Origin of the sequence: Pseudomonas sp. 102515, assembly GCF_031085165.1 — a bacterium.
Taxonomy (GTDB): domain Bacteria; phylum Pseudomonadota; class Gammaproteobacteria; order Pseudomonadales; family Pseudomonadaceae; genus Chryseomonas.
The window spans coordinates 56,555-111,844 of record NZ_JAVHTY010000006.1 but is presented as its reverse complement, the minus strand read 5'-3'; the positions used below and the strand labels follow the sequence as shown (position 1 = coordinate 111,844).

Below are 55,290 nucleotides of genomic sequence, written 5' to 3'. Positions count from 1 at the left end.
GCGGCCACGGTCAAGGGCGAGGACATAACCCCCTTCAAGGACGCCACCCACTACAACAACTTCTATGAGTTCGGGCCGGACAAGAGCGATCCCGCGGCCCATGCCGCTCAGCTACCGACCCAGCCCTGGAGCGTGGTGGTCGATGGCGAGGTGGGTAAACCCGGCACCTACGGCCTGGAGGACCTCTTCGGCCCGGATACCCTGGAAGAGCGCATCTACCGCATGAGATGCGTCGAGGCCTGGTCCATGGTCATCCCCTGGCTGGGCTTTCCGCTGGCCAGCCTGCTCAAGCGCGTCGAACCCACCGGCAAGGCGCGCTACGTGAAGTTCGAGACGCTCAAGGACCCGCAGCACATGCCCGGCATGAACTCCAGCTTCGCCCTGCTGGACTGGCCCTATGTGGAAGGCCTGCGCCTGGATGAGGCCATGCATCCGCTGACGCTGATGACGGTGGGCATGTACGGTCGGGTGCTGCCCAACCAGAATGGCGCGCCGCTGCGCCTGATCGTGCCTTGGAAATACGGCTTCAAGGGCATCAAGTCCATCGTCCGCATCAGCCTGGTGGCCGAGCAGCCACGCACCACCTGGCAGGGCATGGCGCCCAACGAGTATGGCTTCTATGCCAACGTCAATCCGGAAGTGGACCACCCGCGCTGGAGTCAGGCCCGCGAACGTCGCCTACCCAGCGGCCTGTTCAGCCCCAACGTGCGGCCGACGCTGATGTTCAATGGCTATGGCGAGGAAGTGGCCTCGCTCTACAGCGGCATGGATCTGCGGAGAAACTATTGATGGGTGTACTGCTATGGCGGGTGGCGGTGTTCGTCGCCGCGCTCGGCCCGCCGCTGTGGTGGCTGTATCAGGCCTGGATCTTCGCCCTCGGCCCGGATCCGGGCAAGGCGCTGGTGGACAAGCTGGGGACCGGCGCCCTGGTGCTGCTGCTGCTGACGCTGGGTCTGACCCCGCTGACGCGCCTCACCCGCTGGAAGCTCTGGCCGGTGATCCGCCGCCAGCTCGGCCTCTGGACCTTCGCCTATGCCCTGCTGCACTTCCTGGGCTACCTGGCCTTCGTGCTGGGCTTCGACCTGTCGCAACTGGGCGTGGAGTTGCAGCGCCGCCCCTACATCATCGTCGGAGCCGCGGCCCTGCTGATCCTGCTGGTCCTGGCCGTCACCTCCAATCGCCCGGCCATGCGCCGCCTGGGCAAGCGCTGGAAGGAGCTGCACAGACTGGCCTACCTGGTGCTGGGCCTGGGGCTCCTGCATTACCTCTGGATCGTGCGCTCGGACCTGGAAGAGTGGGCGATCTACGCTGCCATCGGCGCCGCGCTGCTGGCCTTCCGCCTGGTGGATGGCTGGCGTAGAAAAAGACGCAGTCGGGCAGCGGCCGTCCCCGCTCGCTGATTACCACCGTCGGGCGGAGGGGTTGACCCTTCATGCTTCCAGAGTATCGGGGTGGTATTAATAATACCTGCCCAGGACTGCGGGTGGACCGCCAAGGCTTAGCATGGCGGTCGTATTGAACAGGCCTGGCGCACGTGGCCAGGCCTTTGCCCTGGAGGCGGTCGATCAGCGCTGCGCGGCCTGGCGCAGACCCTTCAGGGTGTTGAGCGGGGCATCCACGACGAAGCTGTTGGCCAGCCAGGACGGCACGCTGCCCCCCGGTTCGCTCTGGGCCTCATAGGTCACTTCCGAGCCGCCGTTCTTCGGCACCACGCGCCATTGGCCCTGGAAGCTCGCGACCCGCACATAGCCATCGGCAGCGGGACGATAGTCCGGCTGGCCTTCGAGGGTGCGGGTAAAGCCGCCATCGGGAGTCTTCTCCTCGGTGATGTGCAGCACCACGTCACGGGCGGTCACCGGCCAGGGCATGTCGATGCGCATGTAGGTCCAGGCCTGGTTGTCCTGGCGCTTGAGCACCTGCAGCGACTGGCAGCGGAAGATCCATTTGCAGGAGCCCAGCGGATCGTCCTGCAGCTTGGCGATGGTGGCCGGATCGGCCTTGATCTGGACCACGCCGCGGTAGGCCTTGTACTTGGAGCCGGCGATGGCGCGGGTGTAGACCTGGATGCCGTCTTCCTGCTTGGCGAGTTGCCAGTCCTCGGCCTGGGCCAGGCCAGTGGCTGCGAGCAGGGTCAGGGCGAGGATGGAGCGAAGCGGCTTGTGCATGGGACGTCCCTTGTTGTTGTGGTTGTCGGAGAGCGCAATTCAAAACCGGATCAGGCGGCGGTTTCACCTTCGAGGCGCAGCAGGATGGCCATGGCCTCGGCGCTGCTGGTACCGCAGAACGCCAGCTCGGCCTTGAAGCCGCCGCACACCGCCGGGCGTTGCGGCGAGCCGAACAGGTCGCAGCGGTTGGTGCTGTCCAGATGGGCACAGCGCACCCCGGAGGGCTTGCCCTGGGGCATGCGTGGCAGCGGTGAGGAGATCGACGGCGCGATGCAACAGGCGCCACAACCCGGACGGCACTCCATGGGTGGAACTCGCAGATAAAGAGGCTTCGAGCTTAAGAGCAAGACTGACGCCTCACAAGCGGATCGTGACCAGATGTCGCTATCGAGTCATGAATGTAACATTCATTCGCAGCTCGCCACGCAACCCCACGGCCTTTCCACCGTCTTATCTGCGACGATCGAGGCGGCTCCCCGAGGGCGTGACGATGAAGCATTGGCTGGTGCTGGACCTGGAGGCGACCACCGACGAAGGCGGCTGGCCGCTGGAGTTGATGGAAATCATCGAGATCGGCGCGGTGATGGTGAACGTCGAGGGGAAGGAGCTGGATCGCTACCAGAGCTTCGTCCAGCCCGAGCGCCTGCCACTGCTGACGCCCTTCTGCCGCGATCTCACCCACATCAGCCAGGCCGACGTCGATGGCGCCGAGCCGCTGGCAGGCACCTGGCTGAGCTTCGAGCGCTGGCTGGGCGCCTATGAAACCACCCTGGCCGGCTGGTGCAGCTGGGGCGATTTCGACCGCCGCCTGCTGGAGCGCGCCTGGCGCGAGCACGATCTGCATACCCACCTGGCGCGGGTACCACACCGCAACCTCAAGCAGGCGTTCGCCAAGGCCCGTGGCCTGGCGCGACCGCTGGGGCTCACCGCTGCCCTGGAATCGGCGGGACTGGCCTTTACCGGGGTGCTGCACCGTGCCGAGACCGACGCGCGCAACACCGCCAAGCTGTTGCCCGCCAGCCTGCCGGCCTTCGCGCGCTAGCCTCGTCTGGAGCGGTGACAGTGGGGCTCGGCCTTGGGCATACTCGCCGACGGTTCTAACCGCTCTCGCACAAGGAAATCCGATGTTCAAGGTCAACGAATACTTCGACGGCACCGTCAAATCCATCGCCTTCAGCCTCAAGTCCAAGCCCGCCACCCTCGGCGTCATGGCCCCCGGCGAATACGAATTCGGCACCAGCCAGCTGGAAGTCATGCACGTGGTGGCCGGCGCCCTGACCGTCAAGCTGCCGGGTAGCGATACCTGGGAAACCTTCACCGCGGGCAGCCAGTTCACCGTGCCGGCCGATGCCAAGTTCCAGCTCAAGGTCGCGGAAGACACCGCCTATCTCTGCGAATACCACTGAGTCCGCGCATCCCGTCTCTCGGCTATCCAAGCCGACTGGCGGGAGGTCGCCATCCCGCCTGAACGCTTCCGCTTCGCCTCGGTCCTAAGCGACACCGCCGCTTTCGGAGCCGTCGCCATGTCGCCAGTCGCAGCCCAGGGCCCTCGCCAGCCGAGCCACGCCCGCCCCTTCGAGCAGCAGCCCCGGAATCTCCCGACGCATGGGATAGCCCTTGCGCAGGGCGTCGAACGCCTGGGCGCGCGCCAGGGCCGGCAAGCCGAGGGTCGCGCGTAGCGCCGCATCGTCGTCGCGCGGATCATAGACCGCGCGGCAGACCCGCCTGAAGGCCGTCGCCTCCGGCGTATCCCCGCCAAACACCAGGCGCTCCAGCTGCTGCGGCGGCAACAGCTCGCTCAGACTCAACCGCGGTGTTTCCCCGCTCCAGGCGCAGAACGCCTCGTAGATCTGCGCCGTGCCGCGCCATTTGCCTTCCAGGCTGTGCCCGGCGATATGGGGCGTCACCAGCTGGCACAGGCGGGCCAGTTCAGGATCGATACCCGGCTCGCCTTCCCAGACATCCAGCGCCACCTCGAGCTCGGCGCCGCTGGCCAGACGCGCACGCAGCGCGGCGTTGTCGACCACCTCGCCCCGGCAGGCATTGAGCAGCCAGGTCCCTCGGCGCAGGCTGGCCAGGCGGGCGGCATCGAACAGGTGCAGGGTGCGCTGCTCGCCATCACGGATCAGCGGGGTGTGCAGACAGAGCACGTCGCAGCGCCCGATCAATTCGTCGAGGCTGTGGAAGTCGCCGCCCTCTGCCACCGCGCGGGGTGGATCGCAGACCAGCACTGTCCAGCCCAGCCCCCGCAACGCCTCGGCCAGGCGGCCACCGACCTGGCCGGCGCCGATGATGCCATAGGTGCGCTGGGCCAGGTCGGCGCCGGTGCCATCGGCCAGTGCCAGCAGGGCGCCGAGTACCCAATCCACCACGCCGCGGGCATTGCAGCCGGGCGCGTTGCTCCAGCGGATGCCCGCCTGGTCCAGATGGCCGAGGTCCAGGTGATCGGTGCCTATGGTGCAGGTGCCGACGAAGCCGACCCTGGACCCCGCCAGCAGAGCCGCGTCGACGCGGGTGATGGAACGCACCAGCAGCGCATCGGCGCGAATCACGGCAGCGCGATCGAAGGCGCGACCGGGCAGGCGTTCGAGGGTCGCATGGGGACCGAAGAAGGCGTCCAGCAGCGGAATGTTTTCGTCGGCGAGAATGTGCATGCCTGGCACTCGCAAGGGCGGGGACCGGCACTTTAGCAGGCCATCGGCGGCAGGCAACGGGCGCCGCAAGGGTTGCCACCCGGGCCATGAGGACTAGACTATCGGCCCCGAAGCTGACCGAACGATCAAGTGACCTCCTCCCTGCCCCGCATCAGACGTGAATTCGGCGCCCTGCTCTCCCTGGCCGCGCCCATCGTCATCGCCCAGCTCTCCCATTCGGCCATGGGCTTCGTCGACGCCGTCATGGCCGGTCGCGTCGGCCCGCTCGACCTCGCCGCCGTCGCCCTGGGCAACTCCGTGTGGATTCCGGTGTTCCTGCTGATGACCGGCATCCTGCTGGCGACCACGCCCAAGGTGGCCGAGCGCCACGGCGGCGGCCGCAGCCAGGAGATCGGCCCGCTGGTGCGCCAGGCGCTGTGGCTGGCCCTGGGTTGTGGCCTCATCGCCAGCCTGCTGCTGCTCAATGCCCGACCGCTGCTGGTGGCCATGCATGTCGACGCCCAACTGATCGGGCCGACCCTGCTCTATCTCAAGGGCATCGCCATGGGTCTGCCCGCCACGGCCTTCTACTATGTGCTGCGCTGCTTCAGCGACGGCCTCGGGCGGACCCGACCGGCGATGCTGGTAGGCCTTGCCGGCCTGGCGCTGAACGTGCCGCTGAACTGGATGTTCATCCATGGGCACCTGGGCCTGCCAGCCCTGGGCGGCGCCGGTTGCGGCTTCGCCTCGGGCACGGTGATGTGGGCGATGCTGCTGGCCATGCTGGCGATCATCCGCACCGAGCGCTATCGCGCCTGCGCCCTCTTCGCCCGCTTCGAGCGACCGCACGGACCGACGCTGCGCGCCCTGCTGGCCATCGGCGTGCCCATCGGCATCGCGGTGTTCGCCGAATCCAGCATCTTTTCCGTGGTGGCCCTGCTGATCGGCGAGCTGGGTCCGACCGTGGTCGCCGGGCACCAGGTGGCGCTCAACTTCTCCGGCCTGGTATTCATGGTGCCCCTGGCCCTAGGCATGGCGGTGACGGTGCGGGTCGGCCAGGCACTGGGGCGCGGCGAACCGCGCGCGGCGCGCTTTTCCGCCGGGGTCGGCATGGCCGCCGGGCTGCTCTGCGCCTGCGTTTCCTGCACCCTGATGCTGACCGCACGCACGGCGATCGCCGGGCTCTATTCCCAGGACCTGGCGGTGATCCAACTGGCGGCTGCGCTGCTGGTGTTCGCCGGCATCTTCCAGTTCTCCGATGCCATCCAGGTGACCGCCGCGGGCGCCCTGCGCGGTTATCAGGACACCCGCGCGACCATGATCATCACCCTGCTGGCCTACTGGGGCGTGGGCCTGCCGGTGGGCTGGGCGCTGGGCCTGAGTGACTGGTTCGGCGCCCCGCGAGGCCCGGCCGGTCTCTGGCAGGGGCTGGTGCTGGGCCTGACCTGCGCGGCCATCCTGCTGTCGGTACGACTGGCCCGCAGCGCCCGTCGACGCATCCACAGCGCCTAGCGCACCGCCCTTGCTACACTGGCGCCCTCGCCTCGGCCGGCGGCCCTGCCGACCGGGACGGGCGTTTCCCTCTTTCGCGAGCGTGCGGCTTCGATGATCTTTCGTCTGCTACAACTCCTCTGCCTCTGCTTCCTGCTCATCGGCCCGGTTCAGGCCGCCCTGCCCGGGCTGCCGGGCGCCCAGAAGGACCAGGTCGACCCGCAATTCGGCCAGTCCCTGGACCAGGTCATCAAGACCCTGGAAAGCGAGCCGCAGCGCAATCGCCTGCTGGCGGATCTCAAGAAGCTGCAGGCAGCGCAGAACAAGGCCGAACCCAGCGCCTCCCAGGGCGTGATCGGGCTGATCACCGACACCATGACGGTGGTGGAGCAGCAGCTGCAGCGCGATAACCTGCGCGAACGCTGGCAATACCAGCTGGACCAGGCCGGCGCCGAACTGGCCGCCCTGGCACCAGCACCCGAGCAGCGCCTCAACCTGCTCTCGGGCTTCGTCGTCACTCTGGCTTTCTGGGCCGGTTGCGCCCTGGGCCTGAAGACCATCAGCCATCGCCTGCGGGTACGATTCGGGCTGTCCGAGGAGTTGCCGCTCAGGCCGCGTACCCTGGATCTGGTCCGTTTCGCCCTGCGCAAGCTGGCGCCCTGGCTGCTGGCCTTCATCCTGACCCTGGTGGTGTCGCTGTGGCTGCCGGATTCGCTGGGCAAGACGGTGGCCGTCGCCCTGGCCTATGCCGCGGTCACCGGCCCGCTGTTCGCCGCCACGGTGGTGGTGATCTGCTCCCTGCCCAGCGGCGCCCATCGCAGCCGCGCCCTGCTGATCCTGCGCCGACGCGCCTTCCGCCCGCTGTGGATCATCGGCAGCCTGGCCGCCCTGGGTGGCGCCGCCAGCGATCCGCACCTGGCCGAGACCCTGGGGCCACACCTCGCCGCGGTCATCGCCATCGGCGCCAACATCTGCGCGGCGCTGCTCACCGCCCAGTTCGCCCTGAGATTCCGCCGGCCCATCGCCCACCTGATCCGCAACCAGCCCCTGGCCAAGCGCCAGGCGCTACGAGGCCTGCAGGGCGTACGTCACCTGATCGCCCGACTCTGGCACCTGCCGCTGCTGATCCTGGTGGCGGTCTCGGTGGTGGCCACCTTCGTCTCCGCCGGAGACACCAGCGACGCCCTGCGCCGGGCGCTGCTGTTCGCCGTGACCATGGGCGCCGCCCTTGGGCTCAACGCCCTGGTGCGAGCGCGACTGCTGCACCGGCGCCATCACGGCCGCCTACAGGAAGCCTATGCCGAACGGCTGCGTGCCTTCTTCGTGCTGGTGCTGGGCATCGTCATCTGGCTGGTAGGGATCGAACTGGCCCTGCGCGCCTGGAATCTCTCGTTGCTGAGATTCAGCCAGGGTGACGGCCATGCGGTCGCCAGCAAGTTCTTTGGCCTGGGGGGCACCCTGCTGCTGGCCTGGCTGGTGTGGATCCTGGCCGACACCGCCATCCACCGTGGCCTCAACCTGCACCGCGTCAGCCCGAACAACGCCCGCGCCCAGACCATGTTGCCGCTGATCCGCAACGTGCTGTTCCTGACCATCTTCGTCATCGCCCTGATCGTCGCCCTGGCCAACATGGGCGTGAACGTCACCCCGCTGCTGGCCGGTGCCGGCGTCATCGGCCTGGCGGTCGGCTTCGGCGCCCAGAGCCTGGTGGCCGACCTCATCACCGGGCTGTTCATCATCATCGAGGATTCCCTGGCCATCGGCGACTACGTCGACGTGGGCAACCACCTGGGCACCGTCGAGGGCCTGACCATCCGTACCGTACGACTCCGCGACATCGACGGCATCGTCCACACCATCCCCTTCAGCGAGATCAAGAGCATCCAGAACTACTCGCGGCAGTTCGGCTACGCCATCTTCCGCCTGCCGATTCCCCAGGCGCTGTCGGTGGACAAGGCCATCGAGATGGTCCAGGAGGTCGGCCGCTCGCTGCGCCAGGACCCGCTGATGGGCCGGGACATCTGGTCGCCGCTGGAGCTGCAGGGAGTGGAAAGCTTCGATTCCGGCATGGCGATCCTGAGATTCCGCTTCAAGACCGCGCCGATCAAGCAGTGGGAGGTGTCGCGGGCCTTCAACCTCAGGCTCAAGCGCTACCTGGACGATGCCGGCATCGAGCTGGCCTCGCCGCGCATGAACGTGCGCTACGAGGTGGGTGGCTCGCCGCTGGATCAGGCGACGCGGGGCGGCCAGGCGTCGAGCGAGGGCTGACCCGGCTGCGCTGGCACGACCGCCGGCCCTCGCGACCGGCGGGAATAGTCTCTAGGGTGGGGATGACCTGCCCAAAGAGGATTTCCCATGTCCCTGCGTACCTTGCTCTGCTATGGCGACTCCAACACCCACGGCACCCGCCCCCTGACCCAGCCCGGCGTACTCCAACGCTTCGGTTGGGACGAGCGCTGGACCGGCGTCCTGGCCCGCGGGCTGGGCGCCGACTGGCGGGTGATCGAGGAAGGTCTGCCCGCCCGCACTACGGTGCATGACGATCCCATCGATGGCCACCACAAGAACGGCCTGAGCTATCTCAGGCCCTGCCTGGAGAGTCAGCTGCCCGTCGATGTCCTGCTGCTGATGCTGGGTACCAACGATCTCAAGGCACGGCTGTCGGTGACGCCCGCGGACATCGCCAGTGCCTTGCAGGTGCTGCTGGAAGAGATCAGGCGTTGCAATGCCGGACCGGACGGTGCCACCCCCAGGCTGATCGTCATGGCGCCGGCGCCCATCGAGGAAGTGGGCTTTCTTGGCGAGATCTTCGCCGGCGGTGCGGCCAAGTCTCGCGAGTTGGCCGCACGTTATCGCCAGGTCGCCGACGCCCAGGGCGCGGCCTTCGTCGATGCGGGCGAGGTCATCCAGGTGAGTCCGGTGGACGGCGTGCATTTCGCGGCTGACCAGCATCGCCGGCTGGGAGAGCATCTGGTGGAGGTGGTCAGAGCGGCCGCAAGCGCCTGAGCGTAGCGTGGACAACGGCGGAGCCTTGTCCACGGACTTGAGGCCACACGGTGGAAAACGCTGCGCGGTTTTCCACGCTACGGCTCGATTGGCATCACCTGTTGGGCTTCGACGATGGAGCCATCCCCAACCAGGCGGCGTACCCTCACTCCGCCTTCTTGCGAATCCAGTACAGATAGTGCCCTTCCCCTTCGCTCTTCTCCACCAGTTCATGGCCGAGGAAGACGCAGAACTTGGGGATGTCGCGCTGGGTGGAGGGATCGGTGGCGATGACCTTGAGCAAGGCGCCGGGGGCGATGTCGCGCACCTTGTTGTGCAGCATCATCACCGGCTCCGGGCAGTTCAGCCCGCTGGCGTCGAGGGTGGCATCGGCTTCGAGGGTCATGGGGTCTCCAGGGATAGAACGGTTACAGCGATCTGCATTCAGAGCCTGACGACGGCCTAGGGTTTCCGATCCAGCCGGCGCAGATGACAGGTCACTTCCTCGCGGTCGTGGTACAGCTGCTTGCAGCCGATGACGACGCGCTGGCCGCGATCCGCGAAATGCGCGTGCAGGCGTTCGAGGATACCGGCCACTTCGCGGTAGCGCTGCTTCATCGGCAGCTTGAGATTGACCACCGCCTCGCGGCAATGACCCTCGCCGATCCAGCGTTCGATCAGCGCCGCGGTGCGCGCGGGCTTCTCGACGATGTCGCAGACCATCCAGTCCACCGGGCGCTTGGGGACGAAGGCGTAGCCGTCGACCTGCAGGTGCTCGACGAGGCCGGTATCCATCAGCGTCTCGTTCATGGGGCCGTTGTCCACCGCCGTCACCAGCATCTCACGGGCCACCAGTTGCCAGGTCCAGCCACCCGGGGCGGCGCCCAGATCGACGGCGCGCATCTCGGAGGAGAGGCGGGTTTCCCAATCGGCACGCGGGATGAAGTGGTGCCAGGCCTCTTCCAGCTTGAGGGTCGAACGACTGGGGGCCTCGCGGGGGAACCTCAGCCGCGGGATGCCCATGGGCCAGAGCGCGGCGTTGCCCGGTTCGACCACGCCGACGAAAACCTCGCGGCCGCTGAGAAAGGTCAACTGCAGACGCGGCGCCCTGGCATCGTCCACCAGGCGGCCGGCCTTGCGCAGCGCCAGGGTCAGCGGGCGCTCGAATTTCTTGCAGAAGGTGGAGAGCGCCTTGCCGTCGTTGGTGTCGGGCATCTCCAGGGCCAGGCTGCCGCAGACGGGATAGCCCGCCAGCAACTCCAGCAGCGGACCGATGCGCTCCTGCTCGGGCAGATCGAGGAAGGCGCCACGGGACCACTGACGAGGGAAGGTCAGCTCGCTGAAGGTAATGTTCCGCATCAACCGGGCGGCGCCCTCGGCGTCGCCACAGACGAATTCGGCATAGGCCGCACCCGGCTTGCCCTTGGCATAACCGGCCACGCCGAGCAGCGCCGCCCGCTCGCCGAGCTCGGCGCAGACCTCGCCTTCGAATCCGGTACGGCACAGCAGCAACAGGGTATTCACGACGGAGCTTCCTCAAGGGGTCACGCAGGGCGCGCACTATACCCCAGCGCGCCCGCTGGGGAACGCCAGCGGCGCCTATCGGTCCAGTACTACACCTAGAAAAATCAGTCCGCCCAGCGCTGGTACGGGTCTCCTTCACCTTTCGAGGCTCGAACGGCCAGCGGGCAACCGTCGATAAGGAGACCCCTGATGCCAGCCCTGGACAGCCTCAAAAGCCTCAAGACCCTGCAGGTCGGTGAGCGCACCTACCACTATTACAGCCTGCCCGACGCGGCCCAGACCCTGGGCAATCTCGACAAGCTGCCCAAATCCCTCAAGGTGCTGCTGGAGAACCTGCTGCGCTGGGAAGACAACCAGACCGTTACCGGCGAGGACCTCCAGGCCCTGGCCGACTGGACCAAGACCCGCTCCGCCGATCGCGAAATCCAGTACCGGCCGGCGCGGGTGCTGATGCAGGACTTCACCGGCGTACCGGCCGTGGTCGACCTGGCCGCCATGCGCGAAGCCGTGGCCAAGGCCGGCGGCGATCCGCAGCGGATCAATCCGCTCTCCCCCGTCGACCTGGTGATCGACCACTCGGTGATGGTGGATCGCTACGCCAGTGAAAACGCTTATCACGAGAACGTCGAGATCGAGATGCAGCGCAATGGCGAGCGCTATGCCTTCCTGCGCTGGGGCCAGAACGCCTTCGACAACTTCCGCGTGGTGCCGCCGGGCACCGGCATCTGCCACCAGGTCAACCTGGAGTACCTGGGCCGCACCGTCTGGACCAAGGACGAGGATGGCCGCACCTATGCCTTCCCCGACACCCTGGTCGGCACCGATTCACACACCACCATGATCAATGGCCTGGGCGTGCTGGGCTGGGGCGTGGGCGGTATCGAGGCCGAGGCGGCCATGCTCGGCCAGCCGGTGTCCATGCTGATCCCCGAGGTGGTGGGCTTCAAGCTCACCGGCAAGCTGCGTGAGGGCATCACCGCCACCGACCTGGTGCTGACCGTGACCCAGATGCTGCGCAAGAAGGGCGTGGTGGGCAAGTTCGTCGAATTCTTCGGCGATGGCCTGGCCACCCTGCCCCTGGCCGACCGCGCCACCATCGGCAACATGGCTCCGGAATACGGCGCCACCTGCGGCTTCTTCCCGGTGGACCAGATCACCCTGGACTACCTGCGCCTGTCCGGCCGGCCCGAGGAAACCGTGCAGCTGGTGGAGGCCTACACCCAGGCCCAGGGCCTGTGGCGCAATCCCGGCGATGAACCGGCATTCACCGACGTGCTGGAACTGGACATGGGCGAAGTCCAGTCCAGCCTGGCAGGCCCCAAGCGCCCGCAGGATCGTGTGCTGCTTGGCGAAGTCGCCAAGACCTTCAGCGATTTCACCGCCCTGGCGCCGAAGAAAGCCGAGGCACCCAAGGCTGGCAGTGGCGTCGAAGTCCAGCTCGACGGCCAGACCTTCCAGCTGGAGGACGGCGCCGTGGTGATCGCCGCCATCACCTCCTGCACCAACACCTCCAACCCCAGTGTGATGATGGCCGCCGGCCTGCTGGCGAAGAAGGCCGCGGAAAAGGGGCTGATGCGCAAGCCCTGGGTGAAGTCGTCTCTCGCTCCCGGCTCCAAGGTGGTGACCGACTACTACAACGCCGCGGGCCTCACGCCCTACCTCAACGACCTCGGCTTCGACCTGGTCGGCTATGGCTGCACCACCTGCATCGGCAACTCCGGTCCGCTGCTCGATCCCATCGAAAAGGCCATCCAGGACGCCGACCTCACCGTGGCCTCGGTGCTTTCCGGCAACCGTAACTTCGAAGGCCGGGTGCATCCGCTGGTCAGGACCAACTGGCTGGCCTCGCCGCCGCTGGTGGTGGCCTATGCCCTGGCTGGTAGCGTGAAGGTCGATCTGACCCAGGAGCCGCTGGGCATGGGTAACGACGGTCAGCCGGTCTATCTGAAAGATGTCTGGCCCAGCCAGCAGGAAGTGGCCGACGCCGTGCAGAAGCTCGACACCGCCATGTTCCACAAGCAATACGGCGCCGTATTCGACGGTGACGAGAAGTGGCAGGCGATCCAGGTGCCGGATGCCGAGACCTATGTCTGGGATGCCGATTCCACCTATATCCAGAACCCGCCGTTCTTCGAAAGCATCGCCGGCGATCCGCCGCGCATCGCCGACATCCACGACGCCCGCATCCTGGCGCTGCTGGGCGATTCGGTCACCACCGACCACATCTCCCCCGCCGGCAACATCAAGAAGGACAGCCCCGCGGGCCGCTACCTGGCCGAGCATGGCGTGGACTACGCCGACTTCAACTCCTACGGTTCGCGCCGCGGCAACCACGAAGTCATGATGAGAGGCACCTTCGCCAACATCCGCATCAGGAACGAGATGCTCGGTGGCGAGGAAGGCGGCAACACCTTCCACGTGCCCACGGGCGAAAAGCTGTCGATCTACGACGCGGCCATGAAATACGAACTGGAAAATACCCCGCTGGTGATCATCGCCGGCAAGGAGTACGGCACCGGTTCCTCCCGCGACTGGGCGGCCAAGGGTACCAACCTGCTGGGCGTCAAGGCCGTGGTCGCCGAGAGCTTCGAGCGTATCCACCGATCCAACCTGGTGGGCATGGGCGTGCTGCCGCTTCAGTTCAAGGACGGCGTGGACCGCAAGTCCCTGGGGCTGACCGGCAAGGAAAAGATCGCCGTGCTGGGCATCGACGGCGTCGAGTTGCGCCCGCGCATGCCGCTGACCCTGGAAGTCACCCGCGAGGACGGCAGCCTGGACAGTGTCGAAGTGCTCTGCCGCATCGACACGCTCAATGAAGTGAGCTACTTCAAGGCCGGCGGCATCCTGCACTATGTGCTGCGGGAGTTCCTGGCCAAGCCGGCTGCTTGATAACCACTGCCCCGGGCGCTTTGACCGGGGCAACTATCCCCTTCAGGACTACCACTCCCAAGCTTTGGCGCCAATAAGATAGGCGTAGTCAGATCTCCTAGGGTACTAAATGATGGCGCTGATGCTTTCAGCTAAACTCGGACGGCTAACCAGGAGGTTTTGTCCTGCCCCAACCGAGTCTGGATAAAAAACGGCGCTATTACGTACGTATGCGCCTGGCCAACTACTCCGCCAGCCTGCGGCTGGAGGGTTTCGAACTGAAGTCTGAGGTCTCGGATGTCATCGGACAGGATAAGCAATCCCTCGTCGCGCACTACCGGCGCCTGAGCCAGGCACAATGATCGACAAGTACGGAGCCGGCCAGGATCCGTACTGCTATCCCGGCACCACGACCTTACGTAATCTGCTCGACATCCAGGATGATGGGCTGCTGGCAGCGGCGGAGCGCGATCTGTCCCGCCTCGCAGCCGGTGAGTTAACGTTCGAGCTACCGCCCTACGACCTGGGTTATCTTTGTCGCCTGCATCGACTGCTGTTCCAGGATATTTATGCCTGGGCAGGCGAATTGCGTACCCTCGACATCGCGAAGAACAGCACAAGGTTTTGTACGGTGCAGCGGCTGATACCCGAGGCGGACAAGCTATTCAATCGACTGCGCGCGAAGAATTGGTTCGAAGGGCATCCCCGAGACGCCCTGATCGTGCTGAGCGCCGAGTTCTATGGCGACCTGAACATGGTGCATCCTTTCCGCGATCGCAACGGGCGTGCGCAACGCCTCCTGTTCGAGCACCTCATCATCAATGGTGGCTACCAGATCGACTGGTCACCGGTAGGACGGGATGAATGGATAGACGCCAACGTCGCGGCTGTCCATTGTGGTTATGCGGGGCTGGAGCGAATATTCGCGCGCTGCATAGGCTCCGCCATTGAGTGACGCCGCTTCAGCGTTCCAGTAAGGCCCGAGCATTCCGCCCGAACCCCTCGACCACCTCCTGCAGCGGTCCGAGAAAGCGCGGATGGATCAGCCACAGCTGGATCTCAGGCTTGAAGTCCTTCAGCGAGATCACTGCCAGACGCTCGCGATGGGCACTCAAGGCCAGCAGCGGCGCCGGGACCAGGCCCAGGCCTTGGCCGTCCGCCACCAGGCCGAGCTGGAGTTCGGTGCCATAGGTTTCCAGGTTGATGCGCAGTGACTCACCCCGCTCGGCCAGGGTCCGTTGCAGGCTGGCACGAAAGCCACAGCCATCGGGATTGAGCACCCAGCCCTGGCCCTGGATGTCGGCCAGCCGCTGCGCCTTGGCCGGCATCTGGTCGCGGGCGCCGACCACCTGCAGCGGCATGGCGCCCAAGGCCTGGGCCTCGACGCCGTCGGGAAACACCTTGTTGGCCGGGAATAGCACCAGGGCGCCGTCCAGCTCGCCGTGCTCGATACGGCTGACCAGTACGCTGCCCCAGCCGGTCGCCACCTGGGTGCGCAGCTCCGGGTAGCGGGTGCGGATGTCCTTCACGGCCTCCAGCAACAGCGCATCGCCCAGGGTCTGGGGCACGCCCAGGCGCAGCAGCCCGGACGGTGGGGCATCGCCCGCCACTCGCTCGCGCAGGGCATCCATCTCGCGCAGGATGGCGCGGCAGTGACCATAGACCTCCTGGCCCAGGCGGGTCGGCTTGAGTGGCTTGGTGTGGCGGTCGAGCAACTCGACCCCGAGATCCTGTTCGAGACTCTGCAGCCGGCGGGTGATGGCCGGCTGGGTCAGCCCCAGGGACAGGGCAGCGGCATTGAGGGAGCCGCTGCGGAGCACCGCGACGAAGGCTTCGATATCGTCGGTCTTCATGAGGAGGCGTCTGACTTCCGGCTGATGGACATGCGCCTCAAGCATAACGCAACGCCTCCGCGTCGGTATCGGGCTCAGCGCTGTGCCGTCTCTGCCGGCGGCGCCAGGCTCGAGCCAAAGCCGTCGTAGAACAGGCGGCTGGCGTCATAACCCTTGACCAGGCCCTCAGCGGCGAAGAAGTCGACGGTACGCTGCGCCTGGGCGATGGCCGCCGGCGTGACCGGTCCAATAGCGGTGCGCGCGCGGGCGAACCAGGCCTGGGCGATCGCAGCGTCGGCGCGGGTGCGCTCGGCCCAGGCGCTGGCGTAGCGCGCCGTATGCTCGGGATCGGCATTGGCCCAGGTGCGCGCCTGGTGCAGCCGCTGGAGGAAGTCGGCAATGGCCTGGTGCTTGGCCGCATCGTCCAGCGCACCCTGGCTGGCGACCACGAAGCTCTGCGCCGGGATCAGGCCTTCGGCGGTGGTGAGCACCCGAGCGCCGTGGCGCTGGGCCTGGGTGACATAGGGTTCCCAGGTGGCGATGGCGTCCACCGAGCCGCCTTCCAGGGCGTGGGAGGCGTCCAGGGCATTGAGATAGCGAAAGCTCACCTGATCGCGCGGCACGCCCGCGCGGTCCAGGGCGGACAATGCCAGCTGCTGGCTCCAGGACCCCTTCCAGATCGCCACCGTCTTGCCCGGCAAATCCGCCAGGCTGCGGATGTTGGAATCGCCGCGCACCAGCACCGCCACGCCGTCCCGGCTCTGGCGGCTGATGCCGACTACCTTGATCGGTGCGCCCAGGGCACCCAGGAACAACGGGGGCGCATCGCCCAGTAGCCCCAGGTCGAGGCTACCGACGTTGAGGGCCTCGGCCACCGGCGAGCCGGCGGTGAACTGCTTCCATTCCAGTTGATATGGCAGGTCGTTGAGGACACCTGCGGCTTCCATCACGGTGCGGGTGTTGTAACTCTGGTCGCCCACCACCAGGGTAGTGGCCAGGGCCTGGGTGGCGGCCAGCAGGCCAAGGGCGAGGCCAGCGAGGGTCTTGCGCAGCATGGGAAATCTCTCGTCAGGTATAGGCGCGGATGTCGGGGTACTGGCCATTGACCGCGAAGCGACCGACCTCCAGCACCTTGTAGGCCAGGGGGTCGTGCAGGCTATGGGTGCGCACATCGCGCCAGAAGCGATCCAGGCCGAGACGGTTATGGGTGGCGCGGGCGCCCAGGGCATCGAACACGCGAGTGGTCACGTCGAGGGCGGTACGGGCCGCCAGTACCTTGGCACTGGCGACGGCGATGGCGGTCTCGCCGCGCAGTTCGGCGGTGAAGGCGTCGTCAGCCGCGAGCAGGGCATCCACCCGCCCAGCCGCCACCTCGGCCAGGGCCACGGCGCCCTGCAGGGCGATCCACAGCTCGCCCACCTGGCTCAGCACCAGTTGGTCCTCGCTGGCGCTGGCGGCCAGGGAATGTACCCAGGGCCGGGCCTCTGCGTGCAGATAGCGGCACGCCTCGCGCAACGCGCCTTGGGCGGCGCCCAGGTAGTACTGGGTGAAGGCCGACTGGTTGACCGGGGTGCGGATCACCGCGGCGAAGTCGCCCGAGTCTTCCAGGTCGCAGACCTGTACCTCTTCGGTGCTGGCCCGGACGTCTGTAAGGGTAAAGCTGCCACTGTCGCTGCGGGCCATGCCGAAGTGGTCCCAGTCATCGGCATAGGCCAGCCCCGCCCGGTCCGCTGGCAGGGTGACCATCAGCCGCGCCCCGCTCTCCCGATCGCGGGCGCTGATGGCGAGCCGATCGGCGAAGGCGGCGCCACTGCAGAAACCCTTGCGCCCGGTCAGGCGATAGCCACCGCCGGCAACGGGTGTGGCGAGAATGTCGTCATCCCGTGGATTGACCACCCCGGCCAGCCACAGCCGGCCTTCGGCGATTTCGGCCAGCAGGCCATCGCGCCGCGGCTGCGGCTCGCGGCGCAGGTTCACGGTATTGAGCAGGTGATAGCCGAAGAGCAGGCCCACCGAGCCGTCACCGGCGGCGATCTCGCGCAGCACGCGCATGGCCAGCGACCAGGGCTGGCCGGCACCCCCGAGGCGCATGGGTATGACCAGATTGGTCAGGCCGCTGTCCTTGAGGCGTTGCAGCTGGGCGTCGGGACGAATACGGTCGCGCTCGTCGGCCACCACCCGGGCGGCGAATTCCGCGCCGATCTCGCGGGCCAGTGTCAGCCAGCCCTCGGCATCCTTGATCGTGCTCATCTAGTCCTCCAGGGGGCCAAGGCCCAGGTGATCTCTCAGGGTCGAGCCCTGGTACTGGCGCCGGAACAGCCCGCGGCGCTGCAGGTGCGGTACCACGCTCTCGCTGAATTCGACGAAGGAACCCGGCAGGTAGCCGGGGGAAATCACGAAGCCATCGCAGCCGCCGGCTTCGAACCACTCGGCCAGCTGGTCGGCGATCTGGGCAGCGGTACCCACCAGCTGCGGCACACGGACGCTGGCGGCGTAGCTGCGACCCAATTCGGCCAGGGTGGTGCGCGGCCCCAGCGCCAGCAGCTTCTCCGCAGCGGCCGTCGGCAGATCGCCGACCTCGGCCACCTCGCCCAGGGCCGTATCCAGGGTGAAGCGGGAGAGGTCGATGTTGAGCTGGGAACAGAGGGTGATCAGCCCCACCTCCGGTTGTGCCAAGGCGTTGTGCCTTTCCTGCTTGGCGCGTGCCTCGGCTTCGCTGCCGCCGATGAAGGGCATGACCGAGGTGAGGATCTTGCAGCTATCGGGAGAGCGTCCCTGCTCCAGCACCTGGCGGCGCACGTCGTCGCGAAAGGCACGCATGGCGACGAGATTCGGCTGGATGGTGAAGATGGCCTCGGCCCAGCGTGCGCCGAACCGGCGGCCACGGCCGCTGGAACCGGCCTGGATCAGCACTGGGCGCCCCTGGGGACTGCGCGGGATATTGAGCGGGCCTTCCACGCGGAACCAGTCGCCGCGATGGTCCAGGGCACGGACCTGCGCCGGATCGGCCAGCACCCCGGCTTCCCGATCCAGGTGCAGGGCCTGCGGCCCCCAGCTGCGCCAGAGCTTTACCGCCACCTCGACGAATTCGTCGGCGCGGTCGTAGCGCAGGTCGTGCTCCAGGTGGCGCTCCTTGCCGAACAGCCGGCCTTCGCTGTCGTTCATCGAGGTGACGATGTTCCAGGCGGCCCGCCCCCGGGACAGGTGATCGAGGGTGGCGAAGGCCCGCGCGACATGGGCCGGCTCGTAGTAGGTGGTGGAGCGGGTGCAGCCCAGGCCGAGGTGGCGGGTATGGGCTACCAGATAGGACAGTAGTGGCAGCGGATCGAGCCGGGTGGCGTCCTGGGCGCCCAGGCGCAGGGCGGTCTCCCGCGAGCCGCCGAGCTGGTCGCCCACGGCCAGGCGGTCGGCGAAGAACAGGAAGTCGAACAGCCCCTCCTCCAGGGCCTTGGCCGCGCGCACGTAGTAGTCCGGGTCGAGGAAATCGCCCTGGGTCTCGGGATGGCGCCAGACGGCGTGGCTATGGACGACGGGACCGGCCAGCAGGAAGCCGGCGAGGTGCAGTTGGCGACTCATCGGCTGGCCTCCCGGGGTGCTTGCAGGTAGCGGTTGAAGCTCTGGTCATAGAGCGCCTTGACGTCATAGGGCTGCGGCAGCACCCCGGCCTTGACCAGGAAATCGGCGGTCTGCTGGCCATCGTTCAGGGTCTGGGCGCTGATCGGCTCGACCCAGGTGGCATCGCGGCGGAACCAGCGTTCGGCGATGGCCGGATCGGAGTTGTTGCGCCTGGCCCAGGCCTGGGCATAGACGTCGACGTGGTCGCGGGCCCAGCTGCGAGCCCGTTGCAGCCGGGCGATGAAGTCGCCGATGGCGGCGCGGTGCTCGTCCAGGCGTTGGCTGTTGGCGACCACATAGACCGGCGCCGGCATCAGGTCCTTGGCGGTGACCAGCACCCGTCCGCCCTGGCGTTCCACCATGCTGACGTAGGGCTCCCAGGTGGCGGTGGCGTCCAGGGTGCCCTGGCTCAGGGCGGCCACGGCCTCGGTGGGCATCAGATAGCTGTAGCGCGGGGCGTCGCTGGGCAGCCCGGCCTGCTCCAGCGCCGAATAGACCAGCTGCTGGCTCCAGGAGCCCTTCCAGATGGCCACGCGCTTGCCGGCCAGGTCCGCCACCGTCTTGATCGGCGAATCCTTGCCGACGACGATGGCGGTGCCGTCCGGACGATTGCGGGTCACCGCCACCACCTTGACCGGTCCACCGCGGGCGGCCAGGGCGATCACCGGGGTATCGCCGACGATCCCCAAATCGATGGAGCCGACATTGAGCGCCTCCACCACCGGGCCACCGGCGTTGAATCTCTTCCACTGGATCTGGTACGGCAGGTCTTTGAGTTCACCCGCCTGCTCCAGCAGGGTGCTGCTGTAGTAGAACTGGTCACCGATGGTGAGGCTGACCGCCTGGGCCAGGCTGGCGGAGGTGCCGGCCAGCAGGCCGGCGGCGAATAGCAATCCCTTGATCACGAAGGCGTCTCCTCGAGGGTATCGGGAGCGCTCCGTGGGTACGGTCGCGCGGTGGCTGGGTCAGCAGGCTTCAGCCGGTGCGACGGGCGCCGGCCAGGCGCGCGGCGACCTTCTCACGCGTCAGGGGGATCAGCTCGCGGCCGTATTCGACAGCGTCGTTGAGCGGATCGAAGCCGCGGATCAGGAAGCTGTCGACGCCCAGGTCGTAGTAGTCCAGCAGGGCATCGGCCACCTGCTCGGCGGTGCCCACCAGGGCGGTGGAATTGTGCCCGCCGCCGACCAGGGCGGCGATACCGGTCCAGAGCCGGCGATCCACGCGGTCGCCCAGGGCCACGGTGTCGCGCAGGCGCTGGGCCCCGACCGCATCGGGTTTGGCGGGATGCACGGCACCGTCCGCCGCAAGGCGCGCCTTGGCCTGCTGGCGAATCGCCTCGGCCTTCGCCCAGGCGTCGTCCTCGGTGTCGCCGAGGATCACCCGGAAGGACACGTTGAACTTCGGGTTACGGCCATGGCGTGCCGCCTCGGCGCGGACTGCGAAGAGGGTCTCGCGGGTCTGGGCCAGGGATTCGCCCCAGAGGGCGAAGACGTCGGCGTGCTTGCCCGCCACTCGCAGCGCGGCCGGCGACGAACCGCCGAAGTACACCGGCAGGCTTGGCTGCTGCAACGGCTTGATGGCGGAGAAGCCATGCGCGACCCGGTAATGCTCGCCCTCATGGTCGAAGGGCTGGGTAGCCGTCCACTCCTGGCGCACCACATCGAGGAACTCCTCGGTCCGGGCATAGCGCTGGTCGTGGTCGAGCCAGTCGCCGTCCTTGCGCTGCTCGCCGTCGCTGCCGCCGCTGATGATATGCACCGCGAGGCGGCCGTCGAGCAGATGGTCGAGGGTCGCCAGCTTACGCGCTGCCAGGGTCGGGGCGACGAAGCCAGGACGGTGGGCCAGCAGGAACTTGAGTGTCCGGGTGGCCTGCCCCGCCAGGGCGGTAACCAGGAAGCCATCGGGCTGATCGGACCAGTAGCCCACCAGGATACGATCGAAGCCGGCCTGCTCGTGGGCCTGGGCGAAGCGGGTGACATAGCCCTTGTCGAAGATGGGGCCGGAGGGGGCGATGATCTCCGAGGTGAGGCGGTGGCCGATCATGCCGAGGAATTGAACGCTCATGGTGGTGAATCCCGTGCCGAGGTAGAGGGACGCCTTCCAGGAAGGCGTGGGCTAGGGTTCACCTTAGGCAGCCAGGGCATAAGAAGGAAATTCCTTATGCGCATATCCTAATTCTAGTTTTATTTATTTTACGCATTTAACACGGAAAGCTAAGGGCTTCTCATCGTGACCGCGATGGCGCTGTAGCGTGGAAAACGGCGCAGCCTTTTCCACTGGAAGACCGGATGCGGGGACGCCCTCACCCCAGCCCTTTCCCAGGGGATAGGGGGTGGTCCGCGCAAGCTCGAGAGCCGTCGCTCACGAGGCAAAGACGGTGGCCTGTTGGGCTTCGACGATAAGGCCGTCTCAACCCAACCTACAGGGATGTTCCGTAGGTTGGGTTGAGCACAGCGAAGCCCAACGACGTAGGGAAGACCCTACCGCTGCATGCCCCACTTCTTCACCGTCAGCCGCTCCAGGGTGGCGAAGACCAGGCCTTCCACTAGCAGGCCGATGATGATCACCGCGGCCAGGCCAGCGAAGACGCGATCAGTGTAGAGCTCGTTGCGATTCTGGAAGATGTACCAGCCCAGGCCGCCCTTGCCGCTGGAGGCGCCGAACACCAGCTCGGCGGCGATCAGGGTGCGCCAGGCGAAGGCCCAGCCGATCTTCAGGCCCGAAACGATGGCCGGCAGCGCTGCCGGAATGAGGATCAGCCCGACGTATCTCAGGCCCTTGAGGCCGTAGTTGCGCCCCGCCATGCGCAGGGTGTCGGAGACGCCGAGAAAGCCCGAGTAGGTGTTCAGCGCCATGGGCCAGAGCACCGAATGCACCAGCACGAACACCAGGCTGTTCTCGCCCAGACCGAACCAGAGTAGCGCCAACGGCAGCAGGGCGATGGCGGGCAGCGGGTTGAACATGGAGGTCAGGGTGCCGAGCAGGTCGCGACCGAACTGGGTGGAGACGGCCAGGGCACTCAGCGCCAGGGCCAGCACCACGCCCAGCAGATAGCCCTTGAGCAGGGTGCCGAAGGAAATGGCGACCTTGGCCGGCAACTCGCCGGTGACCAGGCCATCCCAGAAGGCCGCGGCGGTCTGCAGGAAGCTGGGCAGCAGCAGGTCGTTGCCTTGCCAGCGGGCGGCCACTTCCCAGGCCAGCATCAGGATCGCCAGGATCACCAGCTTGCGCAACCAGGCCTGGCTCCAGAGGCGAGTCGCCAAGGGGAGTTCGACCGCCAGTGGCAAGTCGTCGAGGGGTGGGAGGTCCCGTTGGTATTCGGCCCGCACCGGGGGCTGTCGAGTCATGGGTCTACCTCGAAACTAGTAGGAAATGCGGCCCTGGACGATGGCCTGCTGCAGGCGCAGGCGCTCGTCGGCGACCTCCGGCGGCAGGGTCTGGACGTCGTCGGGGAACAGCAGGTTGTGGATGCGCAGCGCGGTGCTCTGGAATTCGGTGCCGCCGAAGTCCTCGAGGCCGAACTGATGGCAGTTGAGTTCCGCGCGGACCCGGCCCGGATGGGGCGACAACAGCAGGATGCGATTGCCCACCACCAGCGCCTCCTCGATCGAGTGGGTGACGAACAGCAGGGTGAAGCGCACCTCGTCCCAGAGGGCCAGGAGTTCTTCCTGCATCTTGCGGCGGGTCAGGGCATCCAGGGCGGCGAAAGGTTCGTCCATCAGCAGGATCTTGGGCTGCATGGCCAGGGCGCGGGCGATGGCCACCCGCTGCTTCATGCCGCCGGAAAGATGATGCGGATAGGCATCGACGAAGCGCGCCAGGCCGACCTTGTCCAGGTAGTGCAGCGCCCGCTCGCGCGCCTCGCCACGACTGGCCTGGCGACTGGCGAGCAGCGGGAACATGGTGTTCTCCAGCACCGTCTTCCACGGCGGCAGCTGGTCGAATTCCTGGAACACCACGATGCGATCCGGTCCAGGTCCCTTGACCGGCTGGCCCTCCAGGCGGATCTCGCCGTGCAGCGGTGGCAGAAAGCCCGCCACCGACTTGAGCAGACTGGACTTGCCGCAGCCGGACGGACCGAGCAGCACGAAGCGATCGGCACCGTGCACCTCGAAGGATACCTGGTGGGTAGCCCGCACCCGGCGTTCGCGGGTGCGGTATTCGAGGTCGAGATCCTGCACCTGCAACAGCGGCTGGGTCTGCGCCAGGGTCAGGTGCGGACGGGAAGCGAGAGGAGCATTCATGGTCGTCTCCTCCCTTAATAAGGCGCATCGCCCTGGATGGTGGTGCGATACAGCTTGCGCCTCATATGGTTGGGGCAGCCGGTCGCCAGGTGCAGCAGCGAGCGGTTGTCCCAGAACACCAGGTCATGGGGCTGCCACTGGTGGCGATAGAGGTGCTCAGGCTTGACGCTGTGTGCATGGAGCTCGGCCAGCAGCGCGCGACTCTCGTCTTCCGGCAGGCCGACGATGTGGGTGGTGAACCCCTCGCTGACGAACAGCGCCTTGCGGCCGTTTTCCGGATGGGTGCGCACCACCGGATGTACCACCGCCTTGACCTCGGCCAGCTGCGCGGCGGTCAGGGTCGGCCGCCAGTTGCCCTCGAACTTGGGCTTGGCATAGGTGGCGGTGTAGGAATGTTCCGCCTGCAGGCCGTCGACTTGGCGCTTGAGCGCCGCCGGCAGGGTGTCGTAGGCCAGGTGCATGTTGGCGAAAAGGGTATCGCCGCCCTCTTCCGGCAACTCCTGGGCATGCAGCATGGAGCCCAGGCTCGGTAGCTCCTTGTAGGAGAGATCCGAATGCCAGAACTTGCCGGCATCGCCCAGGCCGATCGGCTGACCGTCTTCGACGATGTTGGAGACGATGAGGATTTCCGGGTGACCGGCCAGGTGGAATTGCTTGAGCACATGGATCTGCAACTCCCCGAAGCGACGGCTGAAGGCGATCTGCTCCTCGGGGGTGATGCGCTGGTCGCGGAACACCACCACATGGTGGTCCAGGTGGGCGCGATGGACGCGGGCGAAGTCCTCGGCATTGAGCGGCTGGGCCAGATCGATGCCGAGGATCTCGGCACCCAGGTTGCCGAAGGGACGGATCTCGAAGGCCTGGCCAGCGGCCGGACGTGGGGATGCGAGAGTCATTGGAGTGTTCTCCTTGGTGGTCCAGCTCAGCTGCCGGGACGCTCGTGGGCTTCGGGGAAGAAGTAGTCCTGCCAGGCGGCAGCCTGGTGTTTCAGCACGCCCAGTTCATGCAGCTTCTGGGCGTAGACGAAGGTGCGCTGGGGCTCGACGGTGAAGTCGATCTCCGGGTCTTCGACGATGCGCTGCACCAGGGCCAGGGGCAGCTTGGACTTCTCGACGCGAATGTAGGCCTCCGCGGCCGCGGCCTTGTTGGCGCGGATGAAGGCGGCGGCTTCCACCAAGGCGTCATAGAAGGCGCGATAGGTCTTGGGATTCTCGTCGTGGAATTTCTCGGTGGTGTAGAGCACGTTGAAGGTGCCCGGACCGCCGAGGACGTCGTAGCTGCTGAGGATGCGATGGACCCTTGGATTCTCCAGCGCCTGGTACTGGAAGGGCGGACTGGAGAAGTGGGTGGTGATCTCCGAGCCGCCCGCCGTCAGGGCAGCGCTGGCATCGGGGTGCGGCAGACTCACGCTGATGGCGTCGAACTTCTTGAACTGGGCGTCGCCGAAGACCTTGGCGGTCTCGATCTGCAGGGTGCGCGACTGGAAGCCCACGCCCGCCGCCGGCACGGCGATGCGATCCTGGTCGGTCAAATCCTTGATCGACCTGACCTCGGCGCGATTGCTCAACAGGTAGTTGGGCATGGCGCCCAGGGCGGCGATGGCCTTGACGTTCTGCCGGCCGCGGGTGCGATCCCAGACGGTCAGCATCGGCGGCACCCCGGCGGACACCACGTCCAGCGAGCCGGCCAGCAACGCCTCGTTCATGGCGGTGGCGCCGGAGATGCTGTTCCAATCCACCTGGACGTCGAGGCCGGCGGCCTTGCCATGCTTCTCGATCAGCCGCTGGTCGCGCACCACGTCGAGGATCAGATAGCCGATGCCGAATTGCTGGGCGATGCTGATCTTGCCCTCGGCAACTGCATTACCCGCGAAGCCCAGAGCACCCGTCATGGCGGCGATAACCGCCAACCCCTTGCCTACCCTGCTCATCCTTACGCTCCGTGCCGTCTGGCTACCCGAAAGCGTTATAGGCTAATGAGCTGTTATAACTTTTGGTAAAGAAGGAATTCGACTAACCATATGCACGGAGATGCGGGACCGAGTGAATTCGACCGCTGGAAGGTCCTAGCCTTCGAGCAGCTGTCGCAGGCGCCGCACGGCGCTGGCCGGCGTAGTAAGCACCGACCCGCCCCAGGCGGCTTCGCTGGCCGATTGCGCGGCAGTCATGGAGAACTGTGCGAAGCAGAGCACGTCATAGTCGCCGCGTAGCCGCTCTGCAGCCGCGGCGATAAGGGCGTCGTGGCGGGCCTGGTCTCCCGCATGCAGGGCTTCCAGCGCGCCTTCGCAAAGGATCGGTGAGATATCTACCGTCTGGCCGCGGCGGCTTGCCTCGACCTCGAAGTCGCTGACGATGGCCGCGCCCGCCGGGCCGAAGGTGGTCAGGGCGGCGATGCGACCGCCCCTGGCCAGGGCCTCCTGCACCATGGCCTCGTTGGGCTTGAGGATCGGTCGCTGATGGCGGCGCTGGCAGGCTTCGATGGCGCTGGAAAACGCCGAGCAGGTAAAGAGCACGGCGTCGGCCTGGGCGCGAAAGGCATGCTCGGCCAGGTCCTGAGTGCGCTGGTCCAGCGCTGGCGTACTGCCGCCAGCGGCGCTGGCGTCTTTAGACAGCGAATCGTCCCAGAGATCGAAGCGCAGCGCCTGGGGCCAATCCTGGGCGAAGGCCGCGTTGATGGGCTCGATGGCGATGCGGGTAGCGTGAATCAGAAAGATGCGTTTGGCGGCGGTCATGGTGATAGCGCTCCAGGAAGGGCCGCCAGAACGGCGGGTAGCTGGCGGAAGCGCCTAGCGGACGTCGAGGATGATCACGCCGTCGGCATCGGCATAGCGCTGGTCACCGCTGCAGATCGTCTGCCCGGCGCAGGTCACCGCCACGCCGACCTGGCCTTCGTTGCGCTTGATCGACTCGCGCGGCGAGACGCCCAGCGCCTTGACGGCCAGCGGCAGCACCGCCTTGTCGCGGACCTGGCCATAGATGAGGGCGCTGGCCCAACCAGGTCCTCCCCGATGATGCCGCCGAGCAGCGCACAGCGGTCGCTGCCGCCGCCGTCGACCACCAGCACGCGCCCCTCGCCCGGCTGCTGGCTGAGTTCCTTGATGCGCGAGTTGTCCTCGAAGCACCTGACCGTCAGCGCCGGCCCGACGAAATCGGGCCGCCCGCCCAGGTCCTGGAAGATCGGCTGCAGGACCCACGCCTGGTCGCCATGCTCGTCGCAGAGGTCGGTGGCCTTGGAGGTCATGGTGGTGCTCCTGGGTGGTCGAAAGATCGGTCAGGCCGTTACCGTTCGCCGTGCCAGCAACTGGCCGGTCACGAGCACGATGAGGACGCCGAGGACGCCAGCGGCATAGGGGACCCAGTGCATGTCGCCGGTACCGAGCCAGCCCTGCAGGAGTTCGTCGCTGGCGATCAGCTTGCCGGCGATCCAGCCGAGCAGGGCCGCGCCGGCCACCACCAGCCAGCGAAACCTTTCCATGAGCTTCAGGATGAGCTGGCTGCCGAAGATGATGATCGGGATGCTGATGAGCACCCCGGCGACGGCCAGGCCCAGATGTCCCTGGGCGGCGCCGGCCACGGCGATGACGTTGTCCAGGCTCATCACCACGTCGGCCACCATGATGATCCAGATGGCCTGGCCCAGGGTGGTACCGGCCTTGACGTCGGCCTCGTCGTCCTCGGGCAGCAGCAACTTGATGCCGATCCACAGCAGCAGCACGCCACCCACCACCTTGAGCAGCGGCCAGCCCAGCACGTAGCTGGCGACGAACAGCAAGAGGATGCGCAGGATGACGGCGCCGGCCACGCCACCCAGGACGGCCTTGCGGCGTTGCGCGTCCGGCAGGCGCCGGCAGGCCAGGGCGATGACCACGGCGTTATCGCCGCCAAGCAGGATATCGATGATGACGATCTGGAGCAGACTGGTCAGGAAGACCGGATCGGACAGGGCGGTAAGCAAGGTGGACCTCGTCTATTTGGGGGCTGACGTCCCTTGGGCAGCGGCGGCCCACAATGATTTCAGGTCATTAATATTGTCTTTTATATCAATACAGAACAATATTGGCCACGTCTGAAATCCAGCGTTCGCGGAACGAGAACGTTGCGTTGGCCAGATACCAATTTCCGGGTGATGCCGGCTCTCCTAGCATTCCCCTACCCCTCCACCTTTCCGCAACCGGACCGGATAGCCCATGAAGTTTGCCCTGGATTCCGCCTACACCGGCCAGCTCACCCTCGGCGACCGGCGTTACGCCTATGTCGATCTCAAGCGCCTGTTCGACGCCGACACCCTGGCCCGCCTGCCCTATTCCCTGCGCCTGCTGGTGGAAAACGTCGCCCGCTGTTTTCCCGAGGCGCTACCGCCGGTGCTGGCCCGTGCCCGTGGCGAAGGCCCGCCGTGCGAGGCGCCCTTCCTGCCTAACCGCCTGATGTTCCACGACACCACCTGCCTGCCGGCCCTGGCCGACTTCGCCGGCATGCGCGACATGGTGGCCGAACTGGGCGGCGATCCGAGCCGGATGAATCCGCGCATCCCGGCGGTGCTGACCATCGATCACTCGGTGATCGTCGAGCGCTTCGCCGAGCCGGGCGCGGTGGAAGCCAATCTGGACATCGACTACCGCCGCAATACCGAGCGCTACCAGTTCATCAAGTGGGCGCAGAAGAGCCTGGACAACTTCAAGGTGGTCCCACCGGGCACCGGCATCATCCACCAGGTCAACATGGAGTCCCTGGGCACCGTGGTCTGGGAAAGCGAGACCAGCGACGGCCAGCCGCTGCTGCACCCGGACGGCATGGTCGCCACCGACAGCCATACACCGATGATCAATGCCATCGGCATCCTGGGTTGGGGCGTCGGCGGTCTGGAAGGCCAGGCGGCCATGCTGGGCGAACCGGTACCGATCAGCTTTCCCGAGGTCATCGGTATCCGCGTGACCAACGCGCTGCGTCCGGGAGTGACTGCCACCGACCTTGCCCTGAAAGTCACCCAGTTGCTGCGTCAGCGCGGCGTGGTGGGCAAGTTCGTCGAATTCTGCGGGCCGGGGCTGTCGGGCCTGAGCTGGGCCGCCCGCGGCACCCTGTCCAACATGGCGCCGGAATACGGCGCGACCGTGGTGTTCTTCCCCTTCGATACGGTGACCATGGAGTACCTCGAGCTCACCGGCCGCACCCCGGAGCTGCGCGAGCGGGTCGCCGCGTACCTGCAAGCCCAGACCCTGTGGCGCCACGATAGCGATCCCGAGCCGGTCTTCACCGAGGTCATCCCGCTGGACCTCGCCAGCATCGAGCCCAGCGTGGCCGGTCCGCACCAGCCGCACCAATGGCAGCCACTGGCCAAGGCCCGCGACTCCTTTCGAGCCGAGGTGCCGACCGACCCGGACGCCGGTCTGATCGCGCGTTCCAGCGGGGCTACGGCGGACTACTTCGAGCCGAGCTTCGGGCAGCCGCTGACCCATGGCGCCATTTCCATCGCCGCCATCACCAGTTGCACCAACACCGCCAACCCGAGCCAGATGATCCAGGCCGGTCTCCTGGCGCGAAGGGCGCGCGAACGTGGCCTCACCCGCAAGCCCTGGGTGAAGACCTCGCTCTCACCCGGCTCCCGGGTGGTGGCCGATTATCTGGGTGAAGCCGATCTGCTGAGCGACTTCGCCGCGCTCGGCTTCGAGCTGGCCGGCTTCGGCTGCATGACCTGCATCGGCAACTCGGGCACCTTCGAAGCCCATGTGGAGGCCTTCGCCGACCAGGGCCTGAAGACGGTGGTGGTACTTTCGGGCAATCGCAATTTCGAAGGCCGGGTCAATCCCAAGGCACAGTTCGGTTACCTCGTCTCGCCGGCCCTGGTGGTCGCCTATGCCCTGGCGGGCAGCATCGACGTCGATCTCGAACAGGCCGTGCTGGGGCTGGATCAAGCCGGTCAGCCAGTCTACCTACGCGATCTGCTGCCGGACGATGACGAAGTCCAGGCCCTGGTCCGCGCAACGGTGCGGCCCGAACTGTTCCGCCAGCGCAACGCCACCCTCTGGGACGGTACCCACCACTGGCAGGCGTTGTCCGCCGAGGGCAGCGTGCGCTTTCCCTGGTCGCCCAGCTCGACCTATCTGCGCCGGCCGATCTATCTGCAGGGGATCACGCCAGAGCCGCCGACGTCGCTGGCCGTGCGCGACGCCCGCACGCTGATGGTGCTGGGCGACAACATCACCACCGACCACATCTCGCCCGCCAGTGCCATTCCCCTGGATAGTCCGGCGGGCCGTTGGTTGGTCGCCCATGGTGAGGCGCCGGAAGACCTCAACCAGTATTCGACCCGGCGCAGCAATCACGAGGTGATGATGCGCGGTGCCTTCGTCAACCGCGCGGTGAAGAATCGCCTGCTGCCGGCGCATCCGGGCCAGGGCGGCTGGGCGCGGGCGGCCGACGGCGAGGTCTTGCCGGTGTACGACGCCGCCCTCAGCTGGGTCCGCCGCGGCACGCCACTGGTGGTGTTCGCCGGCATCAACTACGGCGCCGGCTCCAGTCGCGACTGGGCGGCCAAGGCGCAGGCTACCCTGGGGGTTCGGCTGGTGGTGGCGCAGAGCTTCGAGCGCATCCACCGCAGCAACCTGATCGGCATGGGCATCTTCCCGGTGCGCTTCCGCGCCGGGCAAGGCGCCGAGAGCCTGTGCCTGACCGGTGACGAGCGCCTGGACTTCGCCGGCCTGGATGAACTGCGGGTAGGGACCAACCCCATCACGCTGCAGATCACCCGCCCGGATGGCCAGAGTGACAGCGTCACCCTGGAACTGCCGCTGGATTCCACCCAGGAGATCCTCTACCTGCGCCAGGGCGGCATCCTGCCCTACGTGATCCGCAAGACCCTGAGCGAAGGACGGATTTGAATCCAAGGCCTCGCTAGCTTGAAGCCGAAACGCCTAAACCCACCGAAAGATACCTGCCCTTATAATTGTATCCTGTGTATTTACAAGACAATTCGATTCATCTTAACGTGCCTTCATACGGCTCACGCCCGACAACAACGACAACAGGAGAGCTCCACATGAGCAAGCGCATCGCCTTCGTCACCGCCGGTATGGGCGGATTGGGAACCGCCGTCTGCCAACGCCTGGCCCGGGACGGCTTCACCGTCATCGCCGGCTGTGGGCCGGACTCACCCCTCAAGGCCGACTGGCTGGAACAACAACGCAAGCTGGGCTTCGACTTCATCGCGGCCGAGGGGAACGTCGCTGACTGGGAATCCACCCGCGCCGCCTTTGCCAAGATTCGCGACGAGGTCGGCCCCGTCGATGTCCTGGTCAACAACGCCGGCACCGCCTGCAACGTGGTGTTCCGCGACATGCAACCGAGCGATTGGCAGACGGTGATCGATACCAACCTCAACTCCCTGTTCAACGTCACCCGCCAGGTGATCGATGGCATGACCTCCCGCGGCTGGGGGCGGATCATCAACATCTCCTCGGTCAACGCCCAGCTCGGTCAGGTCGGCCAGGTCAACTATTCCACCGCCAAGTCGGCGATCCGCGGCTTCACCCGCGCCCTGGCCCGTGAGCTGGCGGCTCGCGGGGTCACGGTCAACACCGTCTCGCCCGGCTACATCGCCACGCCACGGCTCAAGGCCCTGACCCGCACCGAACTCATGGATCGCATCGTCCACGAGATCCCCATGCGCCGACTCGGTACCCCAGAGGAGATCGCCTCCATGTGTTCCTGGTTGGCCTCGGACGAGTCGGCCTTCGCCACCGGCGCGGACTTCTCCCTCAATGGTGGCCTTCATATGAGCTGATCGCCGCTCCGCCACCGAACGCAACGACAACCACAACAAAAGTTGTATTTTGGAACCAGGAGATACAGATGCTCTCTCTGCTCGGCTATGGAATGATCGTGACCTTCATGGCGCTGATCATGACCAAGCGGCTGCCGCCCTTGGTGGCCTTGACCATCATCCCCATCATCTTCGCCATCATCGGCGGCTTTGCACCGGAGATGGGGCCGATGATGATCGATGGCCTGCGCAAGGTCGCACCCACCGCCATCATGGTGATGTTCGCCATCCTCTATTTCGGCCTGATGTTCGATACCGGCCTGTTCGATCCCATCATCCGCACCTTCATCAGGCTGATCAAAGGCGATCCCGCCAAGGCGGTGCTCTTCGCCACCCTGCTGGCGGGTCTTGTGTCCCTGGATGGCGACGGCTCCACCACCTACATGATCACCCTGACCGCCATGCTGCCGCTGTTCCGCCGTTTGCGGCTGAATCCGCTGATCCTGCCCTGCGTGGTCATCCTCGCCGCCAGCGTCACCAACCTGCTGCCCTGGAGCGGACCCATGGCCCGGGTCGCCGCCGCGCTGCAGGTGGAAACCAGCCAACTGTTCATCCCGCTGATCCCGCCGATGATCGTCAGCTTCATCGGGGTCCTGGCGCTGGCCTTCTGGCTGGGGCTGCAGGAGCGGCGCCGCCTGGGCCTGCTGGTGGCGCCGGGTGGTAATCCACTGCGCGCGACGGGCATGGACGAAGACATGGGTGATCTGCTGACATTGAGTGACGAGAACGCCGAGCTGCGGCGGCCCAAGCTGTTCTGGTTCAACGCCCTCCTGACCCTGGCGCTGATGACCTGCCTGGTGATCGAACTGCTGCCGCTGCCGATCCTGTTCATGGTCGCGTTCTGCATCGCCCTGACCCTCAACTACCGGCAGATGGACGAACAGCGTCGGCGCATCTCGGCCCATGCCCCTGCGGCCCTGACGCAGATCTCGATCTTCATCGCCGCCGGCATCTTCGCCGGCATCCTCTCCGGGACCGGCATGGTCAAGGCGATGTCCGGCTCGCTGCTCTGGGCGCTGCCGGAAAGCTGGGGCAACTACCTGGCGCCCATCACGGCGCTGCTGAGCATCCCCGGCACCTTCTTCATGTCCAACGACGCCTTCTACTATGGCGTACTGCCGGTGCTGGCCCACGCGGCCGAGGCCTATGGCATCGGCGCGGCGGAGATCGGCAGGGCTTCGCTGATCGGGCAGCCCGTGCACCTGCTCAGCCCGCTGGTGGCTTCCACCTATCTGCTGGTGGGCCTGGCCGGGGTGGAATTCAGCGACCACCAGAAATACACCATGAAATGGGCGTTTGCCCTGAGCTTCCTGCTCATGGCGGTCTCCATGGCCCTGGGCCTGTTCCCGCTGTACTCGGCCCGCTGACGACCCTGGCGACGGCGCGCTCGGTGCCGTCGCCCACTCCGAGTGGCCGTGGTTATGGTAACGTCAGGGCGATCCGCCAGACCCGGCTGGCCAGCCTCTTCAGTACCTGCGCTCCGTTACCCGTCGTCCAGAAGACTCCCGATGAAAAAAGACCTCGCCGAACAACTCGCCCCGCGCATCATCGATCTGGCCCGTGCCCGCTCGATGAAAGCCGGTGATCCGTTGCGCGAAGAGGCCTTCGCCAGGGAGCTGGGCGTTTCCCGTTCACCGGTGCGCCGCGGTTTCGCCCTTCTCGAAGAACTGGGCCTGGCGCGCAAGGAGCCCAATCGCGGCTTCTTCCTGACCCGTAATGCCAGTACCATCGAGCAGGCGGCACTGCCCAGCGAGGACGATCCCTACGAGGAGCTCTATCTGCGGGTGGTGGACGACATGCTGCGCGGCGACATCCGCAACAGCTTCTTCGAGGCCGAGTTGCTGCGCCGCTACCAGATCCCCCGCGGCCAATTGCTCAAGGTGCTCAACCGCCTGGCCAGCGAGGCCATGATCGAACGCCGCCCTGGCCAGGGGTGGGAGATCAATACCTTCCTGCATGACAGCGAAGCCCATATCCAGAGCTATCGCTTCCGCATGGCCATCGAGCCCTTCGCCCTGCGCGAGCCGGGCTACCGCATCGACAAGCGCGCCTTCGCGCAGGCCCGCCAGTGGCAGCAACGGCTGCTGGACGGCGAGCTCTTCACCCTGTCCCGCGCGCAGTTGTTCGAGATCGGCTCCAGCTTCCACGAATTGCTGGTGCGCTGCTCGGGCAACGTCTTCCTGCTCGAAGCCATCCGCCGGCAGAATCAGTTGCGCCGCTTCATGGCCTACCGCTCCAACGTCGAACGCTCACGGCAGATCGGCCAGAGCCAGGAACACCTGCACATCCTCGACCTGCTCGAAGGCGGCAGTCGTGAAGAGGCGGCGCTGTTCCTGCACCAGCATCTCGACGTGGTCAGCCGGCTCAAGGCCGCCCAGGATCGCCAGCTCGAAGCCGCGGAAGAAGACGCGGCAAAGCAGCCGGCCTGATCGACTCACCCGCCTGAACCCTGCCTTTCCCCGCCCGCCCTCCGTACGGGCGCTAAGCGTACGCGTTCGCACACCCCGAATCGGCACCGCCTTTTCGTCCTGCGCCGTTGCATGAATTGTTTTTAGATGACATAAAGTACAACACTTCTGGCCAGGCGTCGACCCCTGCAGACTTAGCCACCAGCGACTTCCCACAGCATCTACAAGGAGAAACCAATGCGTATTCTGGTCCTGCCCTGCGACGGTATCGGTCCCGAAATCATCCAGGCGTCCATGTCCGTGCTGGATGTCGCCAACGAGAAGTTCGGCCTGGGATTGACCTTCGATTACGACGACGTCGGCTTCACCAGCCTGGAGCAGCACGGCATCACCCTGCGCGACGAGACCCTGGAAAAGGCCAAGACCTACGATGGCGTGATCCTCGGCACCCAGTCCCATGCCGACTACCCGGCACCCGAGAAAGGCGGTCGCAACGTCTCCGCTGGCTTTCGTATCGGTCTCGATCTCTATGCCAACGTGCGCCCGGCGCGCACCAGACCCTTCCTCGCTTCCAACATGAAGGAAGGCAAGCGCATGGACCTGGTGATCATGCGCGAGGCCACCGAGGGCTTCTATCCAGATCGCAACATGAGCCGTGGCTGGGGCGAAGTGATGCCCTCCCCGGACATGGCGCTGTCGACCCGCAAGATCACCCGCCACTGCAGCGAGCGCATCGCCCGCCAGGCCTTCGAGCTGGCGATGAAGCGCCGTCGCAAGGTCACCGCCATCCACAAGGCCAACAGCTTCCACATGACCGACGGCCTGTTCCTGGAATGCGTGCGCAACGTGGCCAAGGAATTCCCCGAGGTGCAGCTGGACGATCTGCTGGTGGACGCCTCCACCGCGCACCTGGTGCGCAATCCCGAGCGCTTCGACGTGCTGGTGGCCACCAACTTCTATGGCGACATCATCAGCGACCTGGCCAGTGAGCTCTCCGGCAGCCTGGGCCTGGCCGGCTCCATCATGGCCAGCAACATCCACTGCTGCGCCCAGGCCCAGCACGGCTCGGCGCCTGACATCGCCGGCCAGGACAAGGCCAACCCGGTGTCGATGATCCTGTCCATCGGCATGATGCTGCACTGGATGGGCGAGCACCGCGGCAGCGCCAAGCTGCAGGAAGCGGCCGCGGCGATCGACCAGGCGGTGGACAAGGTGCTGGAAGATCCGGCCAAGCGCACCGCCGACCTGGGCGGCAGCCTGGGCTGCGCCGCCTTCGGCCAGGCGGTGGCCCAAGCTCTACGCGGCTAGGGCCACCCGTTGCTCCCGGGGCGTGCGCCCCGGGCACCCGTGACAAGAACAAGGAGAATCATCTTGGCCGCACGGCTCCTGATCGGCACCTTTGATAGCGCGAACTTGTTCGCGCGAGCGCTAGCTTCCGCCGACCGCCCGCTCCTCACGGATCGCCCATGAGCGGCTCTGCGCCACGCTACGATCTGGTCAGCCTGAACGTCTTCCGGGCGGTGGCCCAGGAGCGCAACGTCACCCGCGCCGCGCGGCTCTGCCATCTGGCGGTCTCCGCCGTGAGCAAGAGAATCAGCGAACTGGAAGACCAGGTCGGGGTGCCGCTGTTCATCCGTCATGCCCGTGGCATGGGCCTCACCCCGGCCGGCGAGACCATGCTGCACTATGTGGAGCGGGTCCATGGCGATCTGCGGCTCATGCAGCTGGAGCTCAACGAGCACGGCAGCGGCGCCACTGGTCATATCCGCCTCCAAGCCATCACTTCCGCGCTGACCAACCACCTGACCCCGGACCTTGCCAGCTTCATGGGCCTCTATCCGCGGGTCGATTTCGACATCGAGGAGCGGGTGGGCGGCAGCATCGTCCAGGCGGTCGCCGAAGGCCGGGCGGATGTGGGCATCGTCGCGGCCGATACCGCCGCCCTGGACCTGGAGACCTTCGTCTATCGCCGCGAGCGACTGGTGGTGATCGCCGCCGCGGATCACCCCCTGGCCGGGCACGAACGGGTAAGCTTCGCCGAGACCCTGGACCACGAATTCATCGGCCCCCATGTGGAAAGCTCGATGAACGCCCTGCTCTCGCGCCAGGCGACGCTGCTCGAGCGCGGCATCCGTCAGCGCGTGCGCATCAGCAGTTTCGAGGCGATGTGCCGGCTGGCGGCGATTCGCCTGGGCCTGTGCGTACTGCCCGAATCCATCGTGCGGCCCTATCTCAAGCCGATGAAGCTGGTGGCCCTGGAGCTGGACGAAGCCTGGGCCAGCCGCGCCATCGTGGTGGTGGTGCGGCGCTACAGCGCGCTGTCGCCCGTGGCCAAGGCCTTCGTCGGTCACCTGCGTCCCTGAACCCTGCTACCGGATCCCTGAACAACGCCATGCCGACCTCCCGCTTCGCGCCTCGCCCCTGGTGGCCCACCCCCTTCGTCGGCCTGCTCGGCGGCTGGCTCGCCAGCCTGGTCCACTGGCCGTTGCCGTGGATCACCGGCGCCCTGATCGCGGTGACCCTCTGCCGCTGCCTGGGCTGGCGCATCACTGCCATTCCCCACGGCCGCCCAGCCGGGCAATGGCTGATCGCCACGGCCATCGGCCTGCACTTCACCCCGACGGTACTGACCGAGGTCGTCGGCCACCTGCCGCTGATGGCCCTAGCGGCGGTCGCCACCCTGCTGCTGGCGCTGCTCGGCATCAGGGTGGTGCAGCGCCTGGGCACGGAACGCAAGACCGCCTTCTTCGCCTTCATGCCAGCCAACTTCGCCGAGATGATCAATCTGGCCGAACGCCATGGCGCCGATGCGCCCAAGGTCGCCGCCGCCCATACCCTGCGCCTGGTGATCATCGTATTGGTGGTGCCGCCGGCCATGCTCTGGGGCGTACCGGACATCGCCCATGCGATCCACGTGCCGCCCCCGCCGGACTGGCGCTGGCTGGCACCGCTGCTGGCGGCCGGCCTGGTGGCGGCCCTGGCCTGGAAGCGCCGCGGCTGGCCCAATCCCTGGATGTTCGGCCCGCTGGCGCTGTGTTGCCTGGTCACCGCCTCCTGCGGCCTGGTCACCAGCCTGCCGCCGACGCTGAGCCACCTGGCCCAGGTGCTCATCGGCGTCACCCTGGGGTGCCACTTCGACCGCGCCTTCTTTCGCCGCGCGCCGCGCTTCCTACTGCTGGCAACCCTCTACACCCTGCTCTGCCTGGTCGCCACCTTCCTGATCGCCTGGCTGCTGGCCCAGGTGTTCGCCCTGCCCTTCACCACCCTGGGCCTGGGCATGACGCCGGGCAGCACCACCGAGATGTACCTGACGGCGGAGGCCTTAGGGCTGGGCGTGGGCACCGTCACTGCGATGCAGATCCTGCGGCTGGTGGTGGTCATGGCGGTGGCCGAGCCGCTGTATCGACGCTGGTGTGCGCGCTCGGTAGAGCCGGTGGGCAAGGAATCGCGCTAGCGTTGGCTGCTCAGCCCCGGTAACGCAGCGTCTCTACCAACGCGGCGAAGGCCGGTGAGGTCTGGCGGCGATTGGGGTAGTACAGGTGATAGCCCTGAAAGGTGGGGCACCACTCCGGCAGGATCTCCACCAGTTGGCCGGTGGCCAGATAGGGCGCTGCCAGCTCCTCGGGCACGTAGCCGATGCCGAGTCCGTCCAGGGCACTGTTGAGGACGTGCATGATGCTGTTGAACACCAGCGGGCCCTCGCCTCTGACCGTGAAAGCCTGACCGTCCCGCTCGAACTCCCAGGCGTAAACGGCACCGGACGGCCGATGGCGGATGTTGATGCAACTGTGCTCGGTCAATTGGTAAGGGGTGGCGGGCGGCGGCCGGCGGGCGCAATAGCCGGGCGTGGCGACCAGCGCCAGCCGCCAGTCACGACTGATGCGCACCGCGATCATGTCCTGGCTGATGGCCTCGCCCAGGCGGATGCCGGCGTCGAAACGTTCTTCCACCACGTTGGTGAAGCCATAGTCGACGTAGAGCTCCAGACGGACCTCCGGATATTGCTCGATGAAGGCTGCGAGCTTGGGGCGGATACACAACTGGATCTGGTCGTCGGTGCAGGTCAGGCGCAAGGTTCCGCGAGGGGTGTCGCGCCAGGCGCCGAGCGCCTCTACCTCCGCAGCGATCTGCTCCAGCAGCGGCGCTACCGAGCGCAGCAGGCGGTCACCGGCCTCGGTGGTCGACACATTGCGCGTGGTACGCGCCAGCAGTCGCACGCCAAGACGCTCCTCCAGCGCCCTCAGGCTATGACTGAGGGCCGAGGGCGTTACCCCCAGCCGCACCGCCGCCCGGGTGAAGCTGCGCTCCCGGGCGACCATAACGAATGCCTGCAGATCATCGACCTTGGCCTGACTCATTACTGAATTTTTCTCACAATCTCATAAAGAATCCCCCTACTAATCACCTAATCCCTTTTGCGTCAACCTTCTGGTCCCGCCGCGTGCGTCGTGCTCCGGCGCTCTGTTTCGGCCCCCTCCAGGAGATTGCCGTCATGAATACCCCTACTCCCCCCACTGACCTTGATCCGATCGAAGTCACCCCGGCCGGCGTCGGCCGACGCGAATTCGTCAAGGCAGCCGGCGCCAGCCTGGCCATGCTGGGCCTGCTGTCCGCTGGCGGCGTGTTGGCCGCTGATCCGGCGGTGCTGGGCCCGCCGGCGGACGCCGACAACTTCTTTCGCAGCGACCGGGTGCAGAGGCAGGCGGTGACCTTCAAGACCCAGTACCTCCTGCAGGTCACCGGCATTCTCGTCTCCCCGCTCGACGCGGCACCGGCGGCCGGCGCCCCAGCGATCGTCATCGGCCACCCCATGGGTGCAGTCAAGGAACAGAGCGCCCTGCTCTATGCGCAAAAGCTGGCGGAGCGCGGCTTCGTGACGCTGGCCATCGACCTACCGTTCTGGGGCGAAAGCCAGGGGCAGCCGCGCAACCTGGTGGCCCCGGAGCTCTACACCGAAGCCTTCAGTGCTGCCGTGGACTTCCTCGGCACCCACCCTGGCATCGACCGCGAGCGCCTAGGGGTCCTGGGGATCTGCGGTAGCGGTTGCTTCGCCCTCAATGCGGCCAAGATCGATCCGCGCCTCAAGGCCATCGCCACCGTCAGCCTGTATGACATGGGCGCCGTAACCCGCAATGGCCTCCGCCACTCGCAGAACCTGGAGCAACGCAAGGCGCTGGTCGCCAAGGCGGCGCAACAGCGCTACCGCGAATACAGCTCCGGCGAAGGCAGCTTCCTCGACTATCTGCCACAACGCCCAGACGCCACCACGGACGCGGTCACCCGGGAATTCTGGGAGTTCTACCGCACGCCACGAGGTCGGGCGGTGCCAGTTGGCATGACTCTGGAGCGCACCCAGAACCGCACGCTCACCAGTGAGATCCGCTTCATGAATTTCTATCCGCTGAGCAATCTGGAAATGATCGCGCCGCGCCCGTTGCTGTTCGTTGCCGGCGATCAGGCCCACTCGCGGGAGTTCAGTGAAGACGCCTACCGCCTCGCCAGCGGCGCCAAGGAACTGCTCTGGGTGCCTGGTGCCGGACATGTCGATCTCTATGACCGCGTCGGCCTGATCCCTTGGGATCGCCTGCACGCTTTCTTCCATCGCCACCTGGCCTGAGGTCCTAATGTCTTCCCCACAGCCAGATATCACTTACAAGGATGCCGCGGCCACAGCCGAACGCCCGGCCCAGTGGAGTGGCGTACTGGCCATGACCCTGGCCGTCTTCGCCCTGATCGCCTCGGAGTTCCTGCCGGTCAGCCTGTTGACGCCCCTGGCCGCCGACCTGGGTGTCAGCGAAGGCCTGGCGGGCTATGGCATCGCGGTATCCGGCGCCTGCGCGGTCGTTACCAGCCTGAGCATCACTCGCCTGGTCGGTCGCCTCGATCGCAAGATCCTGCTGCTGTCGCTCACGGCACTGATGGGCTTCTCCGGCATGGTGGTCGCGCTGGCCGGCAACTACCCCACGTACCTGCTCGGCCGGGCACTGATCGGGGTGGTGATCGGCGGCTTCTGGTCGATGTCGGCCGCCGTGGCCATGCGCCTGGTACCCGAGAACGAGGTGCCCAAGGCCCTGGCCATCTTCAATGGCGGCAACGCCCTGGCCACCGTGATCGCCGCGCCTCTGGGCAGCTACCTGGGCGGCGTCATCGGCTGGCGCGGCGCCTTCTTCTGCCTGGTACCCATCGCCCTCCTCGCCTTCTCCTGGCAGTGGTTGGGCCTACCGGCGCTGCCGGCGAACGGCAATAGCCGTGGCGCCACCAGCGCGCCGGGCCTGCTGCGGCGCCCCCTGGTGGCCATGGGCATGCTGGCGGTCGGCCTGTTCTTCATGGGTCAATTCAGTCTGTTCACCTATGTCCGGCCCTTCCTGGAGATGGTCACCGGCCTGGGAGTGACCAGCCTGTCACTGGCTCTGTTGGCACTGGGCCTCGCCGGTTTCGTTGGCACCCTGCTCATCGGCGGACTGATCCGCCGCGGCCTCTACACCACGCTGACGGTCATTCCGCTGCTGATGGCGGTTCTTGGCGTGGCGTTGGTCGTCTGCGGCAGCTCGGCCCCGCTGGTGCTCGGCGTGCTGAGCCTCTGGGGCCTGGTGGCCACCGCCGCGCCGGTGGGCTGGTGGGCCTGGCTTGCCCGCTCCCTGCCGGCGGACGCCGAAGCCGGTGGCGGCCTGATGGTCGCGGTGGTGCAACTGTCCATCGCTCTGGGTTCGATCCTGGGCGGCTTGCTGTACGACGGCCTGGGCTACCAGGCCACCTTTCTTACCGCAGCCCTGCTGCTGGTGATGGCCGTCGGGCTTACCCTCGCGACTGCGCGCCTGGCCGGGCGTACCCCGGCCTGACGGGCGACATCAGCCGCCCAGCAGCGGTCCCACCCGTGCCTCGGACTGACCGCTGGCGGCCAGCTCGCGGGCGACGAAGCCATTGCGGATCTGCTCGTCGAGAAAATCCCGGACGAAGGCCGCGCCGGCGCTGCGCCCCTTGGGCACGGCCATGGCCTGGCGAATCTCGGTGAAGCTGTCGGCCAGCACGCGGTAGCCGGCGTGGGCCCGGGCATAGGCCTCCAGCGGTTGGCGCACGCCGGCGGCGGCGTCCAGGCCCTCGTCGACGAACCAGTCCACCGCCGCCGCCGAGGTCGGCGCTCGCACCAGCTCGGCCTGGGTCAGGGTGCGGCTCAGGTAGAGGTCGTAGGCGGCGCCCTGCCCTACGGCGATGCGGCGGCCGGCCCGGTCCAGCTCGGCCACGCCCTGGGCCGGGTCGGCGTCCCGCAGCAGATAGGTGCCCTCGATGATCACGTAGGGATGGCTGAAGTCGATCTGCGCCGCCCGTACCGGTTCGATGGCCAGGAAGGCCAGGTCCCAGGCGTCTTCTTCGAGGACGGCGAAGACCTTGCCGGCGGCGTCGTAGGTGCTGAATTGCACGGGCACGCCCAGGCGCTCGGCCAGGGCGTGGGCCAGGGCCGCGGAGACCCCGGCCGGCTGGCCATCGGCACCGCGCTGCGCCAGCACCGGATTGCCGTAGTTGATCGCCGTCCGTAGCGCGCCCTGGGGGGCGAGGTCCGCGAGTACCGCTGAGCTGGGGGTCATGGGAAAACTCCTTGGAGGTCAGGTGGTGGCCGCGGCGGCGCGGGTGTCGTCGCCACGGTCGAGGCGGATCAGCAGGGTCATGATGAAGGCGATCGCCAGCAGCGCACTGAGAAACAGCAGGCCCGCCGAGGCGCTCTGGGTGTTGCCCTTCACCATGCCGATCATGAAGGGTCCGACAAAGCCGCCCAGGTTGCCAATGGAATTGATCACGGCGATGGATACCGCCGCCGTGGAGCGGCTGAGAAACAGCGTCGGCAGCGCCCAGAACGGCGACTTGAAGCTGTACAGACCGGCCAGCGCCAGGCTGATCAAGCCGATCGCCAGGTAAGGCTCGCGCACCAGTCCGGCCCCCACCAGCGCCACCGCCGCGACTGCCAGCGGTAAGGCCGAGTGCAGACGCCGCTCGCCGAGGCGATCCGAACGCCGCGACCAGGCGATCATCATCAGGGTGGCGACGATATAGGGGATGGTGGCGATGAGGCCGATCTGGGTATGACTCAGCGTGGACGAGAACCCCTTGATGATCTGCGGCATCCAGTAGCCTACGCCCAGGCTGCCGCACTGATAGACGAAGTAGATGAAGGCGAGGTAGAGCACCTTGGGATTGCTCATGGCCTTGAGCGCGCCGAAATGCTTGACGTCCTTGCGCGCCTGGCGATCACGCTCCAGCTCGGCGAGTAGCCAGACCTTTTCTTCATCTGCCAGCCAGCGCGCCTGTTCGGGCCAATCGGTGAGATAGAGATAGCACAGCACACCGAGGAACACCGCCGGGATGCCTTCGAGGAACAGCATCCAGCGCCAGCCACTCCAGCCCAGCCAGTGGACGTTGTCCATGATCCAGGTCGAGAGCGGCGCGCCGATGATGTAGGAGACCGGGATCGCCGCGGTGAAGAGGGCTACCGTGGTGGCCAGTTCGCGGGAGCGGAACCAGTAGGTCAGGTAGACGATGATCCCGGGAAAGAAACCCGCCTCGGCCACCCCCAGCAGAAAGCGCAGGACATAGAGGTGCATGGCGGTCTGGGCGAAGGCCGTGGCCGCGGCGATCACCCCCCAGGTGACCAGGATGCGCGCGATCCACACCCGCGCGCCGAAGCGTTCGAGCATGACATTGCTCGGCACCTCGAACAGGAAGTAGCCGATGAAGAAGATACCCGAGACGAAGCCGAAGACCTCACTGGACAGGGCCAGCTCGGCGTTCATCTGCAACGCCGCATAGCCGATGTTGGCCCGATCCAGATAGGAGACGATATAGAGCAGGAAGACGAAGGGGATGATGCGCCAGGTCACCTTGCGGATGACGGCCTGCTCCCGGGTCGCGGGGTTGGTGTTCATGGGGGCCTCACAGGGCCGCGCCGAGGCGGCCGCTCTTGTTGTTGTAGGATGCGGCGAGGATCTTCAGCGACTGAAGACCAGGCACACCGGGCTGCCGCAGCGCACCACCGTGCCCGTGGGTTCGAGGATCCCCCGGGTCTCGTCGACCAGGAAGGCGACGATGCTGTCGCTGTCTTCGTTGAGGGCGAACAGCTGGCGGCCATCCGGTGCCAGGGCGAAGGCGCGTGGCGTGCGGCCCCCGCTCGCCAGGCTGCCGAGCGGCGTCGGCAGCCCGCTCTGGGGATCCAGCGTGAAGACCGTCAGGCTGTCGTGGCCGCGATTGGAGGTGTAGAGCAGGCGCCCGCTGCGATCCAGTTCGATCGCCGCCGCCCGGCTGTTGCCGGTGAAGCTGGCCGGCAGCGTCGAGTGGATGGCCAGGGGTTCGAGGACACCGCAGCGAGCATCGAAGGCATAGGCGGTGAGGGTCGAATCCAGCTCATTGACCACATAGGCCCGCGGCAGGCGCGGATGGCAGACCAGATGCCGCGGCCCCGCGCCTTCGCGGGTCGCCACCTCGGCCACCGGCACCAGCCGCCCGTCGTGAAAGGCAAAGCTGAAGATCCGGTCCAGTCCCTTGTCCGGCACCAGCACGAAGCGGCCGCTGGGATCGAAGGGATTGCAGTGCGGCTTGGCATGGGGCTGTTCCTGGCGGTGCGGCCCGGGCTCACCCTGCAGCTCCAGCAGCTGGACCAGCGGCTCCAGTCGGCCATCTTCCGCTATGGGCAGGACGGCGAGACTGCGACCGAGGTGATTGCTCACCACCAGGTGGCGATCGTCCGGCGCCAGCGCCAGGTGAACCGGATTGCGACCGCCGCTCGCTTGCTGGTTGAGCAGAGTCAGGCATCCGCTCGGGCGGTCGACGGCGAAGGCGCTGACCGCCTGTTCGTCGCCATGCACCGTATAGAGACGGTCACCCGCCCGATTGAGGGTCAGGTAGGACGGATTGATCAGGTCACCGACCACCTGGACGAGTTCCAGCGCGCCTGCGGGCGTGACCCGGTAAACGCTGATTCCCTCCCCGCGGGCCTGACGGGCACGGGTGGTTCGGCTGCCGACATAGGCGTACATAGGGCTCTCCTGGCACCGGCTGGAAAGGTCCGACGTCGGCGCCATGGCGACCGTCAGACCCGCTTGCGCCACCTTAGGCAACCCGCTGCCCAGCGAAAATTGACCTTTGGCCAACGCAGCGTTCGCGCCCGGCGAACGCTCGCCAGGTGCCTGTTTCAGCGTTCGCTGTAGGGCACGCCGCCGCGCGCCTTGTCTTCCGGCTCGGCCTCGACGATCTGCACGATGACGCGGTCGGCAGCCACGCCGAAGCTATCCACCACCGCCTCGGTGATGCGTTTCATCAACAACTTCTTCTGTTCGGCACTACGACCTTTTACGGCGTGAACGATGATTTCCGGCATGGGTGTCTCCTAGGACTGGGTACGGTGTTCGGCGGCGATCGGGCGCGTTTCGCCCGTCTCTACCAGGGTGCGGGTGGCGTCGGCCGAGCCGTAGATCCAGAGGATCTTCATGGGCTCGGTCGCCGAGGCATTGCGAAAGCGATGGGGCACCCCGGTGGGGATATAGGTGACGTCCTGGGGTGCGAGGGCGAATTCCTGGCCGTCGATGTCGAAGATCGCCCGGCCCTCCACCAGCATCACGCTCTCCTCGCAATTGTGGAAATGGAAGGGAATCTGCGCCCCACCCAGGAATTCGGTGTAGCCGTTGATGAAGGTTTGCGCCCCCAGGCCAGCGGTCACCAGCGGCGTGGTAGCAGCGCCACCGCCACGGTCGTGCCTGGCGATGGCCTCGGGCTTGAGCAGCCAGGCAGCGGAATCCGTCTTGATCATGGAAAACTCCTAGTAGTCAGGGTTGGACGTCTTGCCAGACGGCCTCGACGTTGGTGAATTCGCGGATACCCCACTCGCCCAGTTCGCGGCCATAGCCAGACTGCTTGATGCCGCCGAAGGGCACCCGCAGATCCAAGTCCACCAGGGCATTGATGAACACCGCGCCGGCCACCTCCCTGGCATCGATCAGCAGGATCGCCACCAGGCCGGTGGGCAGGTCCTCGGCAAACGCCTGCTCCAGCAGCCCGGCACGTTGCTAGCGTGCGCGAGGAGAACGCCATTGCCGGCTGCCAGCGCCGGTGCGGCGAAACGGACGACCTGCCAGACCGGATAGTTCCAGGGCATCACCGTGAGCGCCACGCCGAGCGGTGCGTAGACCACCAGCCGTAGGCGGTGGCGCTGGCCACAGGGGTATCGGCGAGGCAGCCGGGCGCCCGCCCGGCGTAGAACTCGCAGCTCAGCGCGGACTTCCCGAGCTCCGCCTCGGCTTCCACCAGCGGCTCGCCCATCTCGCTGGCGCTGAGTCGCGCCTGGGTGTCGCGACCGGCGCGCAGGAGGGCGGCCAAGCGAACCAGAGCCGCGCAGTGCTGCGCCAGGCGCGTCTCGACCTGGGCCGGCGCATGGGCGTGGTAGGTCGCGATGGCGGCTCCGGTGGCGGGGTTGAAAGCTTCGATCATGGACGAACCCCATTTGTTTTTTATTATACTGAAAGACAATCATAACGACGACTCTGAGCAGCGCAGCCATAACCCTATCGAGGCTCAGCCAGAGAACAACCCTCTCCAGGCACTGATTGGTACTTTGTAATCACGTTACACCAAAACGGATTCACCGAGCAAACCGTACCCGACCTTGGCGTAAGAGGTACCCGGTCTCGACCGGACGCGAATGAACCGGAAACAGACACTTGATCCGCCACCCACTCATCCGGGCAGGATCAGCCCGGCGCGCTCAGGCGTTGCAACTCCGCGTGGGCTTTGGCGAGGGTGGGCGCGGCGACAAGGAGCCTCGCCGGACGCGCGAGCGCTCGCCACCCCGCACCCGGCGGGTGGGCGCAAGGAGGGGTGGTCCAGATGGACTTCCTTGGCAGGAGCGACCTGGTTTAGCGGGCCAAGGCATGCGGCCCGGCGTAGCGTGGCCTTGTCCCGAGTAAAAGCCCGATCAGCTCGCGTGGATCACGGTGGCGTCGGGGTCCAGAGGTCGACGGCGCTGGCGTCCACCGCGCTGGGCAGCAACCTGGCGGCGTGGAAGGCATCGGCGATGCGCTGCTGCTCGCCGAGGGCCGCGCGACTAACTGGCTGGACATCGTAGGTACGGCGGCTGTTGGCCAGCTCGACGGTGCCTTCGTCCAGGCGGCCCCACTGAGGACCGAGGAGGCGTGCCGCCTCGGCGGGGTGTTGCTTCACCCACTGGCCGGTGCGCTGCAATTCGGCGAAGACCAGGGCCAGCACCTCGGGATGGCCCTGGGCATAGGGCGTGGCGGCCAGGTAGTAGCGCTGGTAGCTGGCCAGCCCCTCGCCCGAGGCGAGGATGCGGACGTGCTGCTGGCGCTGGGCGCTGGCGACGAAGGGCTCCCAGGTCACCCAGGCGTCCACCTTGCCGTTCTCCAGGGCGGCACGACCGTCCGCCGGAGTGAGATAGGCCGGCTGGATGTCGGCGAAGCTCAGGCCGGCCTTCTGCAAGGCGGCGATCAGCAGGTAGTGGCTACCGGCGGCCTTGGTCACGGCGATGCGCTTGCCCTTGAGATCGGCGAGGGTCTGGAGCGACGAGCCCTTCGGGACCAGGATGGCCTGAGCCTGGGGCGACGGCGTCTCCCGGGCGAAATAGGTGAGCTTGGCGCCCGCCGCCTGGGCGAACACCGGCACGGTGTCGGCGACGTCGGCGGAGAGATCCACGTTGCCGACGTTGAGCGCTTCCAGCAGCGGCAGGCCGCTGGAGAATTCGTGCCAGCTGAGAGTGACGCCCTGGGCCGCCAGGTCGCGTTGCAGGGTGCCCTGCTCCTTGAGCAGCACCAACAGGGTGGAGGATTTCTGGTAACCGATACGCAGGGTGGTATCGGCCTGGGCGGCGCAGGCGAGGCCCAGCAGACCCAGGGCGAGCAGCCCTCGGCGCAGCCCTGCGCGGAACGAAAAGCGGATAGCGGCCATGAGTGCCTCAGCGGACGGCGAATGAATGCCGGCCACGATAAGGAATAAGCAAAGGTCGGCTTAATACCGATTAGGAATTTGGTTAGAGATGAGCGTCACGTCCGCGAAGGCCCTAACGTTATTCCGAAAGGCTATTTAAAGCTCCATGTCCCTTGAAGCTAACGTATAACCACCGGACCACCGGATCTCTCCTTTCGCCTTGAACCCGAGGACCCCATGGCTGAGCTCCGGACTCTTCTCCCCGCGGGGGCACCCGCCCCATGACCGCCCCCGCCAAGCAGGTGCTGCTCAACGCCTTCAACATGAACACCGTGGGCCACATCAACCACGGCCTCTGGACGCATCCACGCGACACCTCCAGCCGCTACCACACCCTCGGTTACTGGACCGAGCTGGCCCAATTGCTGGAACGCGGGCTGTTCGATGGGCTGTTCATCGCCGACATCCTGGGCGTCTACGACGTCTATGGCGGCAATGTCGACCTGACCCTGCGCGAATCCATCCAGTTGCCGGTCAACGACCCCTTCCTGCTGGTCTCGGCCATGGCCGCCAGCACCCGGCACCTGGGTTTCGGCCTGACGGCCAACCTCACCTACGAGCCGCCTTATCCCTTCGCCCGCCGCCTTTCCACCCTGGATCACCTGAGCGAAGGCCGTGTCGGCTGGAACATCGTCACCGGCTACCTGGACAGCGCCGCCCGTGCCATGGGCCTGGACCAGCAGATCGCCCACGACCGCCGCTACGACCAAGCCGACGAATACCTGGAAGTGCTCTACAAGCTGCTCGAAGGCAGCTGGGCCGACGACGCCGTGGTCCGTGACCGCGTCCAGCGGATCTATGCCCGTCCCGAGCGGGTGCGCAAGGTCGTGCACCACGGCGAATTCTTCGACGTCGAGGGCTATCACCTCTGCGAGCCCTCGCGGCAACGCACCCCGGTGCTGTTCCAGGCCGGCTCCTCGGATCGCGGCCTGGCCTTTGCCGGGCGCCATGCCGAGTGCGTGTTCATCTCCGGGCAGGACCAGGCCGCCACCCGTGCCCAGGTCGAGCGGGTCCGGGGCGCGGCAGTGGCCGCCGGCCGCCGCGCGGATGACGTCAAGCTGTTCATGGGCCTGACGGTGATCGTCGCTCCCACCGCCGCCGAAGCCCGCGACAAGCACGCCGAATACCTGAGCTACGCCAGCCCCGAGGCCGGCGTCGCTCATCACTCCGCCTCGGTGGGCATAGATCTCGCCGCCTATGGCCTCGACGAACCCATCCGCCCGCAAAGGACCGAGGCCATCGAGTCGGCGCTCAAGCGCCTGGTGGCCAAGGACGCCGGCTGGACCCGCCGCAAGCTGCTGGAGCAGCACGCCCTCGGTGGCCGCTACACCGCCCTGGTCGGCGATCCCCAGCAGGTGGCCGATGCCCTGCTTGGCTGGATCGACGAGACCGGGCTGGACGGCTTCAACCTGGCCCGCACCGTCACCCCCGAGTGCTACGGCGACTTCATCGATCTGGTGATCCCGGAGTTGCAGACCCGGGGTCGCTACAAGACCGCCTACGCCGAGGGCAGCTTCAGACACAAGCTGTTCGGCCGGGGCGACCACCTCGACACCCGCCATTCCGGCGGCCGTTTCCGCCAGGACTGGCCTCTCAAGGACGCCCTATGACCCGCCTCAAACCCCTGCTCTTCGCCCTCGGCCTCTTCAGCACCGCGGCCCTGGCCGCGCCTCTCAAGATCGGCACCACCGCCGCCTTCGCTCCGCCGCTTGAAGTCGCGGTGCAGGAGGCCAAGGCCGCCGGGGTGGAGGTGGAGATCGTCGAATTCAGCGACTGGATCGCCCCCAACACCAGCCTCGCCAACCATGACATCGACGCCAACTACTACCAGCACATCCCCTTCCTGGAGAACGCCAAGCGCACCGCCGGCCATGACCTGGTGGCGGTGGCGCCGGGGATCATCAACAACGTCGGGCTCTATTCGAAGAAGTACCGCACCCTGGCCGAGGTACCCAAGGGCGCGCGGGTGGCTATCGCCAACGACGCCATCAATGGCGGCCGTGGCCTGTTGCTGCTGGAGAAGGCCGGCTTCATCACCCTCAAGCCCGGCGTCGGCTACCACGCCACCCTGGCGGACATCACCGGCAATCCGCGCGACATCCAGATCGTCGAACTGGAGGCCGTGCAGCTGGCCCGCTCACTGGACGACGTCGACGTGGCCCAGGGTTATCCGCACTACCTGCGCCTGGCCAAGACCATAGATCCCAACCAGGCCCTGCTCTTCGATGGCCTCGACCACCCGGAGTACGTCATCCAGTTCGTCGCCCGCCAGGACAACAAGGACGATCCGCGCCTGGCCAAGCTGATCGACCTCTACCAGCACTCGCCCAAGGTCCGCGCCGCCCTGGACCAGGCCCACGGCACCCTCTACCAGCCGGGCTGGAAGGACTGATCTCCATCCCGTTCTCTCAGCGAGAACGGCACCTGAACAACGTCACAGTTTTCCACGACGAAGGCGCAGCGCCCCCTATTCCGCCCCCCGTCGGGCAGGTCCATGAATTCCTCGATGAGGATGCGCACGCCCTGCCCCAAGAGCAAGGCACGCAGCTCCGCCGGCGGGTGGGAGTCGTAGAAGAACGGCTGGTCGAACATGGTATCGACGAAGGAATCCGCCGCCGAGCCGCCCGCCGTCAGCATCAGCCGTCCCCCTTGGGGAAGCCCGGCGATCACTCGCGCCAGGAGGGTCGCGTGCCAGCGGCGCTCCAGATGGAACAGCGAATCCCACAGCAGCGCGCCCTGGTAGCGTTCGGCGCAGGCGTAGGTTTCCAGCCGCGCCTCGATCCAGCGCTGCTTGGGAAATTCCCGCCGCGCATGGGCCAGCATGGCGGCCGCCTGGTCGACACCCAGTACCCGATGCCCCTGGGCGAGAATGGCGGCGGCGACCGGTGTGCCGGTGCCGCAGCCCAGATCGAGCAGGGTGGCGCCGGGTTCGAGCTTTTCCAGGAGCACCTCAAGGTAGCGACGCTCGTCGTCCCTGAGGCTGACGCGGGCCTGGCGAAAGGTGTCGGCGATGGCGTTGTAGGAGGTCTTGTTCATGGCGTGGGCTCCCCGGTTGTCCCGGGAGCTTAGCCCACCCCCAGGTAGGCCGCCTGCACCGCCTCGCGCGTCAGGCCAGTGCCGGGCACGCCGGACTGCACCACCCGCCCGCTTTCCAGCACGAAGGCCTGGTGGGCGTAGTCGAGGGCGATAGCGCTGTTCTGCTCGGCCATCAGCACGCTCAGGCCCTCCTCCCGGTTCAGCCGGGCGACGCTGTCGAAGATCTCCTCCACCAGCAGCGGCGCCAAGCCCATGGAGGGTTCATCCAGCAGCAACAGGCGGGGCCGCGCCATGAGCGCGCGCCCCAGGGCGATCATCTGCTGCTCGCCGCCCGAGGTCAGACCCGCCAGCTGCCGGCGCTTGCCGGCCAGGCGGGGAAACCAGGCATAGATCCGCTCCAGTTCCGCGCGCTGCGCGGCGCGCCCGAGGCGGCGGACGAAACCGCCGCTGAGCAGATTTTCCTCCACGCTGAGTGGCCCGAAACAGTGGCGCCCTTCCAGCACCTGGACCAGTCCGGCACGGACCCGGGCATCGGCCGACTGGCCCGCGAGCTCCCGTCCCTCGTAGCGGATCGCGCCGCGGACCAGGGCGCCGCGGGCGGCGCCGAGCAGCCCCGAGAGGGCCTTGAGCGTGGTGCTCTTGCCGGCGCCATTGGCGCCCAGCAAGGCTACGATCTGGCCCTGGCCGACCACTAGACTGACGCCATCGACGGCCAGAATGGCGCCGTCGTAACGGACTTCGATGGCCTCGACCGCCAGCAAGGGGGTGGTCGTCATGGGTCAGCTCTCCTTGCTGCAGTCGCGCGGGGTGATGCCCTTTTCCTTGGCGTACTGCCTGGCCGAGGCCTCGATGATCGGTCGCAGGAAGGCGCGATCGGCCTGTACCCAATCGCTGACCAGGTTCCATTTCTCGCCATCCCACTGCTGGATGCGGATGGCGCCGCCGCCTTCGTGGTCGGCGCAGGAGAGCGTGAGCGGCTGCACCAGGCCCTTGGCGCCCAGGGCCTGCAGGCGGGCGTCGTCCAGCTTCAGGTGTTCGAAACCCCAGCGCACCTGCTCGCCGCTGAGGGGCTTGTCGCCATACTTGGCCTGGGCCAGGCGTAGGGCCTCGACATTGAGGATGCCGTTGACCACGCCGAGGTTGTAGTAGACGGTGCCGAAGCGCTTGGGATCGGCGAGGTCGCTCTGCCCAGTGGCCACCACGTCGCGATCGATGCCCTGCAGCACCGGGAAGGCGGTACCCGAGGGGTGAGTGGTGATGGCCAGGAAGCCCTTGGCCGCCGCGCCGGCCGGACGCACGTCCTCCTCGGAGTTGCTCCAGATGTTGCCGATGATGTGGTCGACCGGGAAGCCGACTTTCTGCGCGGTCTTGATCGCCACCGGGTTCATCACGCCCCAGCCACGCAGGATCACCCAGTCCGGCTTGATCCGGCGGATGTTGAGCCACTGGGATTGCTGCTCGTTGCCTGGGTGCGGCACTTCCAGCAGGGTCAGCTGGAAGCCGTAGCGATCCGCCAGCTTCTGCAGCACCTCGTTGGTCTCCTTGCCGTAAGGCGAGCCGTGGTAGAGGGTGACGATCTTCTTGCCCTTGAGGCTGGCCTCGCCACCGCCCTGCTGGGCGATCCAGTTGAGGATGGCCGAGACCTCCGAATAGGGATTGAGCTGCAGCGGGAAGACATAGGGAAAGACGCTGCCATCGGTGGAGTCGGTGCGGCCGTGGTTGATGGTGATCAGCGGCAGTCGGTCGGCGGTGGACCTGTCCAGAGTGGCGTAGGCGATGCCCACCGACAGCGGATTGGTGGCGGCCGCGGGCGCACCGTCACGGCCGTTCTTCAGTCGCTCGTAGCATTCCACGCCCTTCTCGACGATGTACTCGGTCTCGCACTCGCTCCACACCAGCTTGACGCCATTCACCCCGCCATTGGCGTTGACGTATTTCAGGTAGTCGATGAAGCCACCGAAGAAGCCGGTGCCGCCTGCCGCATAGGGGCCGACGCGATAGCTCTGCAGCGGGAAGTATTGCTCGCCGGCGGCCTGCACCGGACCGAAGGAACTGAGGCCCAGGGCCAGGACGAGGCTGCCGAGCAGATGACGTTTGAACATGGGGACTTTCCTCGTGGGGGGTGTTGGGCCGGCGAGCCTGGCCGCCGGCGAAAGGGGTCAGGCGCGGCGCAGGCGCTGCCAGCCGCGGGTGGCGAGGCGGGTCAGGCCCTCGGGTTCCTTGATCAGCACCAGGATGATCAGGGCGCCGAACGCCATCTTCTGCAGGTTCTCCAGCTGGCCGGCGGCGATGAGGTCGGCGGGCAGCCAGCCGGCCAGGTTGGAGAGCAGCAGCGGAAACAGCACCATGAAGGCGGCGCCATAGAGGCTGCCGGCCAGGCTGCCGAGTCCGCCGAGGATGACGATGAAGAGGATCTGGAAGGAACGACTCAAGTCGAAGCCGTGGGGCTCCACGGTGCCCAGGTAGGTAAAGGCCCAGAGCGCCCCGGCGACGCCGAGGTAGAAGCCGCTCAGGGCAAAGGCCAGCAGCTTGGCCCGCACCACCGACAGGCCCATCACCGCGGCGGCGGTTTCCCGGTCGCGCACCGCCATCCAGGTACGGCCAAGTTCGCCGTGCACCAGTCGCGCGGCGAAGGCGAACAGCACCAGGACCACCAGCAGGGTGGCCAGGTAGCGACCCAGCGGCCCGCCGAAATCCTGGCCCAGCAGCACCAGCGGCGGCGCGCTGATCACCCCCGAGGCACTGCCATGGGAAAACCAGTCGAAGCGGGTCAGGGCCCAGAGGATGAAGAACTGTGCGGCCAGGCTGGAGACGATCAGGTAGAAGCCGCGGATCCTCAGGCTGGGCAGGCCGAACAGCAGCGACACCAAGGCCGCCAGCAGCCCGCCAGCGAACAGGCACAGCGGCAGGGGCCAGCCCAGGCGTACCTGGAGGTTGTAGGTGGCGAAGGCGCCGATCGCCATGAAGGCGGCCGAGCCCAGCGACAGCTGCCCGGCATAGCCGGTGAGCAGGTTGAGTCCCAGCCCGGCCAGGGCCAGCACCAGGAAGGGAATCAGCAGGGCATTGAACAGGTAGTCGCTGCCGACCCAGGGCAGCACGGCAAAGGCCAGGACCAGGAAGGCGGCCAACGCCAGAGGCGCGGGTCGCACAGCGGGTGCACGGGAGGCCAGCGGACGCGCCGGCAGCGCGTCGAGGGAGGTAGTCATGGAAGGTCCTCTAGACGCGCTCGACGGTGGGTTCGCCGAACAGGCCAACCGGTCGAATCAGCAGGAATACCAGGGCGAAGGCGTAGGGAAACCAGTTCTCCAGGCCACCGCCGATGAGGGGGCCGAGATAGACCTCGGCGAGCTTTTCGCTGGCGCCGATCAGCAGGCCGCCGACGATGGCCCCGCTGACCGAGGAGAAGCCGCCGATGATCAACACCGGCAGCGCCTTGAGCACGATCAGCGACAGCGAGAACTGCACCCCCAGCCGCGCGCCCCAGAGCAGGCCCGCCACCAGGCCGACGCAACCGGCCACCGCCCACACCAGCGCCCAGATGCGCGGCAGGCGGATACCCACCGCCTGGGCCGCCAGGGGATCATCGGCCACGGCGCGCAGCGAGATGCCCAGGCGGGTACGCTCGAACAGCAGCGACAGCCCGATCACCAGCACCGCCGCCACCGCCGCGGCGAACAGGTCGAAGCTCGACAGCAGCAGCTCGCCCAGCTCCAGCGGACGGTCCTCGATACCCAGGTCCAGGCCGTGCACCTGGGCGCCCCACAGCGCCTGGGCGGCGCCCTCGATGAAATAGGCCAGCCCCAGGGTGGCCATGAACAGCACCAACGGCGAGCGATTCACCAGCGGCCGCAGCACCGTGCGCTCCACCGCCACCGCCAGCAGCACCATGACGCCCAGGGTGCTGAGCAGCGACAGCCAGCCGGGCACGCCGCGCTCCACCAGGCTGACGTAGGTCAGGGCAGCGAACAGCAGCATGGCGCCCTGGGCGAAGTTGAACACCCCCGAGGCCCGGTAAATGAGTACGAAGCCCAGCGCCACCAGGGCATACATCACCCCGGCGAGCAGGCCGCCGAGCAAGACTTCCAAGAAAAACGCCATGGTTTTCTCCCTGAGGCGTCCAGTGTCCTTAGAAGCTGTTTACGATCTCGCGAGCTAGAGCCAAACAAGGCGGAAAGGCCTGAGGAAGCGGATCGGACCCGCGCTCGGGTTTACGAGTGGTAAATGAGCATTCCGAAGGCATTTCTAACGCCGGTTGGCCGACGCGCAGCAGATCGTCAACAACTTCTAATGACGGGTACCGAGATAGGCGGCGACCACCGCCGGGTCCTGGCGCACCGCGGCGGGTGCGCCGTCGGCGATGAGCCGACCGTAGTCCAGCACCACCACGTGATCCGCCAGTTGCATCACCACCTGGATGTCGTGCTCGATCAGCACCACGGTTACCCCGCGCTCGCGGTTGATGGCCTGGATGTAGCCGCTCAGCTCGCGCTTCTCCGCGGCATTCATCCCGGCCATGGGTTCGTCCAGCAGCAACAGCCGCGGCTCGGCCGCCAGCGCCCTGGCCAGCTCCACGCGCTTCTGCAGGCCATAGGGCAAGCTGCCCACCGGGACGTCACGCCAGGGGCCCAGGTGCAGGAAGTCCAGTGCCCACTCGGCCACCGCCCGCTGCACCCGCTCTTCGGCCGGAGCGCGGCCCAGGCCCAGGGCCTGTTCCAGCCAGGAGGCGCGCCGATGGCGGCCGCGCCCGGTGAGCACGTTGTCCAGCACGCTCATGCCCTTGAACAAGGCCAGATTCTGGAAGGTGCGCGCGACCCCGGCCCGCGCTGCCGCCTGCGGACGGCGCAGCACCGCGCTGCTGCCGGCCAGCCGTACCCTGCCCCGCTGCGGTCGGTAGAGGCCGTTGATCACGTTGAGCAAGGAACTCTTGCCGGCGCCATTGGGCCCGATCAGGGCGCAGATCTCGCCTTCGCGAACCTGGAAGCCGACCTCGGCGAAGGCCGTGACCCCGCCAAAGGCCAGCGCCAGGTCGCTGACCTCCAGCAGCACCGGCGATGGGGCCAGAGGCGCACCCATGGCCTAGGCCGCCGCCTGGGCAGCGGCCCGGGCTTCGCGTTCGCGCACCAGGGGCAGCACCCGCTGGCCGAAGTACTCCACCTCTTCCTGGAAGTGCAGGAAACCGGCCAGCACTAGGTCCACGCCCTCGGCCTTGAGGGCCACGATGCGCTCGGCGACCTGCTCGGGCGTACCGATCAGGTTCGGCTTGAAGCCGTCGTTGTACTGCACCAGATCCTCGAAGCTGGAATCGGCCCAGTTGCCCTTGCCTTCCGGGCTGGCGGCACCAGCCTGGCGCGCCGCATCGCCAAAGGCCTTGACCGCCTCCGGGTTGGCCTTGGCCACGATCTCCCGCAACACCTCGCGCGCCTCGGCCTCGGTGTCGCGCGCGATGATGAAGGCATTCACCCCGACCTTGACCTCACGCCCTTCCGCCGCGGCCTTGGCGCGCAGGTCCTGCACCTGGGCGCGAATCTCCTCGCGGGTGCCGCCGTTGGTGAAGTACCAGTCGGAGACCCGCGCCGCCATGTCCCGCGCGGCCCGGGAGCTGCCACCCTGGAAGACCTCCGGATGGGGCTGCTGCAGCGGCTTGGGTTTCAGGGTGTAGTCGCGGAAGCGATAGAAGTCGCCGGCGAAGCTGAAGT

The 55,290-nt window shown here is 66.9% G+C and carries 56 protein-coding genes and 1 pseudogene (2 of these 57 only partly in view); 21 read left to right on the top strand and 36 right to left on the bottom strand.

Annotation, left to right across the window (positions count from 1 at the left end):
* Both msrP and msrQ read left to right on the top strand, forming a co-directional pair.
* On the top strand, positions 1–789 hold the 3' portion of the coding sequence (gene msrP / locus RCF34_RS21105) for a protein-methionine-sulfoxide reductase catalytic subunit MsrP (protein ID WP_308709943.1). Its footprint begins 222 nt before the window's first position; 789 of the gene's 1,011 nt are visible here — the last part of the coding sequence; its start codon lies off the left edge, out of view; its stop codon occupies positions 787–789.
* Entirely contained in the window at positions 789–1,400 is a 612-nt protein-coding gene (gene msrQ / locus RCF34_RS21100; protein WP_308709942.1) for a protein-methionine-sulfoxide reductase heme-binding subunit MsrQ, read from the top strand. Before msrP ends, msrQ begins: the two co-directional genes overlap by 1 nt.
* 165 nt (positions 1,401–1,565) lie before the next feature.
* Here the strand turns inward: msrQ and RCF34_RS21095 are convergent, their stop codons facing one another.
* Positions 1,566–2,165: an START domain-containing protein gene (locus tag RCF34_RS21095; RefSeq protein WP_308709941.1), complete on the bottom strand. Its 600-nt coding sequence runs from the start codon at positions 2,163–2,165 to the stop codon at positions 1,566–1,568.
* Positions 2,166–2,215: 50 nt separating this feature from the next.
* Positions 2,216–2,470, bottom strand: a complete 255-nt coding sequence (locus tag RCF34_RS21090) for a YkgJ family cysteine cluster protein (protein WP_308709940.1) — start codon at positions 2,468–2,470, stop codon at positions 2,216–2,218.
* A 185-nt stretch (positions 2,471–2,655) separates the two neighbouring features.
* Between RCF34_RS21090 and RCF34_RS21085 the strand changes: the two genes are divergently transcribed.
* Positions 2,656–3,207: an exonuclease domain-containing protein gene (locus RCF34_RS21085; RefSeq protein WP_308709939.1), complete on the top strand. Its 552-nt coding sequence runs from the start codon at positions 2,656–2,658 to the stop codon at positions 3,205–3,207.
* Between the two features lie 82 nt (positions 3,208–3,289).
* Entirely contained in the window at positions 3,290–3,571 is a 282-nt protein-coding gene (locus RCF34_RS21080) for a pyrimidine/purine nucleoside phosphorylase (protein ID WP_308709938.1), read from the top strand.
* A gap of 84 nt (positions 3,572–3,655) precedes the next feature.
* On the opposite strand, the gene pdxB is transcribed toward RCF34_RS21080, so the two are convergent.
* The gene (gene pdxB, locus RCF34_RS21075; protein WP_308709937.1) at positions 3,656–4,819 is read right to left on the bottom strand and encodes a 4-phosphoerythronate dehydrogenase PdxB; all 1,164 of its coding nucleotides are present in this window, start codon (positions 4,817–4,819) and stop codon (positions 3,656–3,658) included.
* Between the two features lie 129 nt (positions 4,820–4,948).
* Between pdxB and RCF34_RS21070 the strand changes: the two genes are divergently transcribed.
* The 3 genes from RCF34_RS21070 (at position 4,949) to RCF34_RS21060 (ending at position 9,295) form a co-directional block, all read left to right on the top strand.
* Positions 4,949–6,310, top strand: coding sequence for an MATE family efflux transporter (locus RCF34_RS21070; protein WP_308709936.1), 1,362 nt, complete (start codon positions 4,949–4,951; stop codon positions 6,308–6,310).
* A gap of 93 nt (positions 6,311–6,403) precedes the next feature.
* On the top strand, positions 6,404–8,557 hold the full coding sequence (locus tag RCF34_RS21065; protein ID WP_308709935.1) for a mechanosensitive ion channel family protein: 2,154 nt from the start codon (positions 6,404–6,406) through the stop codon (positions 8,555–8,557).
* Positions 8,558–8,644: 87 nt separating this feature from the next.
* Positions 8,645–9,295 carry an SGNH/GDSL hydrolase family protein gene (locus tag RCF34_RS21060; protein ID WP_308709934.1) on the top strand — a complete coding sequence of 217 codons (651 nt, stop codon included), beginning with the start codon at positions 8,645–8,647 and terminating at the stop codon, positions 9,293–9,295.
* A gap of 145 nt (positions 9,296–9,440) precedes the next feature.
* Here the strand turns inward: RCF34_RS21060 and tusA are convergent, their stop codons facing one another.
* Positions 9,441–9,680 carry a sulfurtransferase TusA gene (gene tusA, locus RCF34_RS21055; RefSeq protein WP_308709933.1) on the bottom strand — a complete coding sequence of 80 codons (240 nt, stop codon included), beginning with the start codon at positions 9,678–9,680 and terminating at the stop codon, positions 9,441–9,443.
* A 56-nt stretch (positions 9,681–9,736) separates the two neighbouring features.
* A complete protein-coding gene (rlmM, locus tag RCF34_RS21050; RefSeq protein ID WP_308709932.1) occupies positions 9,737–10,798 on the bottom strand; it encodes a 23S rRNA (cytidine(2498)-2'-O)-methyltransferase RlmM in 1,062 nt (353 codons plus the stop codon).
* A gap of 189 nt (positions 10,799–10,987) precedes the next feature.
* Between rlmM and acnA (RCF34_RS21045) the strand changes: the two genes are divergently transcribed.
* The 3 genes from acnA (RCF34_RS21045) (at position 10,988) to RCF34_RS21040 (ending at position 14,621) form a co-directional block, all read left to right on the top strand.
* Positions 10,988–13,687, top strand: coding sequence for an aconitate hydratase AcnA (gene acnA / locus RCF34_RS21045; RefSeq protein ID WP_308709931.1), 2,700 nt, complete (start codon positions 10,988–10,990; stop codon positions 13,685–13,687).
* Positions 13,688–13,851: 164 nt separating this feature from the next.
* A complete protein-coding gene (locus RCF34_RS23200; RefSeq protein WP_374941225.1) occupies positions 13,852–14,028 on the top strand; it encodes a YhfG family protein in 177 nt (58 codons plus the stop codon).
* A complete protein-coding gene (locus RCF34_RS21040; protein ID WP_308709930.1) occupies positions 14,025–14,621 on the top strand; it encodes a Fic family protein in 597 nt (198 codons plus the stop codon). Before RCF34_RS23200 ends, RCF34_RS21040 begins: the two co-directional genes overlap by 4 nt.
* A gap of 7 nt (positions 14,622–14,628) precedes the next feature.
* Here RCF34_RS21040 and RCF34_RS21035 read toward each other — a convergent pair whose 3' ends face one another.
* The 14 genes and pseudogenes from RCF34_RS21035 to RCF34_RS20970 form a co-directional block, all read right to left on the bottom strand.
* Complete coding sequence (locus RCF34_RS21035) at positions 14,629–15,519, bottom strand: LysR family transcriptional regulator (RefSeq protein ID WP_308709929.1); 891 nt, start codon at positions 15,517–15,519, stop codon at positions 14,629–14,631.
* A gap of 74 nt (positions 15,520–15,593) precedes the next feature.
* A complete protein-coding gene (locus tag RCF34_RS21030) occupies positions 15,594–16,553 on the bottom strand; it encodes an ABC transporter substrate-binding protein (RefSeq protein ID WP_308709928.1) in 960 nt (319 codons plus the stop codon).
* A gap of 13 nt (positions 16,554–16,566) precedes the next feature.
* Positions 16,567–17,748: an acyl-CoA dehydrogenase family protein gene (locus tag RCF34_RS21025; RefSeq protein WP_308709927.1), complete on the bottom strand. Its 1,182-nt coding sequence runs from the start codon at positions 17,746–17,748 to the stop codon at positions 16,567–16,569.
* Complete coding sequence (locus tag RCF34_RS21020) at positions 17,749–19,074, bottom strand: LLM class flavin-dependent oxidoreductase (RefSeq protein ID WP_308709926.1); 1,326 nt, start codon at positions 19,072–19,074, stop codon at positions 17,749–17,751. It lies immediately after the preceding gene.
* The gene (locus RCF34_RS21015; protein WP_308709925.1) at positions 19,071–20,018 is read right to left on the bottom strand and encodes an ABC transporter substrate-binding protein; all 948 of its coding nucleotides are present in this window, start codon (positions 20,016–20,018) and stop codon (positions 19,071–19,073) included. Before RCF34_RS21015 ends, RCF34_RS21020 begins: the two co-directional genes overlap by 4 nt.
* A gap of 70 nt (positions 20,019–20,088) precedes the next feature.
* Positions 20,089–21,177 carry an LLM class flavin-dependent oxidoreductase gene (locus RCF34_RS21010; protein ID WP_308709924.1) on the bottom strand — a complete coding sequence of 363 codons (1,089 nt, stop codon included), beginning with the start codon at positions 21,175–21,177 and terminating at the stop codon, positions 20,089–20,091.
* A gap of 416 nt (positions 21,178–21,593) precedes the next feature.
* Entirely contained in the window at positions 21,594–22,460 is an 867-nt protein-coding gene (locus RCF34_RS21005) for an ABC transporter permease (protein WP_308709923.1), read from the bottom strand.
* Positions 22,461–22,475: 15 nt separating this feature from the next.
* Complete coding sequence (locus tag RCF34_RS21000; RefSeq protein WP_308709922.1) at positions 22,476–23,357, bottom strand: ABC transporter ATP-binding protein; 882 nt, start codon at positions 23,355–23,357, stop codon at positions 22,476–22,478.
* Between the two features lie 14 nt (positions 23,358–23,371).
* Positions 23,372–24,253, bottom strand: a complete 882-nt coding sequence (locus RCF34_RS20995) for a TauD/TfdA family dioxygenase (RefSeq protein ID WP_308709921.1) — start codon at positions 24,251–24,253, stop codon at positions 23,372–23,374.
* A 26-nt stretch (positions 24,254–24,279) separates the two neighbouring features.
* The gene (locus RCF34_RS20990; protein ID WP_374941222.1) at positions 24,280–25,287 is read right to left on the bottom strand and encodes an ABC transporter substrate-binding protein; all 1,008 of its coding nucleotides are present in this window, start codon (positions 25,285–25,287) and stop codon (positions 24,280–24,282) included.
* Positions 25,288–25,422: 135 nt separating this feature from the next.
* The gene (locus tag RCF34_RS20985) at positions 25,423–26,088 is read right to left on the bottom strand and encodes an aspartate/glutamate racemase family protein (RefSeq protein ID WP_308709920.1); all 666 of its coding nucleotides are present in this window, start codon (positions 26,086–26,088) and stop codon (positions 25,423–25,425) included.
* A gap of 54 nt (positions 26,089–26,142) precedes the next feature.
* Positions 26,143–26,307, bottom strand: coding sequence for a hypothetical protein (locus RCF34_RS20980; protein ID WP_308709919.1), 165 nt, complete (start codon positions 26,305–26,307; stop codon positions 26,143–26,145).
* Between the two features lie 110 nt (positions 26,308–26,417).
* Positions 26,418–26,597 (bottom strand): annotated as a pseudogene (locus RCF34_RS20975) (putative 4-hydroxy-4-methyl-2-oxoglutarate aldolase); the annotation flags it as partial.
* A 30-nt stretch (positions 26,598–26,627) separates the two neighbouring features.
* Positions 26,628–27,311, bottom strand: coding sequence for a TerC family protein (locus RCF34_RS20970; protein WP_308709918.1), 684 nt, complete (start codon positions 27,309–27,311; stop codon positions 26,628–26,630).
* 232 nt (positions 27,312–27,543) lie between these two features.
* Here RCF34_RS20970 and acnA (RCF34_RS20965) point away from each other — a divergent pair, with 232 nt between their 5' ends.
* The 7 genes from acnA (RCF34_RS20965) (at position 27,544) to RCF34_RS20935 (ending at position 37,034) form a co-directional block, all read left to right on the top strand.
* Positions 27,544–30,231 (top strand): aconitate hydratase AcnA, encoded by a 2,688-nt coding sequence (acnA, locus tag RCF34_RS20965; RefSeq protein ID WP_308709916.1) that lies wholly within the window; start codon positions 27,544–27,546, stop codon positions 30,229–30,231.
* 158 nt (positions 30,232–30,389) lie between these two features.
* On the top strand, positions 30,390–31,133 hold the full coding sequence (gene phbB / locus RCF34_RS20960; protein WP_308709915.1) for an acetoacetyl-CoA reductase: 744 nt from the start codon (positions 30,390–30,392) through the stop codon (positions 31,131–31,133).
* Positions 31,134–31,201: 68 nt separating this feature from the next.
* A complete protein-coding gene (locus RCF34_RS20955; protein ID WP_308709914.1) occupies positions 31,202–32,539 on the top strand; it encodes a citrate:proton symporter in 1,338 nt (445 codons plus the stop codon).
* Positions 32,540–32,680: 141 nt separating this feature from the next.
* Entirely contained in the window at positions 32,681–33,601 is a 921-nt protein-coding gene (locus RCF34_RS20950; RefSeq protein ID WP_308709913.1) for a GntR family transcriptional regulator, read from the top strand.
* 216 nt (positions 33,602–33,817) lie between these two features.
* Positions 33,818–34,888 carry an isocitrate/isopropylmalate dehydrogenase family protein gene (locus RCF34_RS20945; RefSeq protein WP_308709912.1) on the top strand — a complete coding sequence of 357 codons (1,071 nt, stop codon included), beginning with the start codon at positions 33,818–33,820 and terminating at the stop codon, positions 34,886–34,888.
* Positions 34,889–35,046: 158 nt separating this feature from the next.
* A complete protein-coding gene (locus RCF34_RS20940) occupies positions 35,047–35,943 on the top strand; it encodes a LysR family transcriptional regulator (RefSeq protein ID WP_308709911.1) in 897 nt (298 codons plus the stop codon).
* Positions 35,944–35,972: 29 nt separating this feature from the next.
* Positions 35,973–37,034, top strand: a complete 1,062-nt coding sequence (locus RCF34_RS20935) for an AbrB family transcriptional regulator (RefSeq protein WP_308709910.1) — start codon at positions 35,973–35,975, stop codon at positions 37,032–37,034.
* 10 nt (positions 37,035–37,044) lie between these two features.
* Here the strand turns inward: RCF34_RS20935 and RCF34_RS20930 are convergent, their stop codons facing one another.
* Complete coding sequence (locus RCF34_RS20930) at positions 37,045–37,938, bottom strand: LysR family transcriptional regulator (RefSeq protein ID WP_308709909.1); 894 nt, start codon at positions 37,936–37,938, stop codon at positions 37,045–37,047.
* Positions 37,939–38,174: 236 nt separating this feature from the next.
* Here RCF34_RS20930 and RCF34_RS20925 point away from each other — a divergent pair, with 236 nt between their 5' ends.
* Both RCF34_RS20925 and RCF34_RS20920 read left to right on the top strand, forming a co-directional pair.
* Positions 38,175–39,197, top strand: a complete 1,023-nt coding sequence (locus RCF34_RS20925) for an alpha/beta hydrolase (protein WP_374941224.1) — start codon at positions 38,175–38,177, stop codon at positions 39,195–39,197.
* A 7-nt stretch (positions 39,198–39,204) separates the two neighbouring features.
* On the top strand, positions 39,205–40,419 hold the full coding sequence (locus RCF34_RS20920) for an MFS transporter (protein WP_374941221.1): 1,215 nt from the start codon (positions 39,205–39,207) through the stop codon (positions 40,417–40,419).
* Positions 40,420–40,428: 9 nt separating this feature from the next.
* On the opposite strand, the gene RCF34_RS20915 is transcribed toward RCF34_RS20920, so the two are convergent.
* From RCF34_RS20915 to RCF34_RS20880, 9 genes are all read right to left on the bottom strand, one after another.
* On the bottom strand, positions 40,429–41,163 hold the full coding sequence (locus RCF34_RS20915; RefSeq protein ID WP_308709907.1) for a transporter substrate-binding domain-containing protein: 735 nt from the start codon (positions 41,161–41,163) through the stop codon (positions 40,429–40,431).
* Between the two features lie 18 nt (positions 41,164–41,181).
* Positions 41,182–42,495 carry an MFS transporter gene (locus RCF34_RS20910; protein WP_308709906.1) on the bottom strand — a complete coding sequence of 438 codons (1,314 nt, stop codon included), beginning with the start codon at positions 42,493–42,495 and terminating at the stop codon, positions 41,182–41,184.
* Positions 42,496–42,558: 63 nt separating this feature from the next.
* The gene (locus RCF34_RS20905) at positions 42,559–43,602 is read right to left on the bottom strand and encodes a lactonase family protein (RefSeq protein ID WP_308709905.1); all 1,044 of its coding nucleotides are present in this window, start codon (positions 43,600–43,602) and stop codon (positions 42,559–42,561) included.
* 155 nt (positions 43,603–43,757) lie between these two features.
* Complete coding sequence (locus RCF34_RS20900; RefSeq protein ID WP_064309049.1) at positions 43,758–43,943, bottom strand: tautomerase family protein; 186 nt, start codon at positions 43,941–43,943, stop codon at positions 43,758–43,760.
* 9 nt (positions 43,944–43,952) lie between these two features.
* Positions 43,953–44,372 carry a cupin domain-containing protein gene (locus tag RCF34_RS20895; protein ID WP_308709904.1) on the bottom strand — a complete coding sequence of 140 codons (420 nt, stop codon included), beginning with the start codon at positions 44,370–44,372 and terminating at the stop codon, positions 43,953–43,955.
* Between the two features lie 16 nt (positions 44,373–44,388).
* Positions 44,389–44,574, bottom strand: a complete 186-nt coding sequence (locus RCF34_RS20890; protein ID WP_308709903.1) for an aldehyde dehydrogenase family protein — start codon at positions 44,572–44,574, stop codon at positions 44,389–44,391.
* Positions 44,559–44,732 carry an aldehyde dehydrogenase family protein gene (locus RCF34_RS23195; protein ID WP_374941220.1) on the bottom strand — a complete coding sequence of 58 codons (174 nt, stop codon included), beginning with the start codon at positions 44,730–44,732 and terminating at the stop codon, positions 44,559–44,561. The genes RCF34_RS20890 and RCF34_RS23195 overlap by 16 nt, the downstream gene beginning before the upstream one ends.
* On the bottom strand, positions 44,717–45,049 hold the full coding sequence (locus RCF34_RS20885; RefSeq protein WP_308709902.1) for an aldehyde dehydrogenase family protein: 333 nt from the start codon (positions 45,047–45,049) through the stop codon (positions 44,717–44,719). The genes RCF34_RS23195 and RCF34_RS20885 overlap by 16 nt, the downstream gene beginning before the upstream one ends.
* 498 nt (positions 45,050–45,547) lie before the next feature.
* A complete protein-coding gene (locus RCF34_RS20880; RefSeq protein ID WP_308709901.1) occupies positions 45,548–46,519 on the bottom strand; it encodes an aliphatic sulfonate ABC transporter substrate-binding protein in 972 nt (323 codons plus the stop codon).
* A gap of 260 nt (positions 46,520–46,779) precedes the next feature.
* Here RCF34_RS20880 and RCF34_RS20875 point away from each other — a divergent pair, with 260 nt between their 5' ends.
* Together RCF34_RS20875 and RCF34_RS20870 are read left to right on the top strand one after the other, a co-directional pair.
* Positions 46,780–48,168, top strand: coding sequence for an LLM class flavin-dependent oxidoreductase (locus tag RCF34_RS20875; protein WP_308709900.1), 1,389 nt, complete (start codon positions 46,780–46,782; stop codon positions 48,166–48,168).
* Entirely contained in the window at positions 48,165–48,950 is a 786-nt protein-coding gene (locus RCF34_RS20870) for a MetQ/NlpA family ABC transporter substrate-binding protein (protein WP_308709899.1), read from the top strand. The genes RCF34_RS20875 and RCF34_RS20870 overlap by 4 nt, the downstream gene beginning before the upstream one ends.
* Here RCF34_RS20870 and RCF34_RS20865 read toward each other — a convergent pair.
* The 7 genes from RCF34_RS20865 to sfnG form a co-directional block, all read right to left on the bottom strand.
* Positions 48,926–49,594 carry a class I SAM-dependent methyltransferase gene (locus RCF34_RS20865; RefSeq protein ID WP_308709898.1) on the bottom strand — a complete coding sequence of 223 codons (669 nt, stop codon included), beginning with the start codon at positions 49,592–49,594 and terminating at the stop codon, positions 48,926–48,928. The genes RCF34_RS20870 and RCF34_RS20865 overlap by 25 nt on opposite strands.
* Positions 49,595–49,623: 29 nt before the next feature.
* The gene (locus RCF34_RS20860) at positions 49,624–50,370 is read right to left on the bottom strand and encodes an ABC transporter ATP-binding protein (RefSeq protein WP_308709897.1); all 747 of its coding nucleotides are present in this window, start codon (positions 50,368–50,370) and stop codon (positions 49,624–49,626) included.
* Between the two features lie 3 nt (positions 50,371–50,373).
* Entirely contained in the window at positions 50,374–51,696 is a 1,323-nt protein-coding gene (locus RCF34_RS20855; protein WP_308709896.1) for an ABC transporter substrate-binding protein, read from the bottom strand.
* A gap of 57 nt (positions 51,697–51,753) precedes the next feature.
* The gene (locus RCF34_RS20850; protein WP_308709895.1) at positions 51,754–52,800 is read right to left on the bottom strand and encodes a branched-chain amino acid ABC transporter permease; all 1,047 of its coding nucleotides are present in this window, start codon (positions 52,798–52,800) and stop codon (positions 51,754–51,756) included.
* Between the two features lie 10 nt (positions 52,801–52,810).
* Positions 52,811–53,692 carry a branched-chain amino acid ABC transporter permease gene (locus RCF34_RS20845; RefSeq protein WP_308709894.1) on the bottom strand — a complete coding sequence of 294 codons (882 nt, stop codon included), beginning with the start codon at positions 53,690–53,692 and terminating at the stop codon, positions 52,811–52,813.
* Positions 53,693–53,878: 186 nt separating this feature from the next.
* Complete coding sequence (locus tag RCF34_RS20840) at positions 53,879–54,667, bottom strand: ABC transporter ATP-binding protein (protein ID WP_308709893.1); 789 nt, start codon at positions 54,665–54,667, stop codon at positions 53,879–53,881.
* Between the two features lie 3 nt (positions 54,668–54,670).
* Positions 54,671–55,290: the 3' portion of a dimethylsulfone monooxygenase SfnG gene (sfnG, locus tag RCF34_RS20835; protein WP_308709892.1), read on the bottom strand. 472 nt of this gene lie beyond the right edge of the window; the window shows 620 of its 1,092 coding nt (coding positions 473–1,092); the start codon falls outside the window, past its right edge; it ends in the stop codon at positions 54,671–54,673.

Excerpts from the sequence above, each read along its gene's own strand:
- msrQ (WP_308709942.1), top strand. The coding sequence starts at position 789 with ATGGGTGTACTGCTATGGCGGGTGGCGGTGTTCGTCGCCGCGCTCGGC.
- RCF34_RS21095 (WP_308709941.1), bottom strand. The coding sequence starts at position 2,165 with ATGCACAAGCCGCTTCGCTCCATCCTCGCCCTGACCCTGCTCGCAGCC.
- RCF34_RS21090 (WP_308709940.1), bottom strand. The coding sequence starts at position 2,470 with ATGGAGTGCCGTCCGGGTTGTGGCGCCTGTTGCATCGCGCCGTCGATC.
- RCF34_RS21085 (WP_308709939.1), top strand. The coding sequence starts at position 2,656 with ATGAAGCATTGGCTGGTGCTGGACCTGGAGGCGACCACCGACGAAGGC.
- RCF34_RS21080 (WP_308709938.1), top strand. The coding sequence starts at position 3,290 with ATGTTCAAGGTCAACGAATACTTCGACGGCACCGTCAAATCCATCGCC.
- pdxB (WP_308709937.1), bottom strand. The coding sequence starts at position 4,819 with ATGCACATTCTCGCCGACGAAAACATTCCGCTGCTGGACGCCTTCTTC.
- RCF34_RS21065 (WP_308709935.1), top strand. The coding sequence starts at position 6,404 with ATGATCTTTCGTCTGCTACAACTCCTCTGCCTCTGCTTCCTGCTCATC.
- RCF34_RS21060 (WP_308709934.1), top strand. The coding sequence starts at position 8,645 with ATGTCCCTGCGTACCTTGCTCTGCTATGGCGACTCCAACACCCACGGC.
- tusA (WP_308709933.1), bottom strand. The coding sequence starts at position 9,680 with ATGACCCTCGAAGCCGATGCCACCCTCGACGCCAGCGGGCTGAACTGC.
- acnA (WP_308709931.1), top strand. The coding sequence starts at position 10,988 with ATGCCAGCCCTGGACAGCCTCAAAAGCCTCAAGACCCTGCAGGTCGGT.
- RCF34_RS21040 (WP_308709930.1), top strand. The coding sequence starts at position 14,025 with ATGATCGACAAGTACGGAGCCGGCCAGGATCCGTACTGCTATCCCGGC.
- RCF34_RS21035 (WP_308709929.1), bottom strand. The coding sequence starts at position 15,519 with ATGAAGACCGACGATATCGAAGCCTTCGTCGCGGTGCTCCGCAGCGGC.
- RCF34_RS21030 (WP_308709928.1), bottom strand. The coding sequence starts at position 16,553 with ATGCTGCGCAAGACCCTCGCTGGCCTCGCCCTTGGCCTGCTGGCCGCC.
- RCF34_RS21025 (WP_308709927.1), bottom strand. The coding sequence starts at position 17,748 with ATGAGCACGATCAAGGATGCCGAGGGCTGGCTGACACTGGCCCGCGAG.
- RCF34_RS21020 (WP_308709926.1), bottom strand. The coding sequence starts at position 19,074 with ATGAGTCGCCAACTGCACCTCGCCGGCTTCCTGCTGGCCGGTCCCGTC.
- RCF34_RS21010 (WP_308709924.1), bottom strand. The coding sequence starts at position 21,177 with ATGAGCGTTCAATTCCTCGGCATGATCGGCCACCGCCTCACCTCGGAG.
- RCF34_RS21005 (WP_308709923.1), bottom strand. The coding sequence starts at position 22,460 with ATGACTCGACAGCCCCCGGTGCGGGCCGAATACCAACGGGACCTCCCA.
- RCF34_RS21000 (WP_308709922.1), bottom strand. The coding sequence starts at position 23,357 with ATGAATGCTCCTCTCGCTTCCCGTCCGCACCTGACCCTGGCGCAGACC.
- RCF34_RS20995 (WP_308709921.1), bottom strand. The coding sequence starts at position 24,253 with ATGACTCTCGCATCCCCACGTCCGGCCGCTGGCCAGGCCTTCGAGATC.
- RCF34_RS20990 (WP_374941222.1), bottom strand. The coding sequence starts at position 25,287 with ATGAGCAGGGTAGGCAAGGGGTTGGCGGTTATCGCCGCCATGACGGGT.
- RCF34_RS20985 (WP_308709920.1), bottom strand. The coding sequence starts at position 26,088 with ATGACCGCCGCCAAACGCATCTTTCTGATTCACGCTACCCGCATCGCC.
- acnA (WP_308709916.1), top strand. The coding sequence starts at position 27,544 with ATGAAGTTTGCCCTGGATTCCGCCTACACCGGCCAGCTCACCCTCGGC.
- phbB (WP_308709915.1), top strand. The coding sequence starts at position 30,390 with ATGAGCAAGCGCATCGCCTTCGTCACCGCCGGTATGGGCGGATTGGGA.
- RCF34_RS20955 (WP_308709914.1), top strand. The coding sequence starts at position 31,202 with ATGCTCTCTCTGCTCGGCTATGGAATGATCGTGACCTTCATGGCGCTG.
- RCF34_RS20950 (WP_308709913.1), top strand. The coding sequence starts at position 32,681 with ATGAAAAAAGACCTCGCCGAACAACTCGCCCCGCGCATCATCGATCTG.
- RCF34_RS20945 (WP_308709912.1), top strand. The coding sequence starts at position 33,818 with ATGCGTATTCTGGTCCTGCCCTGCGACGGTATCGGTCCCGAAATCATC.
- RCF34_RS20940 (WP_308709911.1), top strand. The coding sequence starts at position 35,047 with ATGAGCGGCTCTGCGCCACGCTACGATCTGGTCAGCCTGAACGTCTTC.
- RCF34_RS20935 (WP_308709910.1), top strand. The coding sequence starts at position 35,973 with ATGCCGACCTCCCGCTTCGCGCCTCGCCCCTGGTGGCCCACCCCCTTC.
- RCF34_RS20930 (WP_308709909.1), bottom strand. The coding sequence starts at position 37,938 with ATGAGTCAGGCCAAGGTCGATGATCTGCAGGCATTCGTTATGGTCGCC.
- RCF34_RS20925 (WP_374941224.1), top strand. The coding sequence starts at position 38,175 with ATGCTGGGCCTGCTGTCCGCTGGCGGCGTGTTGGCCGCTGATCCGGCG.
- RCF34_RS20920 (WP_374941221.1), top strand. The coding sequence starts at position 39,205 with ATGTCTTCCCCACAGCCAGATATCACTTACAAGGATGCCGCGGCCACA.
- RCF34_RS20915 (WP_308709907.1), bottom strand. The coding sequence starts at position 41,163 with ATGACCCCCAGCTCAGCGGTACTCGCGGACCTCGCCCCCCAGGGCGCG.
- RCF34_RS20910 (WP_308709906.1), bottom strand. The coding sequence starts at position 42,495 with ATGAACACCAACCCCGCGACCCGGGAGCAGGCCGTCATCCGCAAGGTG.
- RCF34_RS20905 (WP_308709905.1), bottom strand. The coding sequence starts at position 43,602 with ATGTACGCCTATGTCGGCAGCCGAACCACCCGTGCCCGTCAGGCCCGC.
- RCF34_RS20900 (WP_064309049.1), bottom strand. The coding sequence starts at position 43,943 with ATGCCGGAAATCATCGTTCACGCCGTAAAAGGTCGTAGTGCCGAACAG.
- RCF34_RS20895 (WP_308709904.1), bottom strand. The coding sequence starts at position 44,372 with ATGATCAAGACGGATTCCGCTGCCTGGCTGCTCAAGCCCGAGGCCATC.
- RCF34_RS20885 (WP_308709902.1), bottom strand. The coding sequence starts at position 45,049 with ATGATCGAAGCTTTCAACCCCGCCACCGGAGCCGCCATCGCGACCTAC.
- RCF34_RS20880 (WP_308709901.1), bottom strand. The coding sequence starts at position 46,519 with ATGGCCGCTATCCGCTTTTCGTTCCGCGCAGGGCTGCGCCGAGGGCTG.
- RCF34_RS20875 (WP_308709900.1), top strand. The coding sequence starts at position 46,780 with ATGACCGCCCCCGCCAAGCAGGTGCTGCTCAACGCCTTCAACATGAAC.
- RCF34_RS20870 (WP_308709899.1), top strand. The coding sequence starts at position 48,165 with ATGACCCGCCTCAAACCCCTGCTCTTCGCCCTCGGCCTCTTCAGCACC.
- RCF34_RS20865 (WP_308709898.1), bottom strand. The coding sequence starts at position 49,594 with ATGAACAAGACCTCCTACAACGCCATCGCCGACACCTTTCGCCAGGCC.
- RCF34_RS20860 (WP_308709897.1), bottom strand. The coding sequence starts at position 50,370 with ATGACGACCACCCCCTTGCTGGCGGTCGAGGCCATCGAAGTCCGTTAC.
- RCF34_RS20855 (WP_308709896.1), bottom strand. The coding sequence starts at position 51,696 with ATGTTCAAACGTCATCTGCTCGGCAGCCTCGTCCTGGCCCTGGGCCTC.
- RCF34_RS20850 (WP_308709895.1), bottom strand. The coding sequence starts at position 52,800 with ATGACTACCTCCCTCGACGCGCTGCCGGCGCGTCCGCTGGCCTCCCGT.
- RCF34_RS20845 (WP_308709894.1), bottom strand. The coding sequence starts at position 53,692 with ATGGCGTTTTTCTTGGAAGTCTTGCTCGGCGGCCTGCTCGCCGGGGTG.
- RCF34_RS20840 (WP_308709893.1), bottom strand. The coding sequence starts at position 54,667 with ATGGGTGCGCCTCTGGCCCCATCGCCGGTGCTGCTGGAGGTCAGCGAC.